The sequence below is a fragment of the Novosphingobium sp. CCH12-A3 genome (assembly GCF_001556015.1).
Classification (GTDB): Bacteria; Pseudomonadota; Alphaproteobacteria; order Sphingomonadales; family Sphingomonadaceae; genus Novosphingobium; species Novosphingobium subterraneum.
On the sequence record NZ_LSIA01000138.1, the window covers coordinates 1 to 56097 of the forward strand.

Annotated in this window: 59 protein-coding genes (1 of these 59 only partly in view); 17 read left to right on the forward strand and 42 right to left on the reverse strand. The window is 60.9% G+C overall.

The window, feature by feature from the left end:
* The 4 genes from AX703_RS10935 to AX703_RS10950 all read left to right on the forward strand — a co-directional run.
* On the forward strand, nucleotides 1-639 hold a 639-nt coding region (locus AX703_RS10935; protein WP_062344000.1), incomplete at its 5' end, for a UPF0149 family protein.
* A gap of 98 nt (nucleotides 640-737) precedes the next feature.
* Nucleotides 738-1106 carry a transposase gene (locus tag AX703_RS10940; RefSeq protein ID WP_062344003.1) on the forward strand — a complete coding sequence of 123 codons (369 nt, stop codon included), beginning with the start codon at nucleotides 738-740 and terminating at the stop codon, nucleotides 1104-1106.
* The gene (tnpB, locus tag AX703_RS10945) at nucleotides 1103-1444 is read left to right on the forward strand and encodes an IS66 family insertion sequence element accessory protein TnpB (protein ID WP_062344005.1); all 342 of its coding nucleotides are present in this window, start codon (nucleotides 1103-1105) and stop codon (nucleotides 1442-1444) included. Before AX703_RS10940 ends, tnpB (AX703_RS10945) begins: the two co-directional genes overlap by 4 nt.
* Nucleotides 1445-1503: 59 nt before the next feature.
* Entirely contained in the window at nucleotides 1504-3147 is a 1644-nt protein-coding gene (locus tag AX703_RS10950) for an IS66 family transposase (protein ID WP_062344007.1), read from the forward strand.
* 773 nt (nucleotides 3148-3920) lie between these two features.
* On the opposite strand, the gene AX703_RS27905 is transcribed toward AX703_RS10950, so the two are convergent.
* The 3 genes from AX703_RS27905 to AX703_RS10965 are packed head-to-tail and all read right to left on the reverse strand — an operon-like array spanning nucleotide 3921 to nucleotide 5478.
* The gene (locus tag AX703_RS27905) at nucleotides 3921-4184 is read right to left on the reverse strand and encodes a cytochrome C oxidase subunit IV family protein (protein WP_062344009.1); all 264 of its coding nucleotides are present in this window, start codon (nucleotides 4182-4184) and stop codon (nucleotides 3921-3923) included.
* Nucleotides 4181-4783 (reverse strand): cytochrome c oxidase subunit 3, encoded by a 603-nt coding sequence (locus AX703_RS10960; protein WP_062344012.1) that lies wholly within the window; start codon nucleotides 4781-4783, stop codon nucleotides 4181-4183. Before AX703_RS10960 ends, AX703_RS27905 begins: the two co-directional genes overlap by 4 nt.
* Complete coding sequence (locus tag AX703_RS10965; protein ID WP_062344013.1) at nucleotides 4780-5478, reverse strand: hypothetical protein; 699 nt, start codon at nucleotides 5476-5478, stop codon at nucleotides 4780-4782. The genes AX703_RS10960 and AX703_RS10965 overlap by 4 nt, the downstream gene beginning before the upstream one ends.
* 374 nt (nucleotides 5479-5852) lie before the next feature.
* Between AX703_RS10965 and AX703_RS10970 the strand changes: the two genes are divergently transcribed.
* The 6 genes from AX703_RS10970 to AX703_RS10990 all read left to right on the forward strand — a co-directional run bounded on the left by AX703_RS10970 (nucleotide 5853) and on the right by AX703_RS10990 (nucleotide 9146).
* Nucleotides 5853-6185, forward strand: coding sequence for a metal-dependent hydrolase (locus AX703_RS10970; protein ID WP_062344015.1), 333 nt, complete (start codon nucleotides 5853-5855; stop codon nucleotides 6183-6185).
* Between the two features lie 49 nt (nucleotides 6186-6234).
* Nucleotides 6235-6669 (forward strand): transposase, encoded by a 435-nt coding sequence (locus AX703_RS10975; RefSeq protein WP_062344017.1) that lies wholly within the window; start codon nucleotides 6235-6237, stop codon nucleotides 6667-6669.
* Between the two features lie 26 nt (nucleotides 6670-6695).
* Nucleotides 6696-7022: an IS66 family insertion sequence element accessory protein TnpB gene (gene tnpB / locus AX703_RS10980; RefSeq protein WP_197423679.1), complete on the forward strand. Its 327-nt coding sequence runs from the start codon at nucleotides 6696-6698 to the stop codon at nucleotides 7020-7022.
* A 31-nt stretch (nucleotides 7023-7053) separates the two neighbouring features.
* The gene (locus AX703_RS10985) at nucleotides 7054-8592 is read left to right on the forward strand and encodes an IS66 family transposase (RefSeq protein ID WP_062344020.1); all 1539 of its coding nucleotides are present in this window, start codon (nucleotides 7054-7056) and stop codon (nucleotides 8590-8592) included.
* A gap of 126 nt (nucleotides 8593-8718) precedes the next feature.
* Complete coding sequence (locus AX703_RS28880; protein ID WP_369821012.1) at nucleotides 8719-8901, forward strand: metal-dependent hydrolase; 183 nt, start codon at nucleotides 8719-8721, stop codon at nucleotides 8899-8901.
* Nucleotides 8901-9146 carry a hypothetical protein gene (locus AX703_RS10990; RefSeq protein ID WP_062344022.1) on the forward strand — a complete coding sequence of 82 codons (246 nt, stop codon included), beginning with the start codon at nucleotides 8901-8903 and terminating at the stop codon, nucleotides 9144-9146. Before AX703_RS28880 ends, AX703_RS10990 begins: the two co-directional genes overlap by 1 nt.
* Nucleotides 9147-9149: 3 nt before the next feature.
* Here the strand turns inward: AX703_RS10990 and AX703_RS10995 are convergent, their stop codons facing one another.
* The 18 genes from AX703_RS10995 to AX703_RS11070 all read right to left on the reverse strand — a co-directional run bounded on the left by AX703_RS10995 (nucleotide 9150) and on the right by AX703_RS11070 (nucleotide 22161).
* A complete protein-coding gene (locus AX703_RS10995) occupies nucleotides 9150-9908 on the reverse strand; it encodes an SDR family NAD(P)-dependent oxidoreductase (protein ID WP_062344024.1) in 759 nt (252 codons plus the stop codon).
* A complete protein-coding gene (locus AX703_RS11000) occupies nucleotides 9905-10756 on the reverse strand; it encodes an alpha/beta fold hydrolase (RefSeq protein ID WP_062344026.1) in 852 nt (283 codons plus the stop codon). Before AX703_RS11000 ends, AX703_RS10995 begins: the two co-directional genes overlap by 4 nt.
* 16 nt (nucleotides 10757-10772) lie before the next feature.
* Nucleotides 10773-11333 (reverse strand): VOC family protein, encoded by a 561-nt coding sequence (locus AX703_RS11005; protein ID WP_231735493.1) that lies wholly within the window; start codon nucleotides 11331-11333, stop codon nucleotides 10773-10775.
* A gap of 14 nt (nucleotides 11334-11347) precedes the next feature.
* Nucleotides 11348-11743: a MaoC/PaaZ C-terminal domain-containing protein gene (locus tag AX703_RS11010; protein ID WP_062344029.1), complete on the reverse strand. Its 396-nt coding sequence runs from the start codon at nucleotides 11741-11743 to the stop codon at nucleotides 11348-11350.
* Entirely contained in the window at nucleotides 11740-12198 is a 459-nt protein-coding gene (locus AX703_RS11015; protein WP_062344030.1) for a hypothetical protein, read from the reverse strand. Before AX703_RS11015 ends, AX703_RS11010 begins: the two co-directional genes overlap by 4 nt.
* Nucleotides 12198-13361, reverse strand: a complete 1164-nt coding sequence (locus AX703_RS11020; RefSeq protein ID WP_062344032.1) for an acyl-CoA dehydrogenase family protein — start codon at nucleotides 13359-13361, stop codon at nucleotides 12198-12200. The genes AX703_RS11015 and AX703_RS11020 overlap by 1 nt, the downstream gene beginning before the upstream one ends.
* Before the next feature lie 113 nt (nucleotides 13362-13474).
* On the reverse strand, nucleotides 13475-13774 hold the full coding sequence (locus AX703_RS28650) for a cytochrome P450 (RefSeq protein ID WP_255355048.1): 300 nt from the start codon (nucleotides 13772-13774) through the stop codon (nucleotides 13475-13477).
* Nucleotides 13752-14099 (reverse strand): cytochrome P450, encoded by a 348-nt coding sequence (locus AX703_RS28655; protein ID WP_255355049.1) that lies wholly within the window; start codon nucleotides 14097-14099, stop codon nucleotides 13752-13754. Before AX703_RS28655 ends, AX703_RS28650 begins: the two co-directional genes overlap by 23 nt.
* Nucleotides 14047-14232 carry a cytochrome P450 gene (locus AX703_RS28320; protein ID WP_231735502.1) on the reverse strand — a complete coding sequence of 62 codons (186 nt, stop codon included), beginning with the start codon at nucleotides 14230-14232 and terminating at the stop codon, nucleotides 14047-14049. Before AX703_RS28320 ends, AX703_RS28655 begins: the two co-directional genes overlap by 53 nt.
* A gap of 51 nt (nucleotides 14233-14283) precedes the next feature.
* On the reverse strand, nucleotides 14284-15342 hold the full coding sequence (locus tag AX703_RS11030) for a class I SAM-dependent methyltransferase (protein ID WP_231735494.1): 1059 nt from the start codon (nucleotides 15340-15342) through the stop codon (nucleotides 14284-14286).
* Nucleotides 15339-15764 carry a nuclear transport factor 2 family protein gene (locus AX703_RS11035; protein WP_062344036.1) on the reverse strand — a complete coding sequence of 142 codons (426 nt, stop codon included), beginning with the start codon at nucleotides 15762-15764 and terminating at the stop codon, nucleotides 15339-15341. Before AX703_RS11035 ends, AX703_RS11030 begins: the two co-directional genes overlap by 4 nt.
* Before the next feature lie 15 nt (nucleotides 15765-15779).
* Entirely contained in the window at nucleotides 15780-16568 is a 789-nt protein-coding gene (locus tag AX703_RS11040) for an NAD(P)-dependent oxidoreductase (protein ID WP_062344038.1), read from the reverse strand.
* A gap of 95 nt (nucleotides 16569-16663) precedes the next feature.
* Nucleotides 16664-17203: a VOC family protein gene (locus AX703_RS11045; RefSeq protein WP_062344040.1), complete on the reverse strand. Its 540-nt coding sequence runs from the start codon at nucleotides 17201-17203 to the stop codon at nucleotides 16664-16666.
* Nucleotides 17204-17227: 24 nt separating this feature from the next.
* Entirely contained in the window at nucleotides 17228-18493 is a 1266-nt protein-coding gene (locus AX703_RS11050) for a hypothetical protein (protein ID WP_062344042.1), read from the reverse strand.
* Nucleotides 18490-19266, reverse strand: coding sequence for an SDR family NAD(P)-dependent oxidoreductase (locus AX703_RS11055; RefSeq protein WP_062344044.1), 777 nt, complete (start codon nucleotides 19264-19266; stop codon nucleotides 18490-18492). Before AX703_RS11055 ends, AX703_RS11050 begins: the two co-directional genes overlap by 4 nt.
* A gap of 5 nt (nucleotides 19267-19271) precedes the next feature.
* The gene (locus AX703_RS11060; RefSeq protein ID WP_062344045.1) at nucleotides 19272-20480 is read right to left on the reverse strand and encodes a sulfotransferase; all 1209 of its coding nucleotides are present in this window, start codon (nucleotides 20478-20480) and stop codon (nucleotides 19272-19274) included.
* Nucleotides 20481-20584: 104 nt separating this feature from the next.
* On the reverse strand, nucleotides 20585-21664 hold the full coding sequence (locus AX703_RS11065; protein ID WP_062344157.1) for a TIGR03857 family LLM class F420-dependent oxidoreductase: 1080 nt from the start codon (nucleotides 21662-21664) through the stop codon (nucleotides 20585-20587).
* A gap of 98 nt (nucleotides 21665-21762) precedes the next feature.
* Nucleotides 21763-22161 (reverse strand): nuclear transport factor 2 family protein, encoded by a 399-nt coding sequence (locus tag AX703_RS11070; protein WP_197423680.1) that lies wholly within the window; start codon nucleotides 22159-22161, stop codon nucleotides 21763-21765.
* 151 nt (nucleotides 22162-22312) lie between these two features.
* Between AX703_RS11070 and AX703_RS11075 the strand changes: the two genes are divergently transcribed.
* Both AX703_RS11075 and AX703_RS11080 read left to right on the forward strand, forming a co-directional pair.
* A complete protein-coding gene (locus AX703_RS11075; protein WP_062344049.1) occupies nucleotides 22313-23971 on the forward strand; it encodes an FAD-dependent oxidoreductase in 1659 nt (552 codons plus the stop codon).
* Between the two features lie 5 nt (nucleotides 23972-23976).
* Nucleotides 23977-24984 (forward strand): NADP-dependent oxidoreductase, encoded by a 1008-nt coding sequence (locus AX703_RS11080; RefSeq protein WP_062344051.1) that lies wholly within the window; start codon nucleotides 23977-23979, stop codon nucleotides 24982-24984.
* On the opposite strand, the gene AX703_RS11085 is transcribed toward AX703_RS11080, so the two are convergent.
* From AX703_RS11085 to AX703_RS11100, 4 genes are read right to left on the reverse strand one after another with little or no spacing between them, the layout of a single operon-like run.
* Nucleotides 24981-25781, reverse strand: coding sequence for an SDR family NAD(P)-dependent oxidoreductase (locus AX703_RS11085; protein WP_062344053.1), 801 nt, complete (start codon nucleotides 25779-25781; stop codon nucleotides 24981-24983). The genes AX703_RS11080 and AX703_RS11085 overlap by 4 nt on opposite strands.
* Before the next feature lie 42 nt (nucleotides 25782-25823).
* Nucleotides 25824-26738 carry a helix-turn-helix domain-containing protein gene (locus AX703_RS11090; RefSeq protein ID WP_231735495.1) on the reverse strand — a complete coding sequence of 305 codons (915 nt, stop codon included), beginning with the start codon at nucleotides 26736-26738 and terminating at the stop codon, nucleotides 25824-25826.
* Nucleotides 26738-27142, reverse strand: a complete 405-nt coding sequence (locus AX703_RS11095) for a carboxymuconolactone decarboxylase family protein (protein WP_062344058.1) — start codon at nucleotides 27140-27142, stop codon at nucleotides 26738-26740. The genes AX703_RS11090 and AX703_RS11095 overlap by 1 nt, the downstream gene beginning before the upstream one ends.
* Before the next feature lie 25 nt (nucleotides 27143-27167).
* The gene (locus AX703_RS11100; RefSeq protein WP_197423681.1) at nucleotides 27168-27608 is read right to left on the reverse strand and encodes a limonene-1,2-epoxide hydrolase family protein; all 441 of its coding nucleotides are present in this window, start codon (nucleotides 27606-27608) and stop codon (nucleotides 27168-27170) included.
* Between the two features lie 221 nt (nucleotides 27609-27829).
* Here AX703_RS11100 and AX703_RS11105 point away from each other — a divergent pair, with 221 nt between their 5' ends.
* Entirely contained in the window at nucleotides 27830-28981 is a 1152-nt protein-coding gene (locus tag AX703_RS11105; RefSeq protein WP_062344161.1) for a DUF1679 domain-containing protein, read from the forward strand.
* Nucleotides 28982-29110: 129 nt separating this feature from the next.
* Here AX703_RS11105 and AX703_RS11110 read toward each other — a convergent pair whose 3' ends face one another.
* On the reverse strand, nucleotides 29111-29635 hold the full coding sequence (locus tag AX703_RS11110; RefSeq protein ID WP_062344062.1) for an ester cyclase: 525 nt from the start codon (nucleotides 29633-29635) through the stop codon (nucleotides 29111-29113).
* Nucleotides 29636-29822: 187 nt separating this feature from the next.
* On the opposite strand from AX703_RS11110, the gene AX703_RS11115 reads away from it, so the two are divergent.
* Both AX703_RS11115 and AX703_RS11120 read left to right on the forward strand, forming a co-directional pair.
* Nucleotides 29823-30281: a nuclear transport factor 2 family protein gene (locus AX703_RS11115; protein ID WP_062344064.1), complete on the forward strand. Its 459-nt coding sequence runs from the start codon at nucleotides 29823-29825 to the stop codon at nucleotides 30279-30281.
* A 124-nt stretch (nucleotides 30282-30405) separates the two neighbouring features.
* Nucleotides 30406-32742 (forward strand): membrane-bound PQQ-dependent dehydrogenase, glucose/quinate/shikimate family, encoded by a 2337-nt coding sequence (locus tag AX703_RS11120; protein ID WP_062344066.1) that lies wholly within the window; start codon nucleotides 30406-30408, stop codon nucleotides 32740-32742.
* Nucleotides 32743-32791: 49 nt separating this feature from the next.
* On the opposite strand, the gene AX703_RS11125 is transcribed toward AX703_RS11120, so the two are convergent.
* Nucleotides 32792-33718: an SMP-30/gluconolactonase/LRE family protein gene (locus tag AX703_RS11125; protein WP_062344068.1), complete on the reverse strand. Its 927-nt coding sequence runs from the start codon at nucleotides 33716-33718 to the stop codon at nucleotides 32792-32794.
* 143 nt (nucleotides 33719-33861) lie between these two features.
* Here AX703_RS11125 and AX703_RS11130 point away from each other — a divergent pair, with 143 nt between their 5' ends.
* The gene (locus tag AX703_RS11130; protein ID WP_062344070.1) at nucleotides 33862-34626 is read left to right on the forward strand and encodes a tyrosine-protein phosphatase; all 765 of its coding nucleotides are present in this window, start codon (nucleotides 33862-33864) and stop codon (nucleotides 34624-34626) included.
* A 44-nt stretch (nucleotides 34627-34670) separates the two neighbouring features.
* Here AX703_RS11130 and AX703_RS11135 read toward each other — a convergent pair whose 3' ends face one another.
* From AX703_RS11135 to AX703_RS11195, 13 genes are all read right to left on the reverse strand, one after another.
* Nucleotides 34671-35765 (reverse strand): CaiB/BaiF CoA-transferase family protein, encoded by a 1095-nt coding sequence (locus AX703_RS11135; protein ID WP_062344072.1) that lies wholly within the window; start codon nucleotides 35763-35765, stop codon nucleotides 34671-34673.
* Nucleotides 35765-36694 (reverse strand): 3-keto-5-aminohexanoate cleavage protein, encoded by a 930-nt coding sequence (locus tag AX703_RS11140; RefSeq protein WP_062344163.1) that lies wholly within the window; start codon nucleotides 36692-36694, stop codon nucleotides 35765-35767. Before AX703_RS11140 ends, AX703_RS11135 begins: the two co-directional genes overlap by 1 nt.
* Before the next feature lie 88 nt (nucleotides 36695-36782).
* A complete protein-coding gene (locus AX703_RS11145) occupies nucleotides 36783-39467 on the reverse strand; it encodes a LuxR C-terminal-related transcriptional regulator (protein ID WP_082734536.1) in 2685 nt (894 codons plus the stop codon).
* Nucleotides 39468-39578: 111 nt separating this feature from the next.
* Nucleotides 39579-41807, reverse strand: a complete 2229-nt coding sequence (locus AX703_RS11150) for a molybdopterin-dependent oxidoreductase (protein ID WP_062344074.1) — start codon at nucleotides 41805-41807, stop codon at nucleotides 39579-39581.
* Between the two features lie 127 nt (nucleotides 41808-41934).
* A complete protein-coding gene (locus AX703_RS11155) occupies nucleotides 41935-42762 on the reverse strand; it encodes an SDR family NAD(P)-dependent oxidoreductase (RefSeq protein ID WP_062344077.1) in 828 nt (275 codons plus the stop codon).
* Nucleotides 42759-43649: a MaoC/PaaZ C-terminal domain-containing protein gene (locus tag AX703_RS11160; protein ID WP_231735496.1), complete on the reverse strand. Its 891-nt coding sequence runs from the start codon at nucleotides 43647-43649 to the stop codon at nucleotides 42759-42761. Before AX703_RS11160 ends, AX703_RS11155 begins: the two co-directional genes overlap by 4 nt.
* Nucleotides 43649-44593: an alpha/beta hydrolase gene (locus tag AX703_RS11165; RefSeq protein ID WP_062344079.1), complete on the reverse strand. Its 945-nt coding sequence runs from the start codon at nucleotides 44591-44593 to the stop codon at nucleotides 43649-43651. The genes AX703_RS11160 and AX703_RS11165 overlap by 1 nt, the downstream gene beginning before the upstream one ends.
* Nucleotides 44594-44598: 5 nt before the next feature.
* On the reverse strand, nucleotides 44599-45756 hold the full coding sequence (locus AX703_RS11170; RefSeq protein WP_062344081.1) for an acyl-CoA dehydrogenase family protein: 1158 nt from the start codon (nucleotides 45754-45756) through the stop codon (nucleotides 44599-44601).
* A complete protein-coding gene (locus AX703_RS11175; protein ID WP_197423682.1) occupies nucleotides 45753-47933 on the reverse strand; it encodes a 3-hydroxyacyl-CoA dehydrogenase NAD-binding domain-containing protein in 2181 nt (726 codons plus the stop codon). Before AX703_RS11175 ends, AX703_RS11170 begins: the two co-directional genes overlap by 4 nt.
* A gap of 33 nt (nucleotides 47934-47966) precedes the next feature.
* Nucleotides 47967-49169, reverse strand: a complete 1203-nt coding sequence (locus AX703_RS11180) for an acetyl-CoA C-acetyltransferase (protein WP_062344083.1) — start codon at nucleotides 49167-49169, stop codon at nucleotides 47967-47969.
* Between the two features lie 152 nt (nucleotides 49170-49321).
* Nucleotides 49322-51289, reverse strand: a complete 1968-nt coding sequence (locus tag AX703_RS11185) for an FAD-dependent oxidoreductase (RefSeq protein WP_062344085.1) — start codon at nucleotides 51287-51289, stop codon at nucleotides 49322-49324.
* A 117-nt stretch (nucleotides 51290-51406) separates the two neighbouring features.
* On the reverse strand, nucleotides 51407-51619 hold the full coding sequence (locus AX703_RS11190) for a DUF1330 domain-containing protein (protein WP_062344087.1): 213 nt from the start codon (nucleotides 51617-51619) through the stop codon (nucleotides 51407-51409).
* Nucleotides 51620-51636: 17 nt separating this feature from the next.
* Entirely contained in the window at nucleotides 51637-52452 is an 816-nt protein-coding gene (locus AX703_RS11195; protein WP_062344171.1) for an SDR family NAD(P)-dependent oxidoreductase, read from the reverse strand.
* A gap of 169 nt (nucleotides 52453-52621) precedes the next feature.
* On the opposite strand from AX703_RS11195, the gene AX703_RS11200 reads away from it, so the two are divergent.
* The gene (locus AX703_RS11200; protein WP_062344090.1) at nucleotides 52622-53296 is read left to right on the forward strand and encodes a TetR/AcrR family transcriptional regulator; all 675 of its coding nucleotides are present in this window, start codon (nucleotides 52622-52624) and stop codon (nucleotides 53294-53296) included.
* 2 nt (nucleotides 53297-53298) lie between these two features.
* On the opposite strand, the gene AX703_RS11205 is transcribed toward AX703_RS11200, so the two are convergent.
* Entirely contained in the window at nucleotides 53299-54660 is a 1362-nt protein-coding gene (locus AX703_RS11205; protein ID WP_062344091.1) for a phosphotransferase, read from the reverse strand.
* A 34-nt stretch (nucleotides 54661-54694) separates the two neighbouring features.
* Nucleotides 54695-56097: the 3' portion of a TonB-dependent receptor gene (locus AX703_RS11210; RefSeq protein WP_231735497.1), read on the reverse strand. 1006 nt of this gene lie beyond the right edge of the window; the window shows 1403 of its 2409 coding nt (coding positions 1007-2409); its start codon lies beyond the right edge, outside the window; the stop codon is at nucleotides 54695-54697.

Genomic DNA, 56097 nt, shown 5'->3' on the forward strand with positions numbered 1-56097 from the left:
ATGACTACCGCAACACCGCACCCCGCCATCCCACTGCCGCTGGTCCGCGACCCCGGCCTCCTGCCGCCGCTCGAAATGGACGGCTACCTCACCGGCGTGCTGGTCACGCCGCACCTGGAAACCGCGCAGTGGGTCATGGGTCTGTGGCGAGAACGGTCTGCGGTCGATCCTGCCCGGATCGAGCAGGGCCTTGTTACGGTCCTGGCCCATCGCAAGGCTATCGAGGCAAGCTTCGCCAAAGGTTGGCCAGGCTTCTCCCCCGCCTTCTGCGAGCCGGGTCAGAAGCCAGACCACGGCAAGGTCAGGACTTGGGTCAGGGGCTTCTGGAGCGCCATGAAGCTGGCGCCGGATTACTGGTCAGCCATCGCCGAGGACGAACGAACCGCCACATTCGTTGCCCTGTTCACCGGCTTCATGGACATCGGCGAGCCGTTCGATGAACGCGACGACGCCAACGCAATCCGCGACGAGCACGCCGCACTCATACCCCGCGCGCTAGTCGGAATGCGCAAGCTCGCGCTCATGCGCGAGGATAAGAAACTCGCGCTCCGCGCCATGCAGACCGCCAAAACAGGTCGCAACGAGCAATGCCCCTGTGGCTCGGGCAAGAAGTACAAACGGTGCTGCGCTGCGGCCTGACGCCCCGCGTCAACGCCGTCTTCCGTCGGCGCTTACTTGCCGGGTGGGCGTGTGAGCGGTCTTAAGCGTGCTCTTGTGAGTGCGCTTAGGAGCGGTGGATGGGTCAGATCACTGTGTTTTCGGGGCCGGAGCGGCGTCGACGGTGGAGCGATGAAGAGCGGCTCCAGATTTTGGCGGAAGCGTTTTCGCCTGGTGCATGTGTAGCCGATGTGTGCCGGCGCCATGATATCTCGACCTCGCTGATCTACACGTGGCGCGGCAAGTTGCGCGAGGTTCACGCAGACGCAGAGTGTAGTTCGACGAACGGGCCGGGATTTGCCGAGGCCGTGATGCTCGAAGGCGACGGGGAGCGTCACTCCCATATGGCTCCGGCCATTGTCGTTGATCTGGGGCGCGGCAAGCAGGTGAGCATTTTTGCCGCAGCATCACCGGAACAGGTGACTGCGGCGCTGAAGGCGCTGCGGTGATCCCAACTGGCGCGCGGGTGTGGATCGCGATGGGGCACACCGATATGAGGAAGGGGATGCAGGGCCTTGCTCTGATGGTGCAGCAGGGATTGAAGCGCGATCCCCACGGCGGTGATCTGTTCGTCTTTCGAGGGCGTGTCGGATCACTGGTCAAGATAATCTGGCACGACGGGATCGGCATGTCGCTTTACGCCAAGCGGCTCGAGAAGGGCCGGTTTGTATGGCCCTCGGCGAAGGACGGGATGGTGTCTCTGACGAGCTCTCAGCTGGCTTGCCTGCTGGAGGGGATCGACTGGCGCAACCCGCAGTATTCCTGGCGGCCGGCCAGCGCGGGATAATCGGTTTCATTGGCCATTTTGGCCTTGCGGCAAGGGGCGGATGCTGATTCACTCAGTCCATGGAAGCCGCCGTTTCGCCCCTTCCAGACGACGTTGAAGCGCTCAAGGCGCTGCTTTCGGCAGCGACCCGGCGGGCGGACGAAGCGGAGGCGAAGCTTGCCAACGCCCATGCCCGCGAGAGTGCCACCGAAGCGGTCATCGCCCACCTCAAGCTGCAGATCGCCAAGCTCCGGCGCGAGCAGTTTGGCGCCAGCGCCGAGCGCACCCGCCGCCTGCTCGAGCAGATGGAGCTGCAGCTCGAAGACCTCGAAGCCGACGCTGCCGAAGACGACCTGGCGGCCGAAGCGGCTGCGACGAAGGCGACGAGTGTCACCGCGTTCGAGCGCAGGAAGCCGGCACGCAAGCCATTCCCCGATCATCTGCCCCGCGAACGTGTCGTCATCCCGGCGCCATGCTCGTGCCCGGCCTGCGGTAGCAGCCGCCTGTCCAAGCTGGGCGAGGATGTAACCGAGACGCTCGAGGTGATCCCGCGGGCATGGAAGGTCATCCAGACAGTGCGCGAGAAGTTCTCGTGCCGAGACTGCGAGAAGATCACTCAACCCCCGGCACCGTTCCACGTCGTGCCGCGCGGATGGGCTGGCCCCAGCTTCCTCGCAATGCTGCTGTTCGAGAAGTACGGGCAGCACCAGCCCCTCAACCGCCAGGCGGAACGGTTTGCCCGCGAGGGCGTACCGCTCAGCACCTCGACGCTGGCCGATCAGGTCGGGGCCGCCGCCTTTGCGCTGATGCCGCTTTACCGGTTGATCGAAGCGCATGCGCTGGCTGCCGAGCGTCTGCACGGCGACGATACGACCGTGCCGGTCCTGGCCAAGGGCAAGACTGACACTGCAAGGTTGTGGGTCTACGTGCGCGATGATCGCCCCTTCGCCGGCGCCGATCCGCCAGCAGCGCTGTTCCACTACTCACGCGACAGGCGTGGCGAGCATCCACGAACACACCTCGCATCATGGTCAGGGATCCTGCAGGCCGACGCCTATGGCGGTTATGGCGAGCTCTACGCTGCAGGCCGCCAGCCCGGCCCCGTGCTCGAAGCTGGCTGCTTCGCCCACGCGAGGCGCAAGTTCTTCGAGCTGGCCGATGTCGCGGCCGTGGCACGCAGGAAGAGCCGCAATGAGCGTGCAGGCATGATCTATCCGATCGCGCTGGAGGCCGTGCAGCGGCTCGATGCGCTGTTCGACATCGAACGCGACTTGGGTGGCAAGAGTGCGGCCGAGCGGCTCGCTGTTCGCCAGGAACTGAGCGCGCCACTCATCGCCGAGCTTCACGTCTGGCTGACCAACCAGTTCGCCAAGCTGTCCCGTAATCATGATCTCGCCAAGGCCATAAACTACATGCTGCGCCGCTGGGATGCGTTCACGCGGTTCCTCGACGATGGTCGGATCTGCATCACCAACAACGCCGCAGAACGGGCTCTGCGCTGCGTTCCTCTTGGCCGAAAGGCTTGGCTGTTCTGCGGGTCCGATCGCGGCGGCCAACGAGCGGCCATCCTCTACACGCTCATCCAAACCGCGCGGCTCAACGATGTCGATCCGCAGGCCTGGTTGGCCGATATCCTTGCTCGTATCGCCGACCATCCCGCCAATCGGCTCGACGAACTTCTGCCATGGAATTGGCAGGCTCAGCGCACCGCCATCGCTGCCTGATCACACTACGCCGCGGCCTTCGCCGGATGGCTACCTCGATCACAAGCGAGACGCGCCTGCAGCCAGTGGGAAGGTCCGAGGGACGACGCAAACACCGGCTTTGTACGCGCCGACAGGGTCGCGCACAGTCCGGGCAAAACGTCATCGCGCGTCGCGCGCGCAGTAATATCTGGAGATGCTCTCCAACGGTATGAACCGATACGACCGCAAAACCCTCCGGCGCAAGGTCCGCGCGCTGAAATCGACCATGCTTAGCTGATCCCCTCGATTGAAGGACCAAACTCTATCACGCCACCGGCAAAAGTGAGTGAGAGCCAAATCTCAGTGGAAATTACGGCCGCTCCCGGCTCACCTCTCATTGGAATCAACACCTTGCCGCCAAAAACCTCGTAAATGGTCGACGTGGAACAGTGGGCAAGCTGCGCTATTTCATATACTCAAACATCTTCAAAGCGACGATGTGAAAATTCATCCCCGGCGGACGCTGCGACACGCTCCAAGCTCGGCGTCTTCTTAGCAGTCATTACCGCCTCCTGAATCCCCCCCTCTCATAAACTGTCAACGCGCCGCGACACGCTTCTATTCGAAGCAAAGACTTACCCGTGCGAATTGGCATGTTTCATAGAGCTTGCTTTATGGTGCCCTCTGCGCGCCTACCGATAGATAGGAACACGTAGCAGCCAGATCGTTGGCCGAGCCCAACGGAGTGATGGCGTCAGTGTCTGCTATGACCGTGGCGCCCGCTCAACCTTCGATCAAGGCAGAGCCACCTTTTATGCATCAGGTGGACTGAAAAGCAGGAAGATGATCGCCAAGCTAACGATAAGAACCCAGGCAACAAAAAGGGATCGCATGACCAAAGGCGCCCGCCCGAGTTCCATGAATTCCCAACCGACGATGAAGGCCTTCAACAATGCGATCGAGACCACGATGGCGCCCGCAACCTCTGAACCGAAGACAGAGGTTTCGAACGACAGCACGGTAACTCCGACCAAGAGCAACCAAACGAAAGATATCCGCTTCGAAAACCAGGTCATGCGGTACCTCCGTGTCTCAGGAGATAAAGCAGGGCAAACAGCATCACCCACAGCAAGTCCACCAGATGCCAGAACACAGCGCTGCCTTCGAGAACGGCAAAGGAGCCTGTCCACGCGCCGCTGGAATCGCATTGCATTGCCAGCCATGTAAGCACACCCAGTCCGATCAGGACATGCAGCAGGTGAATGCCGGTGTACATGAAGTAGAACGTGAAGAAGCTGCTGCTGTTGAGCGTGTCGCCTGCGGCGATGTGGCCGCTCCATTCAACAATCTTCACGCCAACGAATGCAACGCCAAGCGCGAGGGCGGCGATGATCAGCCGCCTGCACATGTGCGAACAGTTTCTTGCCGCATGCACAGCGTGGGCGATTGCACAGGAACTGCTCAACAGAAGAATGGTGTTGAGTAACCCCAGTCCACGCCCTAACTTTTCCTGAGCCATGCCCATGGTCTCGGCTTCGGTTACAACGCTGTAGGCATACGTTATGAAAAGAATGCCGAATACAGCGAGATCGCCGAAGACCAGCACCCAGAGCCCCGGCTCTCCTGGCACATGGCCCCGCTTCGTGCCGGGGGCAAGTTCTGTCTTGGTCGTCATTGCGTGTCCATGATGGCGTTCCGCTTGATCGCTGCAAGCAGGGTGAACTGGGTGGCGGTTATCCACACACCGAAGACGACTGCGGGAATCCAAAACGCCGCGATCCCGTTCCAGGCGAACGGCCCGACCTTGAACAGGCCGACGACTGCGCCAGGAGCGCTGAGAATTCCGACCCAGATGTTAAGGTATCCGTACCAGCGAGGCAGGATCGGGCGCGCACGCTTGTCCTGAAGAATGACGGCTCCGGTCGCCAGATACTGCGTGGTGCCGGGAATTGCCGGGATGACCAGCAGAAACATCCCAAGATCCGCCCACATGCGAACGGCTTCGACTGACGCGTCAGGTCGGAATGCAGCCATCGTAAACGCCAATCCGCATAAGAAAACTGTGAACTGCCCAAATGTGAAAACTAGCCCCGTCACAATGGTCCACATTGCCAATTCGCCCTCGATTTTCCTGAGGAACAGGAGGATCACGGTGATGAACGGCCAGACGATTGACGCTGCGGTCATCAACAGGATTCCGCCGACCAAGAATCCGGTACGGTTTTCGGCCACGTGCTGTGCCACAGCATCTGCAGTCAGCATCGGGCTGTAAGGCGGGAAAATATGCATCAGAGGCCACATCGCGATGAAGAACAGTGTCCCCATTAGCGGCCCGGCGAACACGCCTAACTTCAATGCTCCCTGTTTCATTGGCCGTCTCCCAGTCTGCGATAGCTAGCGGACCTTGCCCAATTGTCGGTCAGTGCAAACATATCTCAAGACAGGGTCGGACGAAGTTGCAGCCTTTCAGGTTCATAGTTGGGCCTTAACTGGAAAAATATTCCCTTGATCATGCATACTATAGAAGCACCTATCGGCATTGGACGAAGCCCACATCATCCGGCGCAGTCCCTTTCGAGCGTCATCATTTCCGCAGGAGTTCAGACTTTATGCCGTGCGAGCGGATTTCGTAACGCACCATCAAGTGCGATTGAATTCCATGCACGGTCTATGTGCATTGTTGACCACGCGGCCTATGCCGGGGAAAGCAGTGCACAAGAAGATCAGCAAGGCAAGGATGCAGGATGAGGGCCCGGTTCCCGCAGTTCGATTTTTCGAACCTGCGCGCTCATTGGGCGCCCAATGTTGAATTTGCCCAGCGCGCCAACGCCGCATCGCTGATCCTGCCTATATCTAGCCTATCTTCTGAAGGTGATGATACAGGCAAGAAGAAGATCGACCCGGCCAAAGCAGGCCTGCATCGCGATCTGGATATCTTCATCAAGCAGGAAATGCAGCGCTGGCGTCAGCATATGGCGTTCAACAGGCGGATGCACGATCTCGGCTATGAATTGCTTAAGCCAATCGAAGCCGAGTTTGAAGGTAAGCGTCGCCCTGACCCCACCTTGCGAGCCTGAAGCCGAGCGCCGAGTCTCCGCGCCCTGATTGGGTGGAGGCGCTGGTGCTATGACGATGCCATGTGATGATGCTGGCACTAGCCGGGTAACGCGCTTCGAGGTGTTCACGGGCGTGGGGCGGCGGCGGGATTGGCCGCCGCATGTGAAGGCGTCGATTGTGGCCGAGAGCTTCTCCGGGCAGGAGATCGTCTGCTCGGTCGCGCGGCGCCATGGCATGAGCCCATCGCAACTGTTCACCTGGCGCCGACAGCTCCGCAAGCAGATGGAGAGCCAGGGCGCAGTCGTGCCGGCATTCGTTCCCGCCGTGGTCGATACTGGTTCGGCAGCCGAGCCTGCGCCTCCGATCCAGCGGCCGAAGAAAGGGCGGCGCTTGAAGGCGAGTGCAGTGGAACTGGAGATCGACGGCGTGGCGGTGAAGATCAGCCGCGGCGCCGATGCCGTGGTGATTGCTGCGGTGATCGAAGCGCTCCGAGCCACCCGATGATTGGACCCGGCGCAGGTGCAAAGGTCATGGTTGCCACACGCCCTGTCGATTTTCGCAAAGGGCCAGACGCATTGGCGGCGCTGGTCGGCACCGAGTACGGCGGCGATCCCTATTCCGGCGTCATTTACGTGTTCCGGGCCAAGCGCAGCGACCGGATCAAGCTCGTCTGGTGGGATGGCACCGGGCTGTGCCTGATGGCCAAGAAGCTTGAGTCCGGCGGGTTCAAGTGGCCGGGCATCCAGGACGGTGTGATGCGGTTGACGGCGGCGCAATTGGGCGCCTTACTCGAAGGTCTGGACTGGCGCCGGGTGCATGGCGGACGCCGCCCGATTGCCCCGCAGATTGCCGGTTGATGGGGGTTCCGCCTGCTGATTCACTGCTTCCATGCTCATGGAAGCGGACCTGCCAGAAGACGTCGAAGCGCTCCGTGCGTTCGCCCTCGAGCAGTCCCGCAAGCTGGCCGATGTGATGGTCGCCAAGGGCGAGGCCGACGCAGAGATTGAGCGGCTTCAGTCGATAATTGATGCGTTCATGCGGCACCGGTTCGGCCGCAAGTCCGAGCAGCTAGATCCCGGCCAACTCGAGCTCTGCCTGGAAGATATCGAGACGGCGCTTGGCAAGGCCCGCGCCGCCAGCGAGGCGGTGGTCACGCAGGCCGGCGGTGAGCGGCCCCGCAAGGCCAACCGCGGCTCGCTGCCAGCCCATCTCGAACGGATCGAGCAGGTCGTCGATGTCGAGGACAAGGCTTGCCCCTGCTGCGGCAGCGCGCTCCACCAGATCGGTGAGGACGTTGCCGAGCGTCTCGACGTCGTGCCCACCACCTTCCGCGTGCTGGTCACGCGCCGCCCGCGCTACGGCTGCCGTTCGTGCGAGGGCGCGATCCTCCAGGCACCGGCCCCGGCGCGGATCGTCGAGGGCGGGATCCCCACCGAGGCGCTGATCGCGCAGGTCCTGGTTGCCAAGTACGCGGATCACTTGCCGCTCTACCGCCAAGCCCAGATTTACGCGCGGCAAGGCATCCAGCTCGACAGGTCTACACTGGCGGACTGGGTTGGTCGGGCAGCCTGGTACCTGCGTCCCTTGCGCGATCACATCCTCGCGCGATTGCGACGATCCGGGCGCCTGTTCGCCGACGAGACCACTGCGCCGGTGCTCGATCCCGGGCGCGGGCGAACGAAGACGGGCCAGCTCTGGGCCTATGCCCGCGACGATCGACCATGGGGCGGCAAAGATCCGCCGATGGTGGCCTATGTCTATGCCGCCGATCGCAAGGGCGAACGGGCCGAGGCTCATCTTGGTGACTTCGCCGGCATCCTGCAGGTCGATGGCTTTGGCGGCTATGCCGCCCTAGCCAGACGCCGGCAGCAGGTGAGCCTGGCCTTCTGCTGGTCGCACGTGCGGCGTAAATTCTACGAGCTGGCAGACAGCTCCCCGGTCGCCACCGAGGTGCTGCGTCGGATTGCCATGCTCTACGCGATCGAGGACCAGGTTCGCGGCACCTCGGCAGAACAGCGCCGTGCCGTGCGCGCCGAACAGGCCCGGGTCATCATCGATGACCTGCACGTCTACCTTGAGGCGCGGCTCCGTCAGGTCAGCGCCAAGAGCAAGCTAGCCGATGCCATCCGCTACGCGCTCACTCGCTGGGCCGGGCTGTCGCTGTTCCTCGACGACGGCCGCGTCGAGCTGGATTCCAACACCGTCGAGCGGTCGATCCGGCCGTTGGCCCTCAATCGCAAGAACGCCCTGTTCAAAGGCTCCGACGAGGGTGGCGACAACTGGGCGGTGATCGCCACGCTCATCGAGAACTGCAAGATCTCGGGCATCAACCCGCATGCCTGGCTGACCGACACCCTCACAAAGCTAGCATGCGGTCATCCAGCGAACGCCGTCGGCGAACTCATGCCCTGGACCGCCGTGGCCTGAGCACAGCGCTTACGTTTGAAGCGACCTTCGCCCGGTTCTTCGCCACAAAACCTGCCATACAGCGAAGGCTTCGAATGGCTCAGCGCTACTGCCTGCGTGCTCTACTTCGAGGACTAAAACGAACTGCTGGAGAATGCAGACCCCGAGCCGACTAACATGTGGCGCTGGCATCTGGCAGAGGAATTGGAACACCGCTCTGTCTGCTCGGATGTTTACCACGAGTTGAGCGGATTGAACCCGGTGTTTCCTACTTTTACCGCCTTTACGGTTATTTCAATACGATTGTGCACCTCGGTCGGTTCCAGTTAATGGTATCGAAGAAGTTGCTCGACCATGATCGCGCCACCATGTCGCCTGACGAAGTGAAGCAGTCGCACGCGCGCGACAAGGCTGCCCGCAAGCTCATGGGCCGCCATTTCATCAGCAATTTCCTGAAGATATGCTCGCCGTTCTATGATACAGCCAAGCGCCGTGAGCCGAGGGGCGACCGCGCATTCCTGACCAAATTCGAAGCGCGTTACGTTCGCGGTGCAGTGGCTGAGATGGCCGCCTGAGTATTATAGGCTAAAACCGCCGTCGACTATCAGCGTCTGCCCGGTAATGTAGCGTGCACGGTCCGACGCGAGGAACACGGCTGCCTCGGCAATTTCTTGCGCCGAACCGAAGCGGCGCAGCGCGATGCGCTGGCGCTGCGCATTCCAGACTTCGGGCGAGTAAAGATCCACGAGAAACTGCGCCCCCAGACCGGCATCAATGATTCCCGGTGCAACTGCATTGGCGCGGATGCCCGCCCTGCCCTCTTCCTTGGCCACCGCGCGACACAGGGATTCAATAGCAGCCTTGGGAACGGAAGATAGTGCATCCCCTGGTGGATAAGTGTAGTTCGCAACTGACGAGATTGCCGTAATAGAGCCCCCCCCATTGGCGCGCAGTACCGGAATTGCTGCTGAAACCAAGCGGGTAAACCCGAGCAGTTCCACCTCTATCACCTGCCGCCACTGCGCCTCTGATATAGTGCTAACAAACGGCTGCTCGATCGCCACGCCGCCCGCAAACACGATAGCGCCCAACGGCATATCAGTCGTATTCGCGGCATCGATGGCAGCTGTAACGCTTGCTGCAACATTAAGGTCACAGTGTATGGAAACGCTGTGGCCACCAAGATCAGCGGCGATGTCTTCCGCTGCACTGCGACCGGAACGGTAGCCTACCGCCACGCGGCCCCATTCATCAGGAAGCGCGCGGCAGATTGCAGCGCCAAGACCTCCCGTACCGCCAACGACCAACGCCGTGCGAGATACTCCGAGCCCGCTCATGGCAGCGGACTGTAAAGTGCGAGGTAATCGAGCAGTGTCTCCGCGAAGACGTCGTTGCGGTCGCCCGTGATCATATGACCTACTCCCTTGGCAAGGACCACCTCCAACTGCGGTGTCAGTTTGCGGAACAGCGCCTCCCCTTCATCCGTGACGATGGTGGAATGTTCGGCGCGGACCAGCACAACCGGGTCGGTGATCCTCGCAGCAGCATGCTCCAGCGCAAGGCTTTCGGACGGCGGGTTGAGAAACTCGGGCGACACTGTCAGTGGATCCCATTGCCAGTAGAGCCGTCCATCGAGGCCCCGGCGCATGGTCTTTTCAAGACCAGACACGTCGCTCTTGCGCTGAAGTCCAAGATGCTCTGCCAGAGTATCGGCCGCGGCATCGACCGTCGCAAAGCCAGCAGCGCTGGCGGCGAAGAAATCGCGGAAGTCGTCCACGCCTTCGTCGCGCAGAAGCGGCGCTACGTCGGCAAGCATTACCAGCGCGACTCTGCCCGGACGGCGCGATGCGCCGACCAGTGCAGATTGCCCCCCGCGCGATGCGCCGACCAGAACCACCGGTCTGTCGAACGTATCGATCAAAGCCGCGACATCACGGCCGAAAGCATCAAGCAGGTAGTCCCCGTCGGCTGCCCAGTCGCTGGCACCGTGTCCGCGAAGGTCCACCGTATAGGTGCGATAGCCGGCTGCGGCGATGTTGCTCGCCGCGCCGCGCCACGCCCGACGGCTTTGCCCACCGCCATGGAAAAACACCACCGGCGGACCTTCCGGAGAGCCATAAGCATCCGCCCGGAGGGTAAGGCCATCGCCGGGAAGTTCGACTACGGCCCGCGCCGGTGCATTCATGGCAAAGTTCGCGGCATTATTCGGCGGCCGTTGCAAGCGGCGGTGCGATCTCGGCAAAAATCGGATGCTCTCCCGGCCCCTTGTAAGCAAACTTGTTGGGGGCATGGTGCCACTTGCCGTCATTGCGGCTTTCATAGGGGCTGGCAACCTCAATCAGGCAGCCATGCGTGCTCTTGGCACCGACCCAGCTCCACTTCTGCCAGGTCATGTCCGGATCGTTATAGGTTGCGCCCTCGCCCGGAAGGTCCAGACCTTCGGCACGCAGCTTCTCCATGGCGCCCGGGACGTCGTCGGTGGCGAAGCACAAGTGGTGGACATGCTCACCCACCTTGTCGAGACGGCGACCCATCGGGGTGCCGGGCGCAGGCTGGATGAACTGGATCTCGGTGCCGTGATCGTTGACGAACGTCGCCCACTTCATGCCGGCGTCGTCACCGCTCGAAAATTCGTCATACTTGACGATACGCTGGTCGAGCTGCGCTGGGTCAAGCACACGCAAAATCTTGGTCCAGTCCACGATGGCCTTGTCAAGATCGCGCACGACCATGCAAACGTGGGCAAAAGGTCCGCTCGGCATTGTCTTGTCTCCTGTTAAGCGTTGAGCCGAATAGTCGCGGTTCCGGCATTCACGGTTCCACGGCCTTCGATATCCAAACTGAATTCGCATTCAATGCGATTGCCATCAACTGCCGTGATCCTGCCGCTGGCAACAGCCTTGTCGCCACCATAGACATTATCGAGGAAACGCGAATCCATCGCCTCGATCGTGCCGCCTGGAAAAGCTGCCATCAACATGTTCATCATGTAGGCCACGTTGATGGGCCCTTGGTTGATCACGCGGTCGCCCAGGCCCTTGGCCTTGACCACTTCCACGTCCAGGTGGATCGGGTTTGGATCGGCCAGGAACACGGCCCAATCCTTCATCGCTTCAGCGCTCACGCAGGGGATCGTGAACGGGGCGATGGCGTCGCCGATGGCGTAGCTCATGCGAGTTCCTTTCGCGGAAGCACCCAGACGTTGTCGGTTTCCAGAATGGCATCGCCACCATCGGCCGGGTGCAGCCGCAGACGGTAAGTCAGTACGTCCATCACACCCAGCTTGCGGCTCTTCTTCCGAACAAGGCTGAGGATCTCGCCACTGACCTTATAGGGCTGACCGACCACGATGGGCGCAGCAAAGCGCACGCCGGACGAACCCATCATCGGGCCGTCCTCGACATCGAATTCGCAGGTTTCGCAAACGCCCGCCACGGTCTTGCCCATCGCGACTTGCGTGGCGACATAGTACCAAATCGGGTGTGCGGTGCCATCGGTGGCGGGCGATACCCCCACCGAACGGCAAAGCCGCTCATTTTCCTCGGCCGAAACGGTGAAGACCTTCGTCCCGTCGAGCGACGTGCCGGCAACTTCGGGTGCGGGCGGAAGTTCTGCTTCTTCGCTCATCAGTACGACCTCGGCAGGCCGAAGCTTTCGGCAATGGAGTTGCGGACCATCTCGTTCGAGATTGGCGTCATGCGCAGGATGCGGTGATCGCGCCAGTAGCGCTGCATGTCGGTTTCAGCGGAATAGCCCATGCCGCCCATGATCTGGATACCAAGATCGGCGGCCTTGACCGCATTCTCCGTCGCAACCATCTTAAGCATGTTGGCTTCGATGCCGCATGGCTTGCCCTCGGACTGCAGCTGCGCAACATAATACAGCAGGAGTTCGGTCGTCTTCTGCCAGGTCGCAATGTCGGCAACGTAGTGTTGCAGGATCTGGAATCGTCCGATGATCCCGCCGAATGCAGTGCGCTGCTTCATGTAGGCGACTGCGTCCTCAAGAACACCGTCGATCGCACCAAGGCATTGCGCGCCAACCATGATACGCTCGTTGTTGAGCGTCGGCAGCATCGCGTACCATGCCTGCCCCGGCGTGCCCAGCACATCCTCATCGGGCACGAACACGTCTTCGTAATGCACTTCGCACGATCCCATCGCGCGCATGCCCAGTTTCGGCAACAGCGACGAGGTGATACCGGGCGATTTGGCATCGACGAAGAACATTGTGAGGCCGTGGTGCTTCTTTTCCACATTGGCATCGGTGCGGGCGAGCACCAGCAGCCGATCTGCGGCCTTGGCCGCGGTCGTCCACATCTTTGCGCCGTCGAGCTTCCAGCCGCCGTCGACTTTCTCAGCATGCGTCTTCATCGCACCGAGTACGTCGGTCCCGCCATCAGGCTCGGTCATCGAAAGCGAAACGCGCAAATCGCCCGATGCCATCGCTGGCAGCCAACGCTGCTTCTGCTCTTCGCTGCCAACTGCCGTGATCGTCTTTGCCCCGCCGAATGACGTCAGCCCCCAAGTCCACAGCAATCCACCAGCGGTGCGCGCAAACTCGCGAGCGAAGATCATCTGCATGACGACGTCGCCACCAAGGCCGCCCCACTCCTCGGGAATACCAATCCCGAAGAAGCCTTGCTCCTTCAGCTTGTCCCACAAGGCATAGGGGTAGTTTTCTTCGTCGGCTTCAAGCTTGCGCATCCAGTCCTTCGGACACTCGGCTTCTACCCAGCGGTGTACAACGTCCTTGAATGCCTGCTGTTCTTCAGAAAGCGAAAAATCCATGGTTCTGCTTATGCTCCTGCTCGCGCACTGTGTCAGACATGGCGGCGTGATTGCAACCTATCGTATGGCAGGCGCAGGGGTACCCTTCAGGACAGTGCCGCTCCTGCCCCAATTCAGCTTGCAGGCGCCCAAACCAGCGGCAGGGCGACCGGCTGGATCATCCCCATGTGGCAGGTCACCGTATGGCCGGGCTGCAATGCGAAGGGAGGAATCCGCGCAAGGAACTGTTCCATCGCGATCCGCAGTTCGCGCCGTGCAAGATGCATGCCCACGCAGGTGTGGATCCCGAAACCGAAACCGACATGTCGCGGGCGGCGGGTGAAATCGACCTCGCCGGGATTGTCAAGCTCCGCAGGATCGCGCCCTGCCAGCGTGGTGGACATCGCTACCTTATCGCCGGGTTTGATCGTCACGCCACGGATCGTTGTTTCTTTCTTGCAGGTGCGAAAGGTGGTGACCGCCCCGTAACCGCATCAGCTCATCGATTGCATGCGGTATCGCGGTCGGGTCGGCACGCAACGCATCCTGATCTTGCGGATGCGTTGCCAGATGCCAGAACTGCAGGCCCATGTTGGTTGATACGGTGTCCAATCCGCCGATGAACAGATTGAACATGAAGCCGATCAGTTCGTCATGCGTCAGCGGACCGCCATCAATCTGTCCTGAGACATCAAAACTGATCAGATCATTGCGCGGATTGGCGCGGCGGTCCTTGATTTCGGAAGGAGAGATAAGCAACGACCTTGCGCGTGGCTTCGGCAATCTTCGACAGGTCGTGGTTATGGAGGAGGTTCATCTCCCAATCCATGAAATCAGCCATGCGATCGGGAACGTGATCAGGAATCAAAGGTTCCGGAAAGCCAAATCCCATCTTGCGGTTTCCCAATTTATTCAAGTTGTTGGAACGCCCCGCGCGATAGAGTCAGTCGGCAGCTTCGACCACCACGATCACGTTGTAGGAGCGGTTCTGTTGCGGATCGGCGGCGATGCGGGCGGCAAGGCGTGCAGTCACAGCGTCGAGCACCTGCGCGTGATCACGCCCGGCGTCGAGCGATGCGGCAAAGCTGGGACCATTGGCCGCGCGCATCATGTTCGCCCATGTCTGCCCGAGTTGCACGGCATCGCCGCTTTGCTGGTACAGCTCGAAGAAAGGGTCGGGCGTTGGCATCGTGGCGACATCAACCAGCTTCAGTCCGCTAACCCGGCCATCGCGGAAAGGCGCTTCGATCTGAGCGACGGAGCGCCCAGCTGAAGGCGCGCTGATCCGTGCCAGCTCGGCATGCGTCACAAGGCCGGAGTTGGCGACATCGACCCAGCTTTGCCAGAACGCGCCCGCCATCCATTCAAAACCGTGGCTGTCCTTGCCCCGTCCCATGAACTGGCAGATCAACTTTCCGCCGCGCCGCAATTCGTGTGATCGGGCGACAAGGAAGTTGGTCCAGTCTTCATCAAGCTGTGCATCGACCGCATCGCGCACGGCGGGATCAGCGCTGAAAACGCCCCAGCCATGATCGGGTACCGTGCAAGGATTGCGGCTCATCCAGTGCAGCGCGTTTGAACTCCATCCCAGATCGACACTGCCACGAGGCAGAACCCGGCCATAATGCGAACGGCCAATTGCGACCGGATAGACTTCAGGTCTGCCCAAAAGATAGCTGATGGGATCTTCATCCAGCAGCGTGAACAGCGAAGCGAAATCGTTCGACGGCAGATCGATATGGCTGACTACGACCGGCTTGTCCGGTCCTGTCCGTGCGCGCACGGCGTCAATCGCGGCAGCCATCGGTGCCATCGAATTGCGCCCTTGAGACGCGCCGTAGTCCGCTATGCCAATGGCCGCGCCATCAACCGCAACCTCGCCTGCTGCCACAACCAGCAGCGGTAGTGCCGAACCAAGATTTGCCGCCTGCAAGGACGAATGGCGGTTGTAAAAACCGCCACCCTGCATCGGTGCTGTGGCTGGGGGTGCCTTAGCGCTCAAGAGACGGCTTCCATCGGTCCGAAAACACGCTCGGTTTCGCGTAGATCGAGGTATTCACGCACGCCGACAACACGGTCATCGCGCACGACAAACAGATGGTGGTAGTGGTTGCGGTAGATGCGGCCATCATCGAATTCGAAGTTGCCGCGCGATTCCACCGCGACGCGCTCACCCTCCGCCGTCGTGGCGACAATCGCGGTCTGTGCCACTTTGGCCATTCCCAACATCCCCTGCAGCTGGGTGATGAGCGTTTCGAGATCCAGCGTGCCGACGCCCGATACATACCAGTCGACATCGGGAGACAGGATCGACCGGATGGTGTCCACGTCCGCCTTGTCGAGCGCCTCCATCAGACGGATCGCAATCGCGCGATTGCGATCTGCAAGCGCCATCGCATCCTGCGTTTCGGCACTGGTGGTCATGGCATTCTCTCCTGCTTACTTGGCGAGATAGGTCGCGGTCGCTGCGGTCAAGGCCGGGATTTCCGCGCCTGCGGACTGGCCTGCATTGATCGCCGCGCCCACGTCCTTGACCATGTAGCGGCGCGTGGTTTCAAGCATCGCAGCCCAGTGTTCTCCCGCGAACCACGGCAGAACATCGCTGGCCCCGCTACAGTCCAGCAAGGCAGTCGCGGTGGACGCCCGGTCGAGCCCAAGGCTTTCGGCCAGATTCATGGCATCCGATGCAAGTTGCAGATGCCCTGCGAACAGGATGTTGTTGACCAGTTTGATCGCCCGGCCGGCACCACTTCCACCAACATGGAAAATTGCGCGGGCGAATGTATCGAACACCGGGCGCGCGCGCTCTATCGCGTTAGCATCACCTCCGACCAGCAAGGTCAGCTTGCCCGAAGCCATTTCCGACTGCTTCCGGCTGAAGCACGTGTCGAGGATGGCAATGCCTGCAGGCGCATTGGCGGCAATGCCTTGGATCGATTCGATGCCGCCAGTTGTAAATACCGCCACAATCGCACCCGGTTTGAGAAGGTCGATCACGCCCTCAGGTCCGCTCAGCACATCCGCGACCTGATCGTCGGAGTACACGGCAAGGCACACGAGGTCGGCATCTTTCGCAGCTTCGCGGGGTGAGCCGACGAGTGTCAGGCCCTGTGCATCTGCGGCATCTGGAGCGTTGACATCGAACGCACGCACCTCATGACCGCCAGCTGCGACCGTTTTAGCTGTCGGAAGGCCCATCTGCCCCAAACCAATCCATGCAACCTTCATCGTCGATCCTCTCGGGAGGCCACCTGCAGACCTTCGGATCATGGATTGCGCCATGTGGTCAGGCACAGCCCCTATCGAACGTCAGGGAGCAGCGTTCAGGCAAATTGGGCCAGCCGGTCGAGCCCGCGGACGGGATCGCTCACACCGTCCCACGCCAGATGCGCGCGGTGCATACGCGCCAGCGATTCCTCCATCGCCGGGGATAGCTCCATCAGCTCGATAAACGCGCCATCAGCGGCCTGTGTATCGAACAGGCAAAACCGTTCGCCCGAAGGCATCTGCCCGCTGAACGCCACAGCATGACCCCTCGCCGAAAGCCGCGCGAAGTTGTCATCATAAGGCCCGCGCAGCATCACATGATGGTACCCCTGCCCTGCCGTCTCCAGCATTTCCTTGAACACGGAAGCGCCGTCGTTGGTCTGTTGCAGCAGTTCGATCAGCAATCCGCCCGAAAACCCGAATGCCACTTTCATCGATACTTCGGTGGGTGCACCACGATAGATCTGCCCTGGGAGTACAGGGACGTCGAACACGAAAAACGGCCCTGCGCCGATGGTCTTGGTCCAGTGTTCCAGCGCCAGTTCCAGATCGGCGACGACCTGACAAAGTTCGAGAACGGAGCCGCTGGGTTGCATCGGTCGAAGGCCTTGTTGTGAGATTCAGGGACGCCAGTCGGCGGCACGGGTGCGGGTGCCGTGGTCACGCGCACGTTTCATCAGTTGTGCTCGCCGTCCGGCAATGTCGATGCGTGGCACCGATGCGGGTACGACTGTATCCACATCGGCAAGGTCGAATTCCTGCACCGTGCGGATGAATGTCGCAGGATCGGCGGAGGGCGGCACGCCTTGCCAGCGAACCAGCATCCAGCCGTCGGCCAGGTTTGTCGTATCGATCCAGTTGGCTAGACCCGGATCGACTGCGCTCAGCACGTAGCTTTGCGTACCATCCGGGCTGGCGGCCACTTGTGAGCTGTTGAGGCTGACCAGACGCACCATAGGATCGGGCGAGATCGTCCAGGGATCGGCAATCTGGAAGCCGGAATAATAGCTCCCTGCCGGATCGATGGTCACCAGCAGGGCTTTGCCGTCAGCGAGTGCAAAGCGCCCGCCCGCTAGATAGCCCCAGCCACCATCGCGTCCATTGGGGCCTACCAGCCGGTGCGGCTCGGGCAGGCCCAGGAAATCATCCTTGAAATGGCTCCAGAAGTGCACCCACGCTGGCAAGTCGGCGATGACTTTGGCGGCGATCTCGTCTTCGGTGCGAGGGATATGATCGGAAGGCGGATCGATCCGGCGCACGGTGACGTCTGCGGGCCTCTGGTTCCAGTCGCGCTGGCTGTCGCGCGTGTAAACCTGATGCATCTTGCCCGGCGCGGTCCGCAAATGATGTCCGCCCCTCTCGCCCGGCCCCACCGTCACCACCACCGGGTCAGTCGGCGCTGCCGGATCGCGCAAGTCCTGCAACGTGAACGCGCCAAGGTTGCGGCCAAGCCCCGCGTGGTGATCCGGCTCAACTTCCAGCACGATGCTCAGCTGAGGTGGATCGTCTGAAAAGCGGATCGTGATCTCGTAATTACCGTCGCCGTCTATCGGGATTTCACGGTTGAAGTTGTCGGGATTGTCGATAGCCACCGCCGCTCCCTGATAGACATGACCGAACCAGTTGCGCGGAGCATTGCTGATGTTCCACACCACTTTGGGATCGGCCGGATCGCCATTTGCCTCGCGCATGGCAAGGCCCAGCACCCATTGGTCCAGCGCGCGGTCCAGACCAGCAATGCCATCGACCCTGTCCGCCAACGGGTGGGCGCGCATCGCGATGCGCTCCACCTCGCGCGCGGCGCGGACATCCGGGCGTTCGATCAGGCGCAGGGCCAGCTTTTCAGCCTCTTCCTGATCGCGCGTCCACAACGGGTTCGCGCTCATGATATCGTCCCCACCCGGCCGCCTTCGGTAAAGATCGTGCTTCCAGTGGTATAGCTGGATGCATCGCTTGCCAGCAGTATTGCCGCACCGACCGCTTCGTCCGCCGCGCCGAAGCGCTTGATCGCATTGCGTTCGGCAAGACCCAGCCCGCGATGGATGTCCGCCTCCTGCCCGTCGGGGCTCATCGACCCCACGCAGAGGCAGTTGATGCGTGTATGTGGCGCTTGCGTCTTGGCCAGTTCGCGCACCAGAAACAGGAGCGCGGCCTTGCTCACTCCGTAAGCCACAGCAGGCGGAATGGGGGTAAAGCCGCCACAGCTCTGCACCGAAATCACGCTGCCCTTGCCGTGCGCCTTCATATCGGCCTCGGTCATTTCGACAAGCCGCCAGGTTGCCATGACGTTGACGTCCATCGCGGTCTGCCACACTTCGTCGGTGTTCGCCCACAAGCCGCCATCATGGGCATAGACCACGCCTGCGGCGGCGTTGTTGAACACGATATGGATTGGCCCGAAGGCGTCGTGCGCGGTATCGACCAGCTTTTGCAGATCGGCCTTGTGCGCTACATCCACAGCAACAGCGCGAGCGCGACCACCACCAAGTGCATTTATTTCCCCGGCAATGCGGTCAAGCCTGTCCTGACTGCGCGCCGAAATCACCACGTTTGCACCCAGTTCGGCATAGGCCTTGGCCACATGTTCGCCAACGCCGGGACCGACCCCGGTCAGGATTGCAGTGCGGCCCTCCAGCCGGAAACGGTCGAGTACGCTCATCGGAATCACCCTGTATTTGTGGGAAGGGGCGCCAGCAGGTGCCCGAACCGTGCGTAGTATGAGGCAAGACGCTCGCGCACCTCGTCTGGATCGATGCCGAACTGCGCGGCACTGTGCTTGTGGCGGCCCAGCCGCTTCGCTGCTGAACTCTGTGCAAGGAACTGCGTGATGCGATCCTGATGCTCGGGCGTGAACGGCAGGCCGAAGCGGTCGTAGATGCGGCGGATCGAACCCGTCGGATCGGCGACCACTTCGCTATGCCCCAAATCGATGATGCGTTCGGCAATGTCTGGCCGCGCATCGCGCGCCTTGAGGCCGCGTTCCAGCCCCTCGCTCCACGTTTCAAACACGCTACGGCCCACGGCCTTCAAATCCTTGTCCGCGCCCACGGCGGCCAGAAACGCGGCGATCATGCTCGACAGTGAAGAGAACGTCAGCACCGGATCACGGTGCGTCCACACCAGCATGGCGCCGGGATAAGCCTCGACCAGTCCTGGCAGATCGAAGAGGTGCTGTGGCGATTTCAGCGTCCACCGCCCCTGCGGCCCCTTCCACTGGAACTGCTGGAGCAGGCGCTTGTGCGTGACATACTGCCCTTCAGCCACTGTGCCGAGAAGCCACTTGGCAAAGTCGGGTACGCCCAGTTCGGCGGGAAAGTTCGTGCTGGCAAAATGCATCATCATGCCGTGGTTGCACTCACCCGGCTGTGTGCAATCCATCCGCTGAATATCGGCAAGCTGCGGCGCATGGGCCAGCCAGTTCTCATAAATGGCCTGAACCTGCGCGATGCGCGGGTCGGCATGGAACGTTGCCTTTTCCGGCGGAGGCCAGGGAATGTACCACTCCCATTCGGTCGGCGCGCGCGCCGCCGGGTCCAGGCAGAGAAGGTCATAGGTAATCGTCGTGCCGGTACGCGGCAATCCGCAGACGATCAGCGGCGATCCCACGTCTTGTGCGGCTATTTCGGGATGATTGCGGTCATCTTCCGCCATGCGCAGGCGCATTGACAGGATCTTGGTGATGTTGGCCCTTGCCGTTGCGCGCAGTTGCGGCGGCGGGTCCATCGCCTCGACCGCCTTCACAAGTTCGCGAAAGCCGGTCATGAAGCTGAGGTCGGGACCGAAATCGGTGTAGCCAGTCTGCGCCTGAGCTTCGACAATCAGCGCGTCGGGGTCCAGGGGGGCAACTGCTTCGGATTCTTGCGCCAGCGCCATCAGGTCATTCCCTATCCCGGACGCCGGTCCGCTAACGGGACCGTGCGTCATCCAAACCTTTCCCCGGTAAGCTGCGCCGCGACCTGCCGGGGGAAAGGGCAATGTCAGAAACCTTTGGCCGCCAGCGCACGCTTCAGCTCGGTGGTCAGCGGCCCCATGTCCTTCGGGCCAGCACCATGGAGCAGGATTTCGTCTGCGCCTGCGTCAAGATAGGCCATCAACTGGTCGGCGCATTGCGCGGCCGTACCCACGGCCGCGCCTTCGTCGATCCATTGCTGCGGCAGGATCTGCCCGACATCGACCAGCTCCTGGCGGGTGTAGGCCTGATCAGCGGGCTTGCCGTTGAGGCAGGCGATTTTGGGATGGGCGCGAATCTGGTCCAGCACCGACTTGTCCCATTCGTTGATCTCCACGATCAGATCGCCAAAGCCAGGCAGTTCGAAATAGGTGATGGCGCGCCCGCGCACGACAGCGTCTTCCTCTTCCTTGGGCAGATCGGGCGCGACGATGATATTGTGATATATGCGGACGGACATCGGATCGCGCCCGGCCATTTCTGCGGCATCGCGCACGATCTTCACGCTGTTGCGCACGCCCTGAGGCGATACGAACGGGTGCAGCAGCACACCGTCACAGTGTGTGCCCGCAAATTCGAGTGATTTGGGCCCGATGGCGGTGAAGATGATTGGGGGCAGCGGGCCATCGTATTTGTCGGTCAACTTCAGATGGGGGAAACTGCCCATGATGCCGTCGTATTTCACCGTCTCACCGGCCCACAGGCTTTTCATGATTGAGATGGTGTCTGCCAGACGATCCATGGTGATCGGCGCTGCGCCCATCATCTTCATGTACGCGGGCACCGCGCGGGCAAACATCACGCGGAACCGGTCGCCCGACATGGCCTGCATCAGGTTTGCCGTGCTCGCGGTGACGATCGGATGGCGCATCGTAGCATAGAACGTGCCGGTTATGCGGATCTTCGACGTAGCCTGGCTGACCGCACCCGCCAGCACGGCGGGTTCCTTGAGCGCGAAACGTTCTGAGATCCACACGCAACCAAGACCAATGCGCTCGGCCTCTATCGCCTCTTCGATCCCCCGGCGCGGATCGCTTACACGGCCCGGAAGAATATAGGTTCCGAACTTGTCGAATAGTGCCTGTGCACCGGGCTCGCTCTGGGTCATCATATCTACCTTATTGATTTCATTATGCCTGCCGGATGGCTGTGCCTGCGCCCCCTACCGTCTGACAGGTTTTGCCAGTCCCTGCCCTTCAAGGCAGGTCAGGGTGCGGTAGCCACGAGCGAGCGGATACGCCAAGCGCCCTCCACCCGGTTCAACGTAATCGCATAATCGGAAAACGTCATCGGCTTGCCCATATCGCCCCAGTCGGTCACCAGTCCATAAGCGCTCACCAGCGCGGTACCTGCCGCGTCGGCGGTATCGACGACGATATTGGTAATCTGGTGCCGCCACTTGCCGCCGCCTTGCTGGGCCACCACGGCAGGCATCGCCGCGACCTGCTCATGCCCTTCAAGCCGCATCACGCCTGCCACTTCAAAGGTGCCGTCAGGGGTGAAAAGTTCGAGCCATCCGACCGTATCAGCGTGATCGACACAGTGGCAATAGCGGGCGAACAGCTCTGCAATCGCAATCCGGTCTTCACTGGTGATGGTGGTCATCATAGCTCTCCATGTTTAATCACCCTAAACCGGATCAACATTACCCAGCAATGCCCGCCGCCTTTCTTGTGGTAGGTCATAGTCGATAAACCTCCGGTAGCGTGCGCGACGATGGAGTGGGCCTGCCAATGGCCTCGCCTGGAGGGAATGTATGAGCAACGATTGGGATGCCATTGTCATCGGATCGGGCGCTGCGGGACTCACCGCCGCCGTCACCGCCGCGCGCAAGGGACTCAAGGTTCTGGTCGTCGAGAAGACAGAAGTATTTGGCGGCACCACCGCGATTTCGGGGGGCGGCATCTGGATTCCGGGTAACCACCACCAGCTTGCGGCCGGCATTCCCGAACCGGCAGGCGCGGCGCGCAAGTACATTGGCGCGCTGGTTGGCGAAAAGCTGAACACCGCCGCGCTCGATGCCTATTTGCAGGCCGGCCCGGAAATGGTCCGTTTTCTGGAAGATCAAACCGAAGTCGTCTTCGCACTCGCCGATCATTCGCCGGATTGGCATCCCGAGATTGAAGGCGCGAGCAAGGACGGGCGCCTGCTGCGTCCGCTCGAATATCGCACGCAGAAGCTTAACGGCTATGCTGATCAATTGCGCCTGCCGCGCAGTGAATTCAACGCACCGGTCGGCTTCATGGTCGATCTGCCCGACTTGCCGCACCTGGATGCGATGAAATCATCGCCCAAGTCGATGTTCTACATGATGAAGATCGTCGGACAGTATGTGCTCGACAAGATGTTGGGCCGCAAGCGCGGCTCGCGCATCACCATGGGTAATGCGCTTGCCGCACGCCTGCTGCGCTCGGCGCATGATGCAGGTGTCACGCTGTGGCGCAACACCAGCGTCACCGGCCTGATCGGCGGGGCGGAGGGCATCACGGGCGTTCGCGTCGAACACGAAGGCAAATCGCTACAACTGACTGCGAAAAAGGGCATCGTGCTCGCCACCGGCGGCTTTTCGGCCAACGAGCAGCTGCGCCGCGCCTATATGCCCTACCCCGATCAGCACATCTCGATCATGGCCGGTTGCAACACCGGTGATGGCATGAACATGGGGCTCGAAGCGGGCGGGGTCATTGATGGCGAGAACGTCGCTAACGGGGTGTGGTCGGTCGTCTCGACCATGACCAAGCCCGATGGCACAAAGGCGATCTATGCCCACCTGATTGACATGGCCAAGCCCGGCTGCATAGCCGTCGACAAGTCGGGCAAGCGTTTCGGCAACGAAGCGTCGAACACGTTCGTCGAATATATGCACAAGGCAGGGGCAGTGCCGGCGTGGCTGGTGGCTGATTCCGCCTTCGTCAAGAAGTATGGCCTCGGCCTTTCGCTTCCTGGCGGCGGTGGGATCAAGAAGCTGGTAGCAGCAGCCTACCTGATCGAAGGCGCAACGCTTGTCGACCTCGCCAACAAGATTGGCGTCGACGCCGCAGCGCTGGTCAAGACGGCATCGGCCATGACCACCTATGGTAAGACCGGTGTTGACCCTGAATTCCAGAAGGGTGCCTCCGCGCTCGACCGCGACCTTGGCGACCCGCGCCACACCCCCAATGCCTGCCTAGGTCCGATCGAAACCGCGCCCTTCTATGCGGTCAAGATCTATCCTGGTGACGGATCGACCACGGTTGGCCTGCGCATTGATGGCGAAGCGCGCGTTCTGGACGCTTCCGGCAATGCCATTCCGGGGCTTTACGCCGCAGGTCTCGATGCCAATTCGCTCTGGCGCGGCAATGCACCGGCGCACGGTTGCAACGTCGGTCCGGCAATGACGCTGGGTTATATCGCGGCCCGCAGTCTCGCTAGCTAGGGCTGATGACTTCAGACACTATCAACGCTCGTGTCCTGCTGGTGAATCGGCCAGCAGGCGTGGCGCAGGCCAGCGACTTCGCCATCGTCCACGATGCCTTGCCCAAACCAGGGCCGGGCGAAATCCTTGTGCGCAATCACTACCTGTCGGTCGACCCCGCGATGCGGGGCTGGATCGCAGACGTCGGCAATTATTCCGCGCCCGTCGCCATCGGCGAAGTCATGCGCAGCCTGTGTTCCGGCGAGATCGTCGAATCGCGCAACGCAGATTACGCCATTGGTGAGTTTGTCACCGGCTGGTTCGGATGGCAGGACTATGCCGCTGTCGGTGCAGATCGCATCGTACGGCGCACCTTGCCTGCCGAAGCGAAGATGGCGCTCGGCATTCTTGGCCTTAACGGGACGACCGCGCTGCTCGCGCTGACCACCATGGGCGTACCGAGGCCCGGCCAGACCGTGGTTGTCTCGACTGCCGCCGGAGCAGTCGGCTCGGCTGTCGGACAGATCGCGCGCATCCACGGCTGCCGCACGATCGGCATTACCAGCAGTCCGGCCAAAGTGCGGGATTGCTTGGAGATGTTCGGCTATGACGCTGCGATTGATTATCGCGCGGAAGACATCGGCGCGCGCCTCGCCGCGCTATGTCCTGACGGAGTCGATGTCTATTTCGACAATACGGCAGGTGCCATTTCAGACGAAGTCATGCCGCATCTGGCACAAAAGGCGCGCGTCGTTGTCTGCGGTACGGCGTCGTATGATCGCTGGGAGCCCTGGCCCGAAGGCCCGCGCGTCGAACGTCACCTGTTGGTAAAGCGTGCGCGGATGGAAGGTTTCGTTCTGTTCGATCACATGGACCGGTTCGACGAGGCTGTTGACACATTGCGCAGCTGGATCGCAGAGGGCCGCCTTGCGTTTCAGGAAGACGTGCTGACCGGAATCGAGGCCTGCCCCGATGCTCTGGCCGGGTTGTACCGGGGCGAGAACCGGGGCAAGCGTATCATCCAGCTGGTTTAACTCGCTGCTTCCATGAACGCCTTGAGATCGGCGTAGTGCGGCTGATGGACTAGGCCGCCCCCCGAGATCGAGATGTTCTCGCCAGTGATATAGCGCGATTCATCCGAAGCCAGAAACGCCACGAGCGCTGCGATGTCGTCGGGCGTGCCGAATTCGGGCGTCAGGATGTGGCGCTTGATGATGTCCTTCAGGCCCGGCACCGTCTTGTCGAGTGCTTCGGTCAATACCACGCCGGGGGCAATGCTGTTGCAGCGAATGTTCTGGCTGCCATGCTGCGTCGCAACGTACTTGGTCAGGGTAATGATCGCTCCCTTGGTCGATCCATAGGCAATGCGCGCCAGATCGCCCGCCGTCCCCGAATTGGACGCGGTGTTGACAATCGATCCCCCGCCGTTCGCAATCATGTGCGGGATCGCATAGCGACAACCAAGCATGTAGCCGGTCAGATTGACGTCGAGGATCTCCTGCCAAACGGCCAACGGAATGTCGGTGGCAGTAGTGTCCTGCCCCGATTTCACAGGGTCCGTCATAGCCGCGTTATTGTGCAGGATGTCGAGCTTTCCGAAATGGCTGACGGTCCGCTCGACCAAGTCCTTGACAGATTCCGCACTTGCAGCGTCGAACTGCACCGCAATCGTAGCATCGCCCAGCGGCTCTGCCGCGCGCTTTGCCGATTCCTCGAAGATATCGGCTATTGCAACTCGCGCGCCTTCCGAAACCAGTCGTTTTGCAACTGCCGACCCAATTCCGCCGCCACCGCCTGTGACGATAGCAACTTTGCCTGCCAATCTGCTCATATCACCCATTTCCTGAAAAGTGTTGTCGAGGGAGAGGACAGGCTACTGCAGCATTGCGGGCCGCAGCCGGTACTCACGCGGGGTCATTCCTGTTGCTGCACGGAATGCGGCTGAAAACGCCGACGAACTGCGGAAACCGCACCGCCAGCTGACTTCCTTGATCCGGTAGTTGTTTGATTGGAGCAGCTCCTTGGCGAGGTTAATGCGGCAGCGCGCGATGAACTCGCCGATGCTGCTGCCGGTAGCTTGCCTGAAGACACGCGCAAGATTGCGCGTGCTCATGCCGCAGGCGCGGCCGATCTCGGAAATGCTCAATGAACTCGCAAGATTGCTCCTGATGTATTCTTCGATGTGCTGTACCTGCCATGCCGATGCCGGGCCGCTGCCATGATGGGACATAGATCGCGACCACCGTGCAAGTTCCACGGTCGCGCCAATTGCAAGCGATTCCAGCAGGGCCCCGGCAGCAAAACCAGGCGCAGCAAGTTCGCTGGCGATTGCCAGAAGGTACCGTCGCAATGCGATGTTCTGGATATCGGCACGAGGTTCTGATGTTCCGAGCGGATTCTCGCCCTCGAATATCTCCTCCAGAAACGCATCGCCGAATGACAGACACAGGAGGTTGCGCCTTTCCAGCGCTGGCTGCCCCCAATAGCGCACGTTCGGCGGCAGATACAGCACTCCGCCGGTATGCTGTGGGGCCGCCCACCTCTCGGACTGCAGCACACTGCGACGAATGTTGCCGTCCAACGATATGTCGAGATAATGCTTCTGAGGAAGCAAGTGTCCTGACGAAGGGCGAACCCACTCGAACTGCCTGATGTCCATGCTGAGGTCGTGGCTGGCAAAGCGTGCAACGATCTCGAAGTCATGAAGCAACTCGCGGTTTTGGACCGACCAGTCGCTTTCCGGCCTGATCAAGACGGCGCCGGGATCAGGCAATGCCGCGTGCAGCATCAGTTGGCTGCCTTGTCTGCCTGCCTGAGCGCGTGAACCTTGGCCTTGGCCGCTTCAATGCCGCGAAACAGCGCGGAGGCGTTACCAGCGCCTGCATAAAACAGCAGGAAGTGCGGAATGAGATCGAGCTGTTCCTTTGTAAACTCGTCGTTGAGCAGGGCCCCGGTCATCTGCGTCTCGATCAGGTCCGGGCGGCCGAGCATCGTCGTAAGGCCCAGAACCATCAACCGCTTGTCACGAATGCTCAGTGCCGGATCGGCCCATAGATTGCCGAACTGGTTGTTGACGATTTCCTGATTGAAGCGGTGGTCCTTGAAGGGCTGCATCATTTCTGAATAGCCCGCCCCGTAAACAGCGTCGACGACTTCGCATCCGTTGGCCCATGCTTCGTCATTCTTGCTCATAAGTAATTCTCCGAAAAATAGCCCTTTAGGCAACAGCTTGAGTATCCATGATCTTCCGCATCTCTTCGCCGCTGATGCCGATCTGGTCTGCTATGTCCAGCATGTCCCAGTATTCGCGCCAGAAGACGATCTTGTCGTCATCGTTGACAGTGAATACCCCGACGACGTTGGTGATCACTTCGCGGTCCCCGTCGATGAGGCGCACGCGGTCAACACGTTCGGTGAATACAGTGTCCCCGGCGCTGGCGATGTTGATCAACGCGCAATCGCAGTCCTTGTATATGCGATACTGCCGTTGCGCCTCGCGACAGATGCTATCAGCACCATAAACAACCTCTGCCAAAGGCACGACAGCCTGCCAGCGCGCGTCCGGGGCAAGTGCATTGCGAATCTTGTCGAGATCCAGCGTTGCGGTGTGAAAGAGCGTGAGAAAATTCCTGACTGCTGCTTCCTTGCTGTTCGACATGCCTGCCTCCATCCCCTCGCCGATCTCTTCGGCTGATATTGCGATTTGGTCGGCAGGAGACAGCCTTCACACCTTCCTATTGGCAGGGTCCAACGGCGCTGGCTTGGCCAGAAACGACAGGCATAGAACATCGCGGAACCGCATTTGCATGACGCCGGGGGAGTTGTTTCCAGACGCAGCCTCCCAAACGTCGCACGAAAGCTTCAGAGAGGAGATCAATGATGACACAAGATCCAGCGACAGAAAAAGCAGTAGTGGATCAGAATCGGGTGCCGCGCCCCTACCCGGCCCGCACCGAACTGCTGCCCAGCGGCCGATTCACGCCCGACGCACAATGGTTGGGCACGCTCATGTCGTACAAGTATCCGGGCGTTGTCGCGGAAAAGATGGAGGTCGTCCAACTGTTCGACAGCCACACCACGAAGCTGCGGGTCGCCGTTGACTGGAATGCCGCTGGCATTGCTGCCGGCTTGCCGCGCAATCTGTGCATCAAGTCAAACTGGTCGGGGGGGTTCGAGAATGTCGACATCCATGCTCTCGAGGCGCGATTCTACCACTTCCTTACCGACAAGATGGCCTGCCAGACCGCCAAGTGCTATTACTCCGACTGGGATGATGACGGTTCGGGCCGTGGCGTGGTCGTGCTCGAAGACCTGATCGATCTCGGTGGCAAGTTCGGCCACAGCACGCAACACAGTGGCATCGATGTGATCGCAAGCAACCTGGCTGATCTCGCCAAGCTGCATGGCGGCCTGTGGAACAGCCCGCTGATTACGCCGGAAGCCGCGCCGTGGCTGCCGACCTCGATGGGCGTTCCTGTCGACTACGATCAGGTACGCATCATGTGGCACTGGATCGGCGAAAATCTCAAGGATCCCAACTTCCGCGCCATCGCCCCCAAGCATTATCTCGACGATCCCGAACGGGTATCGCGCGCTTACGACAAACTGACGGAATACGAGCGAGCATTCAAGGCACCCTATTGCGTGATCCTGGGCGATTGCCATCAGGGCAACACCTATATCCTGCCATCGGGCGAACGACTGTGGCTCGATTGGCAGCTTGGCCGTCGCGGTCGGCCGTGGCGCGATCTGACCTATTTTACGGTTGGTTCACTCACCATCGAGGAACGCCGCCATCATCACAAGGACCTCGTCGCGCACTATCGCGATTGCTTGATCAAGGAAGGCGCAACCGATGTGATCGATCTTGAAACGATCTGGAACGAACAGATTCCGCGCTGGGTCATGTATGGCATCCAGGCCTGGGTCGCCAACATGGACTACTGGGGCCAGAACGGCCTGCCAATGAACGAGCGCTTCTTCGCAGCTGGCGAAGACCTCAACACGTGGAAGCTTCTGCTGGGCGAATGATCACGGGAAAGGCGTTGAGGCGGGTGGCCTCAACGCCAGGTGTCATCAGTCTATAGCAAACAGAAGAAGGGCCGCGTTCCATGATGGAACGCGGCCCTTTCATTGCACGGCAAACGCCGCAGCAGAACCTTACTTGTAAGGATCGACCGGCTGGGGAACTTCGATGACTTCGAGATCCTTGAGCATCGTCAGCACGTCCGAGATCGAATAGATGTGGTCGATCTTGTCGCCACGGAAACGCAACCAGGAGAACCACACCACGTTGAGTTCATTGCCGGTGGGCTGGACGCCCATGTACGGTCCGCCGGTATGCTTGCCGTGGTGGTGGCACAGCACGCAGATTTCGTCTTCGCCGCGGCCCCAGGCCTTGAGCGTGCGATAGATGCTGGGCGGGAAGGTCTTGTACAGGCCCTGCGGCGAGGTCTTCCACACGTGATACGTACCCAGATCGGGACGGTTCGGGTTGTCGTACGTCATCGTGTCGGTGTTGAAGTATTGGTCCATGCCGTCCCAGTCACCACGGTTGATGACTTCGTGCAGGTTCATCCAATGTTCGACCATGAACTTCTGGCGTGGGGTGAGGCCTGCGGTGATTTCGTCACGCTTTTCCTGCGACAGGACGAAATCGGCTTCGGTAAAGGGGGCAAGGCCCATGTCAGTCTCCTAAGGTAATCCGCGTAACGCGGGGTGTTCGGGCATGGCCGGAACAACATCCCGGCGGGCGACGATTTCTTTGGCGAGCACGCCGCACACTTCAACCTACCTTTGGAGAGGCGGTTATACGTCGGCCTTCATGCCAACATCAAAATAAGAGAAAAATGCAAGATCCCGGGAGAGCGGCATGGCCATCAGTGTTCAGGAAATGTCCGACCGGTTTGAGATCCAGGATCTGCTCGTCGGCTATTGCTATGCGGTCGACACCCGCGATTTTGACAAGCTGGACGATTTCTTCACTGCCGACGCCTTCATCGACTATTCCGAAATGGCGCTTTTCAAGGGTAACCTGGCCGAGACCAAGGCCTTCCTTGCCGCCAGCTTCAAGCAGGTTCTCGCCGCACAGCATGTTGTCTCGACCACGCGTTATGAATTTGCGGCAGATGGTCAGAGCGCGAGGACCAAGACGGTCTGCTACAACCCGATGACCGTCACCAACGGCGCGGAAACCAACACCATGATCTGCGGACTTTGGTACATCCACGATCTGGTCCGCACCCCCGATGGCTGGCGCATCGCTCGGCTCTATGAAGAAAAGAGCTACCTCATCGGCGTGCCCGTATGGCTGAAAGGCCAGATGGGCTGATCCCAGAGGGGTTCGGATAGGTGTGATGAACCATCCTACTTGACGCTCGTCAATCGTTGCTGTCCGCCAATCCTCGCAATTTCCCGTGCCTGCACGAGGCACATCTGGCCAGACCGGAAAACCGATGCAGCGCTTCCTCAACACTCTGTTCCTCCTCATCATGTTGGCAGCAGGTGCCGGATTGACCGTTCTGGGCGGGCAATTGGCCAACCTTGGCGGCTCGCCGTGGTATCTGGTCAGCGGGCTGGTCATGCTGGTCACGGCGGCGCTCGGCTTCAGGCGCAAGGTTTTGTCGATCCACCTGTTCTGGGGGTTCCTCGCCGCCAATCTGGCTTGGGCACTGTGGGAAGTGGGCATAGACGGATGGGCACTGGCTCCGCGTCTTGCCATGCCGCTCTGTCTTGGGCTTTGGATGCTGTCGCGCGCCTATCGCGCGCATGTCGGCATCACTGCGCCCCTGCCTGCCGGGCGCTTATTATGGCGCGGGCTTGGCCTGAGCGTCGTCGTCTCGATCGCTGCATTGTTCTGGATCAACACGCCGCCGTCGGCGACGAGCGATGCCTATGGCCCCGCCCCTGCCTCGGCGCAGGACGGTGAATGGACGTCATACGGCAACGATCGTGGTGGCTCGCGCTACTCTAAACTTGCCCAGATCACGCCAGCCAACGTCGGCAATCTCGAAAAGGTATGGAGCTTCCATATTGGCCCTGCGCCAGCTGGCAGCAAATCCTCGTTTCAGGCGAACCCGATCAAGGTCGGTGACAAGGTCTATATCTGCACCGGAGCCAACGACGTCATTGCGCTCGATGCGGAAACGGGCAAGCAGGTGTGGCGCCATCGTTCCCGCGCCGACAACCACGGCGTCTATGGCCTCACCTGTCGCGGCGTGACCTTTTATCGGGTGCCCGGGGCCTCGGGCCATTGCGCGCAGCGAATCTACACAGCAACCGTTGATGCGCGCCTTCTGGCGATGGATGCAAGCGATGGTCGCAGTTGCGAAGGCTTCGGAAAAGATGGCGTCATAAGCCTGCTTGAAGGCATGACCCCGGTGGAGAAAGGCTACTATTTCGTCACCTCGCCGCCCTCGCTCGCCCGTGGCAAGCTGGTGCTTGGCGGCTGGGTAACCGACGGGCAGCACACAGGAGAGCCTTCAGGCGTGATCCGTGCGTTCGATGCGGTCACCGGCAAGTTCGCTTGGGCGTTCGACGCAGGCAAGCCCGATTTCCACGATATGCCCCCGGCCGGACAAAGCTTTACGCGCGGGACGCCCAACAGTTGGGCGCCGATGAGTTCTGACGACACTCTTGGCCTCGTCTATGTCCCTACCGGCAATGCCACGCCCGATTATTTTGGCGGTCACCGCACCGCCAATGACGACAGGTTCTCAAGTTCGGTCGTGGCTCTCGATGCGGAAACCGGTACCGTTCGCTGGTCTTTCCAGACCACGCACCACGATTTGTGGGACTATGACGTGGCATCACAGCCAACGCTGGCTGATCTGCCCGGCGGCATCAAGGGCCTTTTGCAGCCTACCAAGCGCGGCGAAATCTTCTTCCTCGATCGCGCGACTGGCAAACCCATCCTCCCGGTCGTCGAAAAGCCAGTGCCGAATGATGGCGTACCGGGTGAACGGATATCGCCCACGCAGCCGTACTCGGTCGGCATACCGTCCTTCGGCGGACCGCGTCCCACAGAAAAGGCGATGTGGGGCCTCACGCCGATAGATCAGGCGATGTGCCGCGTGCGCTTCCGCCAGGCCCGCTTCGCAGGCGACATGACGCCGCTTTCCACGACCAAACCAACGCTGACCTGGCCGGGCTATCTTGGGGGCGTCGACTGGGGCGGTATCTCCGTCGATCCGGTACGCCAGTTGATGATCGTCAACAACAACCAGGTCGCCAACTACAACCGCCTGATCCCACGTGCGGAAGCCGACAAGCAGGGTGTCAAGCCCATGACCGCAGCCCATATGTCAGACGTCGGGGGGCCGGTTGCGCAGAAAGGCGTGCCCTATGCCGCGCACATCACGCCATTCCTCTCGCCGCTGGCGATTCCCTGCCAGCAACCGCCTTATGGCCGCATCAACGCGGTCGATCTGCGCACCGGAAAGATGGTGTGGACTCGCCTTTTCGGCACCTCGCGCGATAGTGGCCCGCTGGCTCTGCCCACTTTCCTGCCGATTCCGATGGGCGTGCCCAACATCGGCGGATCGGTCACGACAGGCAGCGGCCTCGTGTTCATCGGCGCGACGCAGGAACATGCTTTCCGAGCCTATGACGTTGCCACGGGCCGCGAACTGTGGCGTGCACGCCTGCCCGCAGGCGGCAACGCCTCCCCTTCGACCTACTGGTCGCCTAAGAGCGGGCGGCAATTCGTGGTGATCGCGGCAGGGGGCCATGCGGCCATGCTTTCTGGCGCCAGCGACGAGATCGTGGCCTATGCCCTGCCACGCAAGTATTGAACAAACGCGATGTTGGGATGTTTTCCCGCGGAAAAATTCCAACACGGCTTCAGCCAAATGCCAGTTCAAGCCCCGGCACGTCCCAGTCGATGATTGCAACGCGGCCCGTGCTGCCCATTGTAACATAGGCCTTGCGGCGATCTGCACCGCCAAAGGCAATGTTGGTCGTCAGGAAATCGGGAACGTCGATCACATCCGGTGCGCCACCTTCGGGCAAAAACACGAGGATTGCCCCCTGCCCCGGCGAGGCGCAGCATATGCGTCCAGCGCTATCGACCGCCAGACTGTCGAGATACATTCCCGGCCCCGCCCGCCCCACAATCGAACTGCCATTGGGCATGTGTGATTGCGATGCGTCGATAACCCCCGGGCCGGCCAGTGTGAAACTAAGCAGATGCCCTTCATGCGTCAGAGCGACATAGAGCGTCTTGCCATCCGGTGAGAGGCCGATGCCATTAGGGCTGTCGAGTGAGGACACCACTTCGCGCACATCAGAACCATCTGCCTTGGCGTAATAGATCGCGCCACGCATCCGGGTGCGGCCCCGGTCGCGCCCGAAATCGGTAAACCAGAACCCACCTGCATTATCGAATACAATATCGTTCGGCCCCCAGAACGGCGTCTTGTCGCTATGGGCATAGAGCGTCTCGAACGCCCCGGTCTTCAGATCGACGACCTGAATATGCCCGGGCGGCGTACCCAGCGGCGTTTCGAGCGGCAGAATCCCGCCATCGGGCAGAATCGTGTGTGCAACACCCCCATTGTTGCAAACGTAGCATCGCCCGTCCGGACCGATTGCGGCGCCGTTCGGCCCACCACCAAGCTCCGCCACGACACTTCTTGACCCATCCGGCGCTATGCGCGTCAGCCTGCCGCCCACCACTTCAACCACGATCACGCTGCCATCGGGCAGCGCAACAGGGCCTTCGGGCAACAACAGTCCGTCCGTCAGATAGCCGCTTATCGCCTTGCTCATGGCAATCTCCGCTTTACCTTTCCCGAAGGCTATCTGTGCCCGAACTGCTGACACCCCGCCGCACGGCAGGTGAGCGAGCGGCCATTGCCCGGCTTCGTCCTCCCAAATGCCTGCCGCCAAACCCAACGCGTTACGAGGACACCATGACCCAAGCTCTTTCGAAGCTGAATTTCCGCGACCTCGGCGGCTTGCGAACAGCCGACGGCGGGATCGTGCGCCCCGGGATCATTTACCGCTCGGAAGGTCCAGCAAGTTTTGGACCGGTTCATCACGAGGAACTCGCTGCGCTGAACATCAAGCTGGTCTGCGACTTGCGCTCGGAAGGTGAGCGCGAAAAGGACCCCAACGGCTGGGCCGCGTCCGCGCGCCTGCTCAATCTCGATGTGACTGCCGACTTGCGTGTGAAGACCAACAATGGCTGGGAAGCGCTGCGCGAAGACCAGTCATCCGAAACGATCCGATCCGCACTGGTCGGCAACTATGCGGCGATCCCCGCCGCCCTGCGCCCGCATCTGAAGCATCTGGTGGAATCGATCGTCAACGGCGAAACGCCGATGCTGGTCCACTGCACCGCAGGCAAGGACCGGACAGGCGTGATGGTTGCGCTGCTGCTGAGCGCGATCGGCGTACCCGATGACGTCGTGATCGCCGATTACGAACGTTCGGACGTGTTTGCCAAGAACATGCGCCTGCGCGGCGGGATCGAGGAACAGTTCATGGAAGCGTTCGGCTTCATCCCCACCCAGGATCTGATCGATGCGATGATCGGCGTCGATGTTGCCTTTCTCGAAGCCGCATTCGAGATGATCAAATCCGAATATGGTGATCTGGACAGCTACTTCGCCGCGGCTGGAGTCGACACCACCTTGCTGGCCAGGTTCCGTGAAACGATGGTCAGTGACGGTTGAACGCGTTGGCGGGGCAGCACGCGATCGGCGCTGCCCCAACCGTTTCACGACCAGCGCCGCACGGCATTTTCAATCGTGAGCGTTTCAGGATCGGCCGTATTGCCCGGCGTTGCGGAAAAGCGCGGTGCGGGCGCAGGCTGGCTGATGCCTCCGTGCGCCACAAAGGTTCCGCGCGCTGCGTTGTGCGGATGGAGCGGGGCTTCCGCCATGGACAGCACCGGGGTGACGCAAGCATCGGTCTGTCCGAACAGCGTGGCCCATTCATCGCGGGGGCGCGAGGCAAAACAGGCGGTGAAGTCGGCTTCCATGCGCGGCCAGTCGGCGCGGTCGTTCTGCCTGTAACCGCGATCTTCCAACCCCAAGCCTTTGATCATCTGCGCGAAGAACTGCGGTTCAAGGCAACCTACCGCCACGTCCCTGCCATCCGCGCAGCGGTAGCAGCGATAGAACGGCGCACCCCCATCGAGCAGGTTTGACGCCGGAGCGTCCTTCCACAGCCCCTTGGGTTCCCACGCGTAGAACAGACTCATCAGCGAGGGCACGCCGTCAGTGATACAGGCATCGACCACCTGCCCCTTGCCCGTCAGCTTTGCGGAGAGAATCGCCGCGAGCAGCCCGGCGATCAGGAACATCGCCCCACCACCATAATCGCCGACAAGATTGAGAGGTACTGGCGGCGGATTTTCGCCATCGCCCATTGCATGAAGCGCGCCAGTGATCGACAGGTAGTTTATATCGTGTCCGGCGCGCAGCGCCAGCGGGCCATCCTGCCCCCAGCCGGTCATGCGCCCGAACACCAGTGCAGGATTGCGCGCCAGGCAGGCCTCAGGCCCAAGCCCGAGCCGTTCCATCACGCCGGGGCGATAGCCCTCGATCAGGGCATCTGCCTTCTCGATCAAACGCAACAGCTGTTCGCGGTCACCATCATCCTTGAGATTGAGGTAGGTGACGGCGCGGCTGCGGTGCAGAATATCTCCGCCGACATCATCCCATGCGCCTGCCCCCGCGCTCGGCGGGCGGGCGACGCGAACGATCTCGGCGCCCATGTCCGCCAGCAGCATGGCGGCCAACGGCACCGGCCCGATCGCGTCGATTTCGACGATGCGAATGCCGACAAGCGGCCCAGTCGCTGAGGTCATCAGATATTTGTCCGGTCCGCACCCTTGAGATCGAGAATCTCGCGCGCCTCATCCGGCGTGGCCACCTCAAGGCCCATGCCTTCGACGATCCGGCGCGCAATGGTGACTTGCTCGGCATTGGTTTGCGCCAGCCGACCTTTGCCCGCCCACAGCGAATCTTCAAGGCCAACGCGAACGTTGCCGCCCATCGAGGCGGCCATGGCGACAATGCTCATCTGACGAGCGCCCGCTCCCAGTACCGACCATTCATACTGATCACCGAACAGACGATCAGCCGTGCGCTTCATGTGCATCACGTCGTCCGGGTGGCTGCCGATGCCGCCCAGAATGCCGAAGCAGGTCTGAATGAACAACGGGGCCTTAACCAACCCGCGATCAAGGAAGTACTTCAGGTTGTAGAGGTGGCTGGTGTCGTAGCATTCGAACTCGAACCGAGTGCCAAGCGGGGTTAGTATCCCCAGCAGCCGTTCGATGTCGGCATAGGTGTTCTTGAACACCAGATCGCGTGAGGCCTCAAGCGCGACCTGCTCCCATTCGTGCTTGAACGTCTTGAACCGGTCAAGCATCGGAAACAGCCCGAAGCCCATCGTACCCATGTTGAGCGAGGCGACTTCCGGCGCGAACTTCGTGGCCGGGCGGATACGTTCATCCACCGTCATCGAAGGATGGCCTCCGGTTGTCAGGTTCAACACCGCATCCGAGCGCTGCTTGATCGCCTTGAGGAAAGGTTCGAACAGATCCGGGTTCTGGTCAGGACGCCCATCGACCGGATTGCGAGCGTGAAGGTGGATGATCGCCGCGCCCGCTTCGGCCGCACCGACGGCCGATTCCGCGATTTCGTCGGCAGTAATGGGCAAGAACTCGGACATTGAGGGCGTGTGGATTGCGCCGGTTATGGCGCAACTGATGATGACTTTGCCTTTTGCCATGATGTCCTCGTTCAAGAATGCCAGAGGCGCAGATGAACCACGCCCTCGCGGCCCGACAAACGCGGTCAACGCGTCTTGTGCGCCTATCTTACGTCAGGATACCGAACTGGCGCGCGCGCAGCACGGCCTGCGGACGGCGACGCACGCCGAGCTTGTCGTAGATCTGCTGCATGTACCATTTGACGGTGCCCTCGGTCAGGCCGAGCCGTTCGCCGATCTCGCGGTTGCGCAGGCCGCCGCTGACCATCACCAGAATGTCAATTTCGCGGCTGGCGAGACGTCCGGTAAGGCCGAAGGCCTTTTCGTCTTCGTCCATTTCCATCTGCGGCCCATTGTCGACGAGCGATACCAGCATGGTTGCGAACTTGTCGGCGCGGGTATCGAGCGTCGGGCCATTTGCGTAAGCCTCGCTCAAAAGCGCGGAGATGACCTCGCCCTCATCAAGGAACACGCGCGTCCAGCCCGCAGGCTCGGCCAGTTCCACAGCGGAGCGCACGGCGCGGCGGGCCTTTGAACGGTTGCCCTGCAGCACAAAAATCTCGGCCAGCAGCAATTCGAAGGCGACGGCCGACCGAATATCGCCACTGCGCCGGACAAACTCCAGCCAGCGTGTTGCAACCTTGTATGCCCGAACCAGCCGGTGACGGTGCATTTCGATCCGGATCCATGCAATCGCCAGACTTTCACGGCGACGTGATGGATTGAGCGTTGGCACAGGTTCTTCGTCGATCTGCTTGTTGACTGCCCGCAGCGCTTCTTCCGCCTCGTCGATCCGCCCGGATTTGACGAGGATGCGAACCTGCTCGGCGGCAAGGTGCGCGCGCAATCGGTCAAGCCCGCATTCGATCGCAACAAGATGCGCCTCCTCCAGACCCGAAAGCGCTGATACGCTGTCCCCCTTGGCAAAAGCCAGACGGGCGCGGACGAGATAGCCCGACGTGAGCTGGTCGACGAGGCCCCAATGACGGATTCCGGGCAGATACCGTTGAATTAGCTGCTCAGCGCGATCCAGCTCGCCGATTTCGTAGAGCAATTCGGCAAACGGCAAAGCGGGCAGAGCGGCAAGCCCCGGGATTTCTTCCTCGCGTGCTTCGGCCGACGCGAGCGCTTCTTCACTGAAGCGGCGCGATATTGCGGTCTTGCCCTGGGTCATCAAGGTCGGCACGATCGAGCACTTGAGCGCAATCGAGGCAAATTCCGATCCAGGCCGATCAAGCGCCCGACGGACTTCAGCCTCCAGTTTGAGCGCATCGTGAAAATGATAGAATTCGCGGCGGGCCGCAATCACCTGTGCCAGTAATGTGCAGCTAAGGTAAGGATCATCGTCCCCGATCTCGGCGATCAGCAGTTCGGCGTCGCGCTCGACCCGCACCATATCGTCCTGCGCTGCTGCAAGCATGATCTGGCGGTGACGAATATGATGGTCGAGAATCGTCGATGCATGGCTATCAAGTTTTCCATCGGCGACAAGCGTTTGGCGCAATGCAGACGCCATATCGATCAGCCGGCCGGCTGATGTGTATGAGAGCCTGCGGATTCGCCGCCATGCCATGGCAAGGATCAGCATCGGTCTCTTCGAGCTGACAGCGTGGGGCAGCTCCGAAGCGATCTGGTCGAGCCGGTTCAGGTGCCCTCGTGTGGTCAGATCATTTGCCAGCAGGTCGAGTTGATCTGCCAGAAACTCCTTGTCCCCGCTGGCTGAAGCGTGCTCCAGCGCTTTCAGCAGCTCGCCCTGCGTCGCATAGAAACGGCTGGCCCGGCGATGGAGCTCGGATGCTCGGGCAAATGCCCGCTCGTAAAGACGGCCCAGCGCCATCGCCCGGAACAGGGGATGGTAAGCATAACAACTGCGCTCCTCATCGATCGCATCGATGAAGAGACCTGCGCGGAAGGCGTCGTCCAGCATTGCGCGAGCATCGTCGTCACCCGTTACCGCAGCGCATGAAGGACCAGTCAACTCATCGAGAATGCACGTGTTGATAAGAAAGTCGCGCACTTCAGGGGTCTGCAGGTTGAGCACTTCTTCGGAGAAATAACTGGTAAATTCTCGCCGCAGGTAATCCGACAACGGCAGCCAGACCTTGCCGCGCGCCTGCTCCCGCCTGTACAACTCACCTCCGATGACAAGGCCGGCAGCCCAGCCATGCGCATCGCGAATGATTTGTTGCATGACGGAAGTATCAACCGGGACACCCGCAGTGCGCGTGACGAGTTCCGCGGCCTCATCTTCATCGAACGCGAGTTCCGGTGCGCCGACTTCAACAAGAAAACCAAGCGAACGCGCACGCGCGACAGGCACCGGCAAAGCCCCGCGCGAGATGAGTATGATCGTCATCGCATCCCGCACGCTCGATATGGCCTGACTGACGAAGTCCAGCACGGCTGACGGCAGCAACTGCGCATCGTCAATGACCAGTACAGGTGGCTTTTCATGGTGCTGCGCAAGTGCCGAAAGCCATTGCTCTTCGGCGCTATCGCGATCGAGATGGTCCCATTCAAGACCTGCCGCCATGCCTGCAGCCTGAAGTGCGCCAAAGAACGAAGGAAAGTCGCGGATGCCTGCCCTGACCGACAGCCACATGGCGGGGCGACCCTGCTGCTTCATCTGTTCGAGGCAATAAAGCGCGCCGGTTGTCTTGCCACTTCCCGCAGGCGCGCAGAACGTAACCAATCGCGCACGACAGATCGCATCAACCAGTTTCAGCAGACCCTTGCGGGGAACGATGACTGATGTCTTGCGGGGCGGTATGATTGTTGTGGGGACGAGACCCATGATGTTGCTCTCTCTCCAAGGAAGCGACTCTGTCGGTCGTTTTCGCAGGTCTTGTCCCACACTCTCCTTTGCCATGCAAGTCTGTAATCCTATCCGTAGATAGGGTCTCTTCTAGGGTGAGGCTTGGGCAATCTTCGACACGGCAACAGGAATGGCCCCCATCCGGGGCTGCCCGAAAAAGGGGTCGAACGCCGCATTGGCATCCATCAGCCGCGAGGTGCAACCTCCCTGCCCCAAGGGATCATCTGCCTCGTCCGGATTGGTGCCGAAGCAATGCGACATCGAGACAGTGCCGGGCCGCAAGCGCGCGTCAGCCTCGACGACGCCCTGGATTTCGCCATGCGCCGAACGAATGCTGACGATGTCACCGGCTGCAAGTCCTTGAACAGAAAGGTCGGCAGGACTCATGAAGGCCGGATTATAATTTCGCTTGGCAGTAAGCTTGGGGTTGTTGCGCCCGATCGAATTCATCATCTCGTTTGCACGGCGCGGTATAACCAGCAGCGGGAATTCCTCGCTGGGAGCAGTGGTATCACCCCGATTTGTCAGAACCACCGCAAGTTCGGCCATCATCGTCGGGTCAGCCAGTTCGAGCTTGGCAACACAGCCTTCCGCACGGGGCAGAACCGTCAGATCCAGCTCGGCAAAGACCTTGCCGTGGGTATGCTGCCTGACTTCGGCCAGAGGCACGCGCGAGCCCGCGCACATTGCCTCGAACATCTCCTCGGTGGTCGGCCGCCTATCCAGTGGCAGGACAAAGGGGAGGGGCGGCTTGTCCCCGTGCTGCCCGGTGCCGGCTGCATTGCCGAAATAGGTAATCTGTTTGCCAAGCCGCCTGGCCAGTTCGTAGAAGAACTCCCAGCTTTCGATCATGTCCGACCCCGCAGGTGGTTCGACCACTGCCGGTGCGTACTGGGCATAGGGAGTCTCGTAGCCTCCGGTCCAGATGCCATAGTACTTCATCGATTCCGAAAACTGCGAACAGGCTGGCGTCTCAAGCGCCATCCTGTCGGGAATGACGTAGTCGGCCATACGAGCGGTATTCGACATTTCTACGTCGATGGATACCAGCAGGTCGAGCGATGCCAGCGCCCGCCCGGTCCGGGTCTGATCCGGCAGGGAAACCGCCGGGTTGCTGCCTGAGCAGATGAGTGCGCGCACCTGCCCTGGGCCGGGCGTGAGGATCTCGTCGGGCAGCGTTCCCGTTGGCGCGCCGACAACGGTCTGCGGAAGAGCGTTGATCCGGCTCGTCCTGCTGTAATCCAAGGGCTGGTAAGGTGCGTGCGGCTGGGCACGGATGGCAACGTCGGGAAGGAGGACATGCGGCTGTGCATGAGCCTCACCTGCGCGGACCCACCGCCCGCAGACGGTGTTGAGGCACAACGCAAGATATTCGCACAACGTGCCATGAAGCGGGAAATGCGCGCCGGTGGCCGTAACGACGCAGCCGCTTTCCGCCTGCGCAAAAGTGCGGGCAGCCAGCACCACGTCCTCAGCGCGAATTCCGGCAACCGATGCAACATGGTCCGGCGTGAAAGGTGCAACAGCGGCCTTCAGTGCCTCGATGCCGGCTGCATTTTCGCTTACGAACTCTGCATCGTAGAGGTTCTCCGTCAGGATGACACGGAGGATGCCAGCCAGAATGCTGACATCCTGTCCCGGCTGCGGCGCGATGTGCAGGAAAGCGTGGGCAGTGGATTCGGTTGCACGCGGATCGATCACGATCAGCTTCATGCCGTCCTTCACCGCCTGCTTGATCGTCTGGCCCGGGTTGACCATCAGCCCTTGCTTGGAAATGACCGGATTGGTCCCGACCATGATCCAGGTCTTGGCAGTGCTGAATGGTTGCGGTCCCGGAATCCACCGTCCGTGCAGCGCCTGGGCGATAACCTTTCCAGCCTGGTCAATCGTCTGGACCGAAAAGAACCGATCGGGGAAGGTTCCCATCGCCATGACGAACATGGCGCCGATTACCGGATTGATCGGATTGGTCAGGTTGCCGTTGCCTGGATAGACCGCAATTGCTTCGGATCCATGCTCGGCGACAATAGCCTCGATACGCGTGGCGATCTCTTCGACCGCCTGTGCCATCGGGATTTCGACATAGCTGCCGTCCGACATGCGCTTTCGGGGACGCAGGACGCGCGTGGGCGAATAGTGCGCATCGGGCATTGCCCGCCCTTTCGGGCAAGTATATCCACCGTAGATAGGTGCCTGACGGTCGCCGACAACCTTGGTCGCACGGCCATCCACGACCGTCACCTCAATTGGGCAGCCTGCCCAACACACCTTGCAGATTCCGTAACGAATTTCGCTGCGTTGGGCTGTCGTTTCGATCATGGCTTGTCCTCTACCCTTGCCGACCTTGCTGGCCGAAGGGTACCCGGCAGCTGCCGCTACCGGGGTGGAACCCATGTGAAACTTCGAACGTTCAGTCAGAACCTGTCGTTGGTAAGGTTGCCTGCCGTTACATCGACCAGCCGCCGCCAGCTACGATCACCTGGCCGGAAATATAGTCTGCATGCGGCAAGCACAGCATGAATACCGCGCCGGCCGCCTCTTCAGGCGTGCCTGCCCGACCGAGCGGAATGCCCTTTTCCATGGCAGCCAGGATCTCGTCACTAACCCCGGCCTTGATCTCGCGATCCTTCACCATGATGGTAGACGAGCCTGCCTCACCAGTGGTCATCCGCGTCGTAATCGCGCCGAACGCCACCGCGTTCACACAGACGTTGTAGCGGCCCCATTCCTTGCACAGCGTTTTGGTCAGGCCGACGATGCCCGCCTTGCCTGCCGCATAGCCGCTTTGCCCCACGTTTCCGCCAAGGCCGACGACAGAGGAGATGTTGATCACCGTGCGCCGGGTAGCGCGCCCGTTGGCGGCGATCTCAGCCTTGGCTGCATTGGCGATAACCGGTTGTGCCGCCCTCAGAATGCGGAACGGTGCGGTCAGGTGCACGTCGATCATCGCCATCCACTGTTCGTCACCGGTCTTCTGAATCACAGAATCCCACGCATAACCGGCGTTGTTGATCACGATGTCGATCGTGCCGAAGGCATCGACAGCCGCACCGACAAAGCGCTCAGCGAAATCAGGCGCGGTCACATCGCCGCAGCACACAATGGCGCGGGCACCAAGCGCCTCAATCTCGGCCGCCGTTTCAAGGGCGAAAGCTTCATCGAGGTCGTTGACCACGACATTAGCGCCCGCACCGGCCAACTGCAGCGCGATCGCCTTGCCTATGCCGCGCCCAGAACCCGAAACCAGTGCAACCTTGCCTGCAAGCGCCTTCACGAACTTTCTCCTTCAAGCCGGCCGACAAAGCGGTCCACGCTTGCCGTCCCCCCATCAATAACAACCACATTGCGCTCCTGCGCGATGGCCCTGAACACTATTTCGTTCCCATCCCGCCAGCTTTCCGTGCGCACTGTGTCACCCGGGAATACCGGGGCCGTGAAGCGTGCGGCGATCGAGGACAGGATCGTCGGATCCCCACCGCAATGCAGGTGGGCTAAAGCGCGGCACGCCAGCCCCAGCGTGGACAGCCCGTGCAGGATCGGCCTGTCGAATCCGCCTTGCTTGGCGGTATCGGCATGTACGTGCAGCGGATTGCGATCACCCGACAGCCGGTAAATCAGCGCCTGCTGTCGACTTGTCGGCAAGGCCAGGCTGAACGGCGCAGGGCCATTCGGCATGGTGACAGGCGGGGGACCAGACAAATTGCGCTCTCCGCCAAAACCGCCCGCCTCACGCAGCACCCACAGTTCAGACAGTTCCGCAACAGTATTGCCCCCGAGATCCTTCAGGGTGCGATAAGCGCGGAAGAGCGCTGACTTGCCAGGGCCCTTGTCGGCGATCTCGCCAATACGGGTCGATCCGATGAGTTCATCCTGCGGATCGAGCGGGCGATGGAGCACGAGCGACTGCTCGCCGTGCAGGATACGCGGCCAATCAAGGCCCACCGCCGGGTCCATCAACCAGAACCCCGGCGTGCCGAGCACCAGGGCCATTGTCGGCAGGACTTTCAGGTTGCGTTCGAACACCATGTCGAGTTCGTCGATATCGGGCGAAAGTCCTGCACCGGTCCCCAGCGCGTAGAGGATCGCGTCACGCGGATCGTAAAGATCATGCGCTTGGGGGACCGCATAGCCCAGCAAGCGTTCGACATCCAGAATCGGCATCAGAGGTTCAGAGCGCGGCTCAGCGCGGCGCGCTTTTCGGCCAAGGCGCGCTTCGAAACGGAGGCGTCGGCGGCGATTGCATAACCGTGCGGACAACCGGGGTAGACGTGCAATTCAGTCGCGACCCCGGCAGCAATCAAGCGCATTGCGTAATCCACATTTTCATCCAGAAACAGGTCGAGCGCGCCCGTGGCGATCAGCGCAGGCGGCAGGCCTTCCAACGTGGTTTCACGCGCTGCGGCGGCGTAGGGCGAGACACCGGGGTTGCCGGGTTCGGCGTTCAGCAGGCAGCTCCAGCCAAAGTGATTGTCTGACGGGCCAAAGATGAATTCGCCGGTGACAGGATTGCGTGGACGCACACAGGTGCGGTCGTCGATCATCGGCGCATCAAGGAGCTGGAATGTGAGTGCAAATTCGCCCCGGTCGCGCGCCAGAAGCGCCAGCGATGCTGCCAGTCCGCCCCCGGCGCTTTCGCCCATCACCGCGATCCTCGCCGGATCAATGCCGAGCGTGGCGGCGTTGTGGTGAAGGTAACCGAGCGCGGTGTAACAATCCTCTATGCCAGCGGGGAACGGATACTCTGGTGCAAGGCGGTAGTCGACCGAAAGGATCACGATGCCTAGCTGGTGCGCGGTGTCCATCAATTCGGGCACGTTCATATCGGGCATGCCGATAATATAGGCGCCGCCGTGAATATGCAGGAGCGCAGGAACCACGCCGGTCAGGCCCGTTGGTTGTAGCACGATCGCGCGCACCTCATGGCCTTCGGGCGAGGGAATGTAGATTTCTCGCCTTTCTACCGGGAGGTCGGGGACCGGTGCCCCCTTCATCAGCGGCTCCAGGGCCGCACGCATCGCGGGCAGCGTCTCAAGCGTGGCATGCAACGAGGGGAACGCCTCCAACACGGGCAGCACTTCAGGGTCGACCAGACGGCGCGTACTCATCGTGTTCAAAACATCTTGCGTTCGTCGAGACCCAAGCCGCGACCGATGATCTCGCGCATGATTTCCGACGTACCAGCGAAGATCCGGCTGATGCGCGCATCTGTGTACATGCGGCTGATCCGGTATTCTTCCATATACCCGGCACCGCCGTGAAGCTGGACGCATTCATCCATGACGCGGCCTTCCAGTTCCGAGGAGAGAAGCTTTGCTCCCGAGGCATCTTCCGCAGTCAATTCGCCTGCGTTGAGCAGCAGGACAAGTTGGTCGATGTAGGTCTGCGCGGCATCGAGTTCGGTGCGCATCGAGGCCATCTTGAAGCGAGTGTTCTGGAACGCGCCGATGGGCTTGCCGAACGCCTTTCGCTCCTTCACGTAATCGAGCGTGATGTCGAACGCGGTCTGCGCTGTCGCCATGAAGCCGATTGCAGCGACAAGGCGCTCCTGCGCGAGGAAGCGGGCGAGATAGCGGAAGCCCTGCCCCGGATCGCCCAGCATGTTGGCCTTGGGCACTTTTACGTCGTTGAAGAACAGTTCTGCTGTATCCTGCGCATGCAGGCCCATCTTAGCCAGCTTGCGACCGCGTTCAAAGCCTTCCATCCCGCGTTCTACCACCAGCAGGCTGAGGCCGTGGCGGCTTTCGGGATCGGTGCGCGCAGCAACCACGACCAGATCGGACAGGATGCCATTCGAGATGTAGGTCTTGGCGCCATTCAGCAGCCAGTGATCGCCCTTGTCCTCGGCGCGGGTCTTCATGCCGGCAAGGTCCGAACCCGTCCCAGGTTCGGTCATCGCCACGGCGAGAATCTTCTCGCCCGAGACGATGCCGGGCATCCAGCGGTCCTTCTGCTCGTCAGTGCCCAACTTGTCGAAATAAGGCGCGACCAGATCGTTGTGGAGATTGATGTAGAAACCAATGTCGCCATGGCGCATGTTTTCTTCGATGATGATCTGTTCGAAGCGGAAATCGTCGATCCCCGCCCCACCGTATTTCTCGTCCGCCCAGGTGCACAGCAGGCCCTGCTCGCCCGCCTTGCGGTAGAGCTCGCGCGGGACCATGCCTTCCTTACGCCATTTTTCGGCATGAGGGCCGACTTCGGCCTGCATAAACTTAATCACACTGTCGCGGAACTGCTCGTGTTCCGATTCGAAGATCAAGCGCTTCATGCTGAGGTCAACTCCTTGGCGACGGCCTGTCCCGGTGCAGGATAGAAACCTTCACCCTTTGCTGCCTTGGCGCGCAACCATGCCGAAGGGGCAAATCGCTGGCCATAAAGCTTGGCCAGACGGTCAGATTCCTCAACGAAGGTGGCGATGCCGACGGTGTCGATATAGCTGAGCGTGCCGCCAGTCCATGCCGGGAAGCCCCAGCCATAGATCGCGCCAAGATCGGCGTCCTCTGGCGTTTCCAGTACACCTTCCTCGAAAGTTTGCGCGGTCTCATTGGCCTGGGAATAGAGAAAGCGCTTCTTCAGTTCTTCCTGATCGGGCTGGGCTTCCGACACGGGAAATTCTTGCGCCAGGCCAGCCCACAGACGCTTGCCACCGGCCGCCGGGTATTCGTAGAATCCGCCGCCTGCCTTACGGCTGCCGCGGCCCAGTTCGATCATTCGACCAAGTACCTTCATGCCCCGTTCGATGGTGTACTTGTTTTCCTCTTCGGTGGAATCGCGTGCGGCTTCGGCCACGATCTTGACCGGCAGTTCCATCGTCACTTCGTCAAGCAGTGCAAGCGGGCCGATCGGGAAGCCTGCAGCCTTGGCGGCATTTTCGATGCGGGCAGGCTCAACGCCATCTTCCAGCATCGCCACGCCTTCGAAGATGAACATGCGGAACACACGGCTGGTGTAGAACCCGCGGGAATCGTTGACCACGATCGGCGTCTTGCGCAGCTGGGCGATGAAATCGAGCGACTTTGCGAGCGTTTCGGGCGAAGTCTGCTTGCCCATGATCACTTCGACCAGCCCCATGCGGTCAACCGGCGAGAAGAAGTGAATGCCGATGAATTGGTCGGGCCGCTGCGATGCCTTGGCCAGATCAGAGATTGGCAGCGAAGAAGTGTTGGTAGCAAACACTGCGGTAGACGGGATCACCGCTTCGGCTTTGCGCGTGGTGTCGGCCTTGATTGCAGTGTCCTCGAACACCGCCTCGACAATCATGTCGCAGCCTTCGAGCAGCGCGTAGTCATCGGTCGGTGTGATCCGCGCGAGCACGGCGTCAGCCTTGTCCTGGGACAGCTTGCCCTTCTCGATCAGCTTGGCCTGCGCCTTGGCAGTATAGGCCTTGCCCTTTTCTGCAGAGGGGACGTCACGGTCGAGCAAGACGACCTCGATCCCGGCATTGGCCGCAACAAACGCAATGCCCGCACCCATCATTCCAGCGCCAAGCACGCCAAGCTTCTTTACTTCCGACTTCGGCACGCCTGCCGGACGGCGGGCGCCCTTTTCAGCGGCCAGCTTGGAGATGAACGTTGTGCGGATGATGTTGCGCGCCACTGGATCGGTCAGCAACTTGGCGAAATACTTGCCTTCAACTGCCAGCGCCTTATCGAACGGTAGTTGCTGGCCTTCGAACACACTGGAAAGGATGGCCTGCGGTGCGGGCGTGTTGTAGCCTTTCTGCGCAATTGCGCCGGCCGCCATCATGTAAGCCGCTGAATCTTCAGGGACGGTGAGGCCCTTCTTCTGCGGCGGCACCCAGCCCTTCACATCCCAAGGACGAACGGGATCAGGGTCGGTGGCAAGCCATGCACGTGCCGCGTCAATCAGCTTGTCAGCAGGCACGACTTCATCGACAATGCCGAGCTTGAGCGCTTCTGCAGGAGCAACCGAGCGACCCGACAGCAGCAGATCGAGCGCGGTCTTGTAGCCGACTAGCAGTGCAAGGCGGACGGTTCCGCCCGAACCCGGCAACAATCCCACGTTCACTTCGGGCAGGCCCACCAGCGCCTTGGGATTATCGACCAGCACGCGATGATGGCACGCCAGAGCCAGTTCGAAGCCACCGCCCAGTGCGAGACCGTTGATCGCGGCGACCCATGGCTTGCCAGACTGTTCGATCGCGCGGTGCATGCGAGTGGCGCGCTGCGAGAACGCGAAGGCCTGAGCCTTGGTCAGAGTGCCGAAGCCCTGGACCAGTTGCGTGAGGTCGGCCCCTGCCATGAATGCGGGCTTGCCCGAGGTGAGGATCACCCCCTTGATGCTGTCGTCAGTGGCGATCTTTGTGGTCGCTTCTTCCATGTCGGCAATGAACGCGTCGTTGACGACGTTCATAGTCTGCCCGGCGGCATCCAGCGTAAGGATCGCGAAGCCGTCAGAGGTGGTTTCGAGTTTCAGGTTCTGCATGGGTTTTCCGCTTCAAAAGACGTTGGGTGCGCGTCAGACGCGTTCGATGATCGAGGCCGTGCCGAGCCCGTTGGCAGCGCACAGCGTGATCAGACCGGTCTGCAGATCGCGGCGTTCCAGTTCATCAAGCACCGTGCCGAGGATCATTGCACCGGTCGCGCCAAGCGGGTGGCCCATGGCGATAGCGCCGCCGTTCACGTTGATCTTGTCGTCTGGGATGCCCATCTCGCGTTGAAAGCGCATGACGACGCTGGCGAAGGCCTCGTTCAGCTCCCACAGATCGATGTCGCTGCGGCTCATGCCCGCGTTCTTCAGTGCCTTGTCCGAACATGCGCCGGGCGCGGTCAGCATGATCGTGGGTTCGGACCCTATGTTTGCATAGGCGCGGATGCGGGCACGGGGCTTGAGGCCTGCACGTTCACCGAACGACTTTGATCCAACCAAAACGATACCCGCGCCGTCGACAATGCCGGAGCTGTTGCCGCCATGATGGACGTAGTTCAACTCTTCGATCTGGGGATACTTGGCCTTGGCCACGGCTTCGAACCCGCCCCTGCCGAAGCCCGTGAACGCAGGCTTGAGCTTGGCAAGGCTTTCAAGAGTTGTGCCTGGGCGCATGTGCTCGTCATGGTCGAGCAGCACTTCGCCCAGAATGTCCTTCACCGGCACGATGGATTTCTTGAAGTAGCCATTTTCCCAGGCGTGCGCTGCCTTGCGCTGGCTTTCCACGGCGAAGCCATCGACGTCTTCGCGGCTGAAACCGTCGAGCGTGGCGATGATGTCTGCGCCGATGCCTTGCGGGGCGTAGTAGTTATGGAAGGCAACTGCCGGGTCTGACGTCCAGGCGCCTGAGTCATAACCCATGACCGTGCGGCTCATTGATTCAACGCCACCGCCGATCCCAGCCTGGATCATGCCCGAATGGACCTGCGCTGCGATCAGGCTTACGGCATCAAGACCCGATGCGCAGAAGCGATGGATCTGCTGGCCCGCGACGGTCTGGGCATAGCCTGCCTGAAGCACCGCCGCGCGCGCCAGAACGCCGCCCTGCTCGCCCACTGGCTGCGCCATGCCAAGGATCACATCATCGAGCAGCGAAGTATCCAGATCGTTGCGGTCACGCAGCGCCTGAAGGAGCTGGCTGGCCATTTCGACCGAGGTTACCTCATGCAGCGCACCGTCGGGACGGCCCTTGCCGCGCGGGGTACGGACATGATCGTAGATATAGGCTTCCATGAATACTGCCCTGCAAAAATGGATGAGACCAATTCGGTACAGGGTGCACCTGTGCTCGCGCCAATCGCTGCACACCTATCTTCCGAAAGGCGGACAGGGAGCAAGCAAAGGGTGCAGCATCGTGACCGCCATGACCACGATGCTGTATCGGTTCAGACTGCCAAGCCGATCCGCCGTCCGTCCTTGATCGCCTCGTCGGTGGCGAACACGCTCCAGCGTGCCTCGCGTGCATCGCCGATCAGGTGAACAACCGGCATATCGGCAATCAGTTCGTGGTAGAGGCCTTCCTGCGGGGGCTTCGACGTGACCAGAATGGTGTTGTCGATCGCTTCGAGAACGCTGGCTTGTCCCGAGAACGTGTCACGCAGGTGAACATCGGCTTCATCTATGCGCGTGATCTCGGTGGTGGGCAGCAAGGTGACCTTGGGCCAAAGTCTGCGGGCAATCACCTTGTTCAGGCCGAGCTCCGTGACCGACATCGCCATCGCGGAATCGATGGTCACCAGGAACACTTCCTTGCCCTGATCTGCTAGATGTTCGGCAATGCCGGGGCCGACTTCATAGGACGTGTTATCGTAAACCACGATCCGCTTGCCGAGCCGTACGTGGTCCAGCATCACATCTTCGGGTGTCAGCACGTGCTGCAGATGCGCGCCGGGCACGCCAGCGAGCTGTGCCTTGCTCGCACCCGTTCTGGAATAGCGGGCACCTGTAGCCACGATCACGGCATCGGGCGACAGCGCCTTGATCGATGCCGCTGTGGCTTCGGTGCCGGTCTGAATCGCCACTCCCGCCTTGTCGAGTTGCAATTTCAGCCAGCGGATCAGCTCGCCCCGATCCCCGAGTCCGGGCAGCATTGCCTGCATCGTCACATGGCCGCCGATCCGGTCGGACTTTTCGAGCAGCGTAACCTTGTGGCCGCGCTGCGATGCGGTCAATGCCGCCTGCATTCCGGCCGGCCCTGCGCCGACGACCACAACATTTTTGCGGTTTGGCGCAGGCTTTACCGGCCCTTCATACTCGAACCCGATGTCCGGGTTGACCGTGCAGCCGACTGCCTGCCCGTAACACGAGCGCAAGAAGCAACCTTCAAGATCGCCGATGCAGGCACGGATCTCTGCAGTGTTGTCGTCACGGCACTTGTTGGGCCATTCGGGATCGGCAATCACCGACCGCGCGACGAAAACCATGTCGCAGCGGCCATCGGCAATCGCCTGGTCGGCAAAGGCTGGCGTAAGAATGCGCCCGCCGCTGACGACCGGCAGCTTGACCGCCTTCTTGACAGCTTCGGCGGCGTCCAGATGCGTACCTTCGCGGCCCATGTACGACGAGGGGTAGTGATACTGCGTCATCTGGGGTTTCTGGCCGCGCGCCGTGATGCGCAGCCAATCGACCATCCCGGTGTCTTCGAGAATCCTGCACTGGGCAATACCATCGTCTATGCCAGCAGAACCCAATGTCGATTCATCAGCGTTGACCGCAACGCCGATGGCGAAATCGGGGCGGACACGCCCCCGGATCGCCTCCACGATTTCGACGATGGCGCGCATCCGGTTCGCCAGACTGCCGCCATACTTGTCGGCACGCTGGTTATACAATTCCGAGGTGAAGAACCCGAGACCCGCACCCCCGCTGATAGGAAACTCAAAGCCGTCGGCGCCTGCTTCCTGTGCATGGAATGCGGCAACGGCATGGGCCTCGATCAACTGCTCGACTTCCGCAGTGGTCATGGTGCGGGGCTGGGTATCGGCCAGCACGGTATGGGGCGCGATGCCCGATGGCTGTGCTGTTGCCGGATCTGCCATCATCCACACGCCCTGCACTGCGATCTTCGCGCCGTGCTTGTGCGCAGCGTCAACAATCCGGCGGATTGCTGGAATATGATCTGGATTATAGGCCTCGATGAACCAACCCGGCGGCACCAGCGGGGCTGGCACGACCTGGCAACTGGCGATCACCATAAAGCCCGCACCGCCCTTGGCACGCGCTTCAAAATAGCCGACCTGCCGGTCAGTGCCGATGCCGAGCCCGACCATGCCATGCGGCGACATGAACACCCTGTTCTTCACTTCCAGACGCCCGATCTTGATGGGGCTGAACATCGTCGAATATCTGGTCATTGGAATCCTCTCCCTGACGCCCCGTTGTGGGGTCGCGCGTTATTGATTGTCGGTAAAGTGCACTGCAAAGATCGTTTCGGCAGCGGCATGACGCATCGGGATCGCCTCTTGGTATGCCTAGGACTTGTACCAGGCCATTGCCGCTTCGTTTGTGGGGAACTTCATCACGACGACGCTGGTGCCGGGCGCATCGCCCTCCAGCACATCGAGGTTTTCGCCCACGATCACTTCGAACGGCAGGCCTTGCAGCGAAACGAAGCCCTGCGCCGAATACTCGCCATACTTTCCGAGATCGTGCTTGTTCATCATGCTCATGACATACGATGCCATTGGTCCAACCCCTCGAATTATGCGTTCTCGGACATCGCCATAACGTCAGCGAAATAGGGTGCGTGGTGGACGATGCCGCCATCGGCACTGAATACCTGCGCGGTGACGAAGCTCCCGGCGTCCGACGCCAGGAACAGCACCGGCCCGGCGATGTCCTCGGGCTTGCTTTGGCGCGGAAGCATCACGTGACGCTGGATGAAGTCGATTTCGTCTGCGGTCATGATCTCGCGCGCTCCCTTGCTCAGCACCAGGCCCGGCAGCACCGCGTTGCAGCGGATGTTGTGACGGCCAAGTTGGGCCGCAACGTTGCGCGTGAGCGTGTGCAGCGCGCCCTTCGACGTCGAATAGGCAGGGTGGAACACGTCACCCAGAATGGCCGAACCTGAGCCGGTATTGATGATCGAACCGCCGCCGCCTGCGATCATGTGCGGAGCAACATGCTTGATCATCAGCATCGGCCCGCGCGTGTTGATCGCGAAAGTGCGATCCCAAACCTCTGTGGTCATGTCAGGGATGGTCTTGTCCTGGGCCATGAAATCAGGGCGGGTATCGGCGGCGTTGTTGTGCAGGATGTCGATGCGACCAAACCTGGCGATTGTTGCTGCGACCAGATCGATGATGCTCTGCTCTTCGGCCAGATCAAGGTATTGCGCCATCGCGCTGCCGCCAGATGCGACGATAGCGGCGGCCACGCTTTCGGCGGCGGTAAGGTTGATGTCAGCGACGACCACATGCGCGCCAGCCCCGGCCAATGCCTTGGCACAAGCCTCACCGATATTGGCGCCCGATCCGGTGACGATCGCCACTCGATCATTCAGATTCCCAAACAGCATGTACATCCTCTCCAATGCTTCAGATCGTTCTGTCGGAAGATTCACGCGGCGCAGAAACCGAAACGCCGCGGCGCAGGCGTTGTGTTTAAATCGCCTGCGAGGTATCGCATAAGGCAATAATTCAACGCATGGTCAGGGTGCGGAATCCGAGCCATGAGAGGGAGCAGAAATGCCGGAAAGCGGCGATTGTCCCACCCCTGAGCCGCCGACTGCGCGGGGGCGGCGCGCGTCCAATGCCACGACCATTGCGGATATTGTGAACGCCGCCAGGCAGGAGTTCACCGACCACGGCTTCGACGGTACGACAGTGGATTCGATCTGCCGCCGCGCCAAGGTGTCAAAGCAGCTTCTTTACTATTACTTCGGCAGCAAATCCGATCTCTACGAAATCATCCTGAAGGAAGCCGCCGAAAAGACGGCTGCCTTCATCTCATGCACCGAATACACGTCGCTGCCCCCCGAATACGCGCTCAGGCAGTTCATGCACAACATGTTCCGCGAATTCGTCGAACGTCCGCAAATCGTGCGAATGACCATCGACGAAGCGCAACATGCATTCGCCCATGTTGGCAAGGCCAGTCCGCTGGCAACTGTGCTCAGAACCCTGATCGACGACGTACTGCGACCAATCGTCGAGCGTGGATGCGCACAGGACGTGTTTCGGGCCGACTGCGATGCAGATCAGTTGTTCTGGGCAATCCACGGTCTTGTAACCACGTGGTTCGCGCACTCGCCTATGATGTCGCTCGTAACACGGGCGCGCACTGGCGCCGATCTCGACGCAGCCACTTGGCGCGCGAACAGCACTGAGTTCGTCCTTGCTGCGGTTCGCAGGCGGAATTGACGTCAGCGCTCCAGAATAGGTTGGAGACTGGCCGCAGAGATGAATGCAGGCGGGCCGCAGCCGCGCAGCATAAAGGCCTGACGCTGCAGCCAGCAATGGAAGTGCTGGACCAGTGCTTCGTCAGCCTCGGGCCCGGCATTTTCCACCCATTCTGAGAGTGCAGCCTGAGCCTGCTCCCATGTGTCGTACCGCACCCCGGTGAGAGCTGCCACGTCGGCCAGATTGGCAGCCTGCACCGACTGTCCGTAAGTGTTTAGTCGTCCCAGGTAGAACGCCTGATGCGCAGCGGAATCGCGAGCATAGTTTTCCGCTGGCGTGCCGCCCTGAAATGCTTCAACGTGCCGAACGAGATGGCGCGAAGCCTGTTCGAAACCGAGCGGCTGAGCATGTGGCTCGGGCGGATCGACCAGTGTAACTTTCATGTGATCGGCAATCGCACGGATCATCCACCGGCTCGTTCCAACACAATAGTTGAGATAGGCGATGAAATCCTGTTCCGGCGCGCTGTCGAACATCAGCGGCCACATTAGGAAGCCGTTGACCGCGCAGAACCCGGCGGTGTGAAATTCGATCAGCTTGCGCGAGATCCGATCACCTGTAAGCTCTTCGTACCGCGCAACCATCGCAGTCAGGTCGCCCAGCGGCTCCGAGGTATCGCGCAGGCGCATCCCCGAAAGCTCTGCCGCCGGGTCGCCGAGCGAGGATACCTCAAAGTCGATTAAGCCGGTAACCGTGCCACTATCATCGAAGAGAAACTGCCCGCCATCGTAGTTGACGAAAGTGACACGGGTGCGGTCCTGCGGCACATTGCGGTTAAGCCAGCCCCATGCAAACTCCATCAACGGCCAAGGGCGGCAAGCAATGCGCTCGCGGAAAATCTCGTGGGAGGGCGCGTAGAGGTTGAGCGCGATTTCTGCAGGGCTTTGTGGCACCGGCAGTTTTGCGGCGGCAAAAGCTTCAACCGGCAAACGGTGGACGTCAGCGACGATGCGGATGAACCGCTCGCGCACTTGCGCCTGTTTTTCCGGGTCTTCGATCAACCCGCTGTTGATTCTGCCCGGCAGCATTTCCATGACAATGCACAGCGGGTCTGGAATCATTCCGTGCACACGCGGCGCGGGGATTCCGTGGCGCTCGAACACGTGATGGATTTCGGCTTCCTGATACATGTTGACCGGCGAGGCATAGGTATCTCCGCGCGGGCCCCTGACATAAAGTGACGCGCCCCCTGCCACGACGTTCCAGCCTGGCCGCCATCGGGGCTGGCGTTCGAACGCAGTGACCGGGCCGATATTGGCGATCAGCCAATCATAGACCTTTGCGTCAGTCGGGTCGATGGGAGGTTGTACGGATTTCGAAACCATTTTGCTCTCCTCACCGGCTGCGCTGCATCTGATTTCATTTGCCGAAGCGATAGCGCAGTTCGACGCCGAAGGTGCGGGGTGCACCGTAGAATCCGCTCTGTACGCCCAGAAGGTTCGAACCCACGTTGCTAGACGCCAGATACTGTCGGTCGAAGAGATTGCGGACAAAGACGCTCGCATCTACCCCCGTGTCGGCAATGCTGCCAACATCGAGCCGTGCATTGACCAGCACATAAGGCGGCAAGGTTGCGTCTGACGATTGCACACTGCTCGAGTGATAGAAATCGACGCTGAACACGCTATTTCCGATGCTTTCTGGAACCGGGAGAGTCCACCGCACTCCAGCTGTCACCGTCTGACGAGCAACCAGATTGAACGGTACTTCCAGCACGCGAAGGTAAGGCTGCAGATCGGTCGGCACCGTCAGCGAACGCGTCTTGAGATCGAGAAGCGTGGCGCCGATCTCGAACGCCAGGCTGGGGCTGGTTGCAATGCGGGCGGAAATATCGACGCCGCTGACTTTGGTCGCACCGGCGTTAACTAGCAAGGTGCCGCCACTCGGGTCGTTGGCGGCGTTGCAATCGCCGTCGGGAGAGCGCGGTGCAGCCGTGCCACCTGGAGCCGTAGTGCTGCAGGTGGCCTGGGTGTTCAAACCGGAAACAGGAACCTGAACATTGCTGTACCACCCGACAAACGGCGATGCATTGAGGCGAACATCGGCATCACCCACCTTGAAGTCCGAACGGACACCAAATTCGAGGTCAGTCACCTTTTCAGGACGGAAGGACTGAAATGGCTGCAGGCGGCCCGCCAGTGTCGGGCTATTGATGCCCCCGGCGCGGTAACCGTGACGCGTGAGGGCATAGATGAAAAGTTCGTCCGAAGCTTGCCAATCAAGTCCGACCGTCCAGGTTGGTGCGTTCGATTTCGTGCGGTTGATGCTGCTGTTGCGTATGGTGGGCACTGCATTATTGCAGTCTGCAGGCGAGAGCACGGGATCGGGTGAAGTCCCGCTTCCGACGCAGGCGGTGATCTCGTCCCATGTCTGGCGCAGTCCGGCATTGAAGCGCAAGCCGTCGGCAATGCCGTCAAGCTTGTAGGTCACGTTGCCGAACACAGCCTTGCTGGTTTCGGTGAAGAAACCGTAGTTGAACGGTGCATTCGTGATGCCGGGAAGAATGAAGATCGGAATGTAGCTGCCCGATGGGCCCTTTGGTTTGCTCTTCAGGTAGAACCCGCCGATCAGCCATTCCAGCTTTTCATCAAGAGCCTTGCCGCGCAGTTGCAGTTCTTCTGTGAACTGTTCGACGTCGGAAGTCTGGCGTCCGCCCACAACCATCACCGGCAGCCCTTTCGGAATAGCGCCGGTGCCGTCGGATATGAGGGTGGGCAGGCCGTCTACGCTTGAGAAATAATCAACCTTCGTGTGGCGATAGC

Coding starts and splice junctions, on each gene's coding strand:
- AX703_RS10940 (WP_062344003.1), top strand. CDS start 738: ATGGGTCAGATCACTGTGTTTTCGGGGCCGGAGCGGCGTCGACGGTGG.
- AX703_RS10950 (WP_062344007.1), top strand. CDS start 1,504: ATGGAAGCCGCCGTTTCGCCCCTTCCAGACGACGTTGAAGCGCTCAAG.
- AX703_RS27905 (WP_062344009.1), bottom strand. CDS start 4,184: ATGACCTGGTTTTCGAAGCGGATATCTTTCGTTTGGTTGCTCTTGGTC.
- AX703_RS10960 (WP_062344012.1), bottom strand. CDS start 4,783: ATGACGACCAAGACAGAACTTGCCCCCGGCACGAAGCGGGGCCATGTG.
- AX703_RS10965 (WP_062344013.1), bottom strand. CDS start 5,478: ATGAAACAGGGAGCATTGAAGTTAGGCGTGTTCGCCGGGCCGCTAATG.
- AX703_RS10970 (WP_062344015.1), top strand. CDS start 5,853: ATGAGGGCCCGGTTCCCGCAGTTCGATTTTTCGAACCTGCGCGCTCAT.
- AX703_RS10975 (WP_062344017.1), top strand. CDS start 6,235: ATGACGATGCCATGTGATGATGCTGGCACTAGCCGGGTAACGCGCTTC.
- tnpB (WP_197423679.1), top strand. CDS start 6,696: ATGGTTGCCACACGCCCTGTCGATTTTCGCAAAGGGCCAGACGCATTG.
- AX703_RS10985 (WP_062344020.1), top strand. CDS start 7,054: ATGCTCATGGAAGCGGACCTGCCAGAAGACGTCGAAGCGCTCCGTGCG.
- AX703_RS10990 (WP_062344022.1), top strand. CDS start 8,901: ATGGTATCGAAGAAGTTGCTCGACCATGATCGCGCCACCATGTCGCCT.
- AX703_RS10995 (WP_062344024.1), bottom strand. CDS start 9,908: ATGAGCGGGCTCGGAGTATCTCGCACGGCGTTGGTCGTTGGCGGTACG.
- AX703_RS11000 (WP_062344026.1), bottom strand. CDS start 10,756: ATGAATGCACCGGCGCGGGCCGTAGTCGAACTTCCCGGCGATGGCCTT.
- AX703_RS11005 (WP_231735493.1), bottom strand. CDS start 11,333: ATGCCGAGCGGACCTTTTGCCCACGTTTGCATGGTCGTGCGCGATCTT.
- AX703_RS11010 (WP_062344029.1), bottom strand. CDS start 11,743: ATGAGCTACGCCATCGGCGACGCCATCGCCCCGTTCACGATCCCCTGC.
- AX703_RS11015 (WP_062344030.1), bottom strand. CDS start 12,198: ATGAGCGAAGAAGCAGAACTTCCGCCCGCACCCGAAGTTGCCGGCACG.
- AX703_RS11020 (WP_062344032.1), bottom strand. CDS start 13,361: ATGGATTTTTCGCTTTCTGAAGAACAGCAGGCATTCAAGGACGTTGTA.
- AX703_RS28320 (WP_231735502.1), bottom strand. CDS start 14,232: ATGGGATTTGGCTTTCCGGAACCTTTGATTCCTGATCACGTTCCCGAT.
- AX703_RS11035 (WP_062344036.1), bottom strand. CDS start 15,764: ATGACCACCAGTGCCGAAACGCAGGATGCGATGGCGCTTGCAGATCGC.
- AX703_RS11040 (WP_062344038.1), bottom strand. CDS start 16,568: ATGAAGGTTGCATGGATTGGTTTGGGGCAGATGGGCCTTCCGACAGCT.
- AX703_RS11045 (WP_062344040.1), bottom strand. CDS start 17,203: ATGCAACCCAGCGGCTCCGTTCTCGAACTTTGTCAGGTCGTCGCCGAT.
- AX703_RS11050 (WP_062344042.1), bottom strand. CDS start 18,493: ATGAGCGCGAACCCGTTGTGGACGCGCGATCAGGAAGAGGCTGAAAAG.
- AX703_RS11055 (WP_062344044.1), bottom strand. CDS start 19,266: ATGAGCGTACTCGACCGTTTCCGGCTGGAGGGCCGCACTGCAATCCTG.
- AX703_RS11060 (WP_062344045.1), bottom strand. CDS start 20,480: ATGGCGCTGGCGCAAGAATCCGAAGCAGTTGCCCCCCTGGACCCCGAC.
- AX703_RS11065 (WP_062344157.1), bottom strand. CDS start 21,664: ATGACCCAGAGCGAGCCCGGTGCACAGGCACTATTCGACAAGTTCGGA.
- AX703_RS11070 (WP_197423680.1), bottom strand. CDS start 22,161: ATGACCACCATCACCAGTGAAGACCGGATTGCGATTGCAGAGCTGTTC.
- AX703_RS11075 (WP_062344049.1), top strand. CDS start 22,313: ATGAGCAACGATTGGGATGCCATTGTCATCGGATCGGGCGCTGCGGGA.
- AX703_RS11080 (WP_062344051.1), top strand. CDS start 23,977: ATGACTTCAGACACTATCAACGCTCGTGTCCTGCTGGTGAATCGGCCA.
- AX703_RS11085 (WP_062344053.1), bottom strand. CDS start 25,781: ATGAGCAGATTGGCAGGCAAAGTTGCTATCGTCACAGGCGGTGGCGGC.
- AX703_RS11090 (WP_231735495.1), bottom strand. CDS start 26,738: ATGCTGCACGCGGCATTGCCTGATCCCGGCGCCGTCTTGATCAGGCCG.
- AX703_RS11095 (WP_062344058.1), bottom strand. CDS start 27,142: ATGAGCAAGAATGACGAAGCATGGGCCAACGGATGCGAAGTCGTCGAC.
- AX703_RS11100 (WP_197423681.1), bottom strand. CDS start 27,608: ATGTCGAACAGCAAGGAAGCAGCAGTCAGGAATTTTCTCACGCTCTTT.
- AX703_RS11105 (WP_062344161.1), top strand. CDS start 27,830: ATGACACAAGATCCAGCGACAGAAAAAGCAGTAGTGGATCAGAATCGG.
- AX703_RS11110 (WP_062344062.1), bottom strand. CDS start 29,635: ATGGGCCTTGCCCCCTTTACCGAAGCCGATTTCGTCCTGTCGCAGGAA.
- AX703_RS11115 (WP_062344064.1), top strand. CDS start 29,823: ATGGCCATCAGTGTTCAGGAAATGTCCGACCGGTTTGAGATCCAGGAT.
- AX703_RS11120 (WP_062344066.1), top strand. CDS start 30,406: ATGCAGCGCTTCCTCAACACTCTGTTCCTCCTCATCATGTTGGCAGCA.
- AX703_RS11125 (WP_062344068.1), bottom strand. CDS start 33,718: ATGAGCAAGGCGATAAGCGGCTATCTGACGGACGGACTGTTGTTGCCC.
- AX703_RS11130 (WP_062344070.1), top strand. CDS start 33,862: ATGACCCAAGCTCTTTCGAAGCTGAATTTCCGCGACCTCGGCGGCTTG.
- AX703_RS11135 (WP_062344072.1), bottom strand. CDS start 35,765: ATGACCTCAGCGACTGGGCCGCTTGTCGGCATTCGCATCGTCGAAATC.
- AX703_RS11140 (WP_062344163.1), bottom strand. CDS start 36,694: ATGGCAAAAGGCAAAGTCATCATCAGTTGCGCCATAACCGGCGCAATC.
- AX703_RS11145 (WP_082734536.1), bottom strand. CDS start 39,467: ATGGGTCTCGTCCCCACAACAATCATACCGCCCCGCAAGACATCAGTC.
- AX703_RS11150 (WP_062344074.1), bottom strand. CDS start 41,807: ATGATCGAAACGACAGCCCAACGCAGCGAAATTCGTTACGGAATCTGC.
- AX703_RS11160 (WP_231735496.1), bottom strand. CDS start 43,649: ATGCCGATTCTGGATGTCGAACGCTTGCTGGGCTATGCGGTCCCCCAA.
- AX703_RS11165 (WP_062344079.1), bottom strand. CDS start 44,593: ATGAGTACGCGCCGTCTGGTCGACCCTGAAGTGCTGCCCGTGTTGGAG.
- AX703_RS11170 (WP_062344081.1), bottom strand. CDS start 45,756: ATGAAGCGCTTGATCTTCGAATCGGAACACGAGCAGTTCCGCGACAGT.
- AX703_RS11175 (WP_197423682.1), bottom strand. CDS start 47,933: ATGCAGAACCTGAAACTCGAAACCACCTCTGACGGCTTCGCGATCCTT.
- AX703_RS11180 (WP_062344083.1), bottom strand. CDS start 49,169: ATGGAAGCCTATATCTACGATCATGTCCGTACCCCGCGCGGCAAGGGC.
- AX703_RS11185 (WP_062344085.1), bottom strand. CDS start 51,289: ATGACCAGATATTCGACGATGTTCAGCCCCATCAAGATCGGGCGTCTG.
- AX703_RS11190 (WP_062344087.1), bottom strand. CDS start 51,619: ATGGCATCGTATGTCATGAGCATGATGAACAAGCACGATCTCGGAAAG.
- AX703_RS11195 (WP_062344171.1), bottom strand. CDS start 52,452: ATGCTGTTTGGGAATCTGAATGATCGAGTGGCGATCGTCACCGGATCG.
- AX703_RS11200 (WP_062344090.1), top strand. CDS start 52,622: ATGCCGGAAAGCGGCGATTGTCCCACCCCTGAGCCGCCGACTGCGCGG.
- AX703_RS11205 (WP_062344091.1), bottom strand. CDS start 54,660: ATGGTTTCGAAATCCGTACAACCTCCCATCGACCCGACTGACGCAAAG.